Source organism: Ignavibacteria bacterium (assembly GCA_016707005.1).
Classification (GTDB): Bacteria; Bacteroidota; Ignavibacteria; order Kapaibacteriales; family Kapaibacteriaceae; genus UBA10438.
Genome location: JADJIQ010000001.1, coordinates 521,372 through 579,042 on the forward strand (window position 1 = coordinate 521,372; position 57,671 = coordinate 579,042).

Annotated in this window: 45 protein-coding genes, 1 tRNA gene and 1 pseudogene (2 of these 47 running past the window's edge); 32 read left to right on the plus strand and 15 right to left on the minus strand. The window is 53.2% G+C overall.

Annotated elements, in window-relative coordinates; translation table 11 throughout:
* The 3 genes in view from IPI29_02285 to IPI29_02295 are tightly spaced (at most 21 nt apart) and all read left to right on the plus strand, a layout consistent with a single transcriptional unit that may run on beyond the window.
* On the plus strand, positions 1 to 685 hold the 3' portion of the coding sequence (locus IPI29_02285; protein MBK7411364.1) for a hypothetical protein. Its footprint begins 53 nt before the window's first position; the window shows 685 of its 738 coding nt (coding positions 54-738); its start codon lies off the left edge, out of view; the stop codon is at positions 683 to 685.
* 21 nt (positions 686 to 706) lie between these two features.
* Entirely contained in the window at positions 707 to 2,638 is a 1,932-nt protein-coding gene (locus IPI29_02290) for a WD40 repeat domain-containing protein (GenBank protein MBK7411365.1), read from the plus strand.
* Positions 2,635 to 4,641 carry an OmpA family protein gene (locus tag IPI29_02295; GenBank protein ID MBK7411366.1) on the plus strand — a complete coding sequence of 669 codons (2,007 nt, stop codon included), beginning with the start codon at positions 2,635 to 2,637 and terminating at the stop codon, positions 4,639 to 4,641. The genes IPI29_02290 and IPI29_02295 overlap by 4 nt, the downstream gene beginning before the upstream one ends.
* On the opposite strand, the gene IPI29_02300 is transcribed toward IPI29_02295, so the two are convergent.
* The 3 genes from IPI29_02300 to IPI29_02310 all read right to left on the minus strand — a co-directional run bounded on the left by IPI29_02300 (position 4,628) and on the right by IPI29_02310 (position 10,332).
* The gene (locus tag IPI29_02300; GenBank protein ID MBK7411367.1) at positions 4,628 to 7,822 is read right to left on the minus strand and encodes a hypothetical protein; all 3,195 of its coding nucleotides are present in this window, start codon (positions 7,820 to 7,822) and stop codon (positions 4,628 to 4,630) included. The genes IPI29_02295 and IPI29_02300 overlap by 14 nt on opposite strands.
* A 99-nt stretch (positions 7,823 to 7,921) precedes the next feature.
* The gene (locus tag IPI29_02305) at positions 7,922 to 9,337 is read right to left on the minus strand and encodes a serine hydroxymethyltransferase (GenBank protein ID MBK7411368.1); all 1,416 of its coding nucleotides are present in this window, start codon (positions 9,335 to 9,337) and stop codon (positions 7,922 to 7,924) included.
* A gap of 62 nt (positions 9,338 to 9,399) precedes the next feature.
* Positions 9,400 to 10,332, minus strand: a complete 933-nt coding sequence (locus tag IPI29_02310) for a hypothetical protein (GenBank protein MBK7411369.1) — start codon at positions 10,330 to 10,332, stop codon at positions 9,400 to 9,402.
* A 105-nt stretch (positions 10,333 to 10,437) separates the two neighbouring features.
* On the opposite strand from IPI29_02310, the pseudogene IPI29_02315 reads away from it, so the two are divergent.
* The 9 genes and pseudogenes from IPI29_02315 (at position 10,438) to IPI29_02355 (ending at position 24,271) form a co-directional block, all read left to right on the plus strand.
* A pseudogene (locus IPI29_02315) lies at positions 10,438 to 12,488 on the plus strand (pyruvate dehydrogenase).
* On the plus strand, positions 12,485 to 14,488 hold the full coding sequence (locus IPI29_02320) for an ATP-dependent helicase (GenBank protein ID MBK7411370.1): 2,004 nt from the start codon (positions 12,485 to 12,487) through the stop codon (positions 14,486 to 14,488). Before IPI29_02315 ends, IPI29_02320 begins: the two are co-directional and overlap by 4 nt.
* 165 nt (positions 14,489 to 14,653) lie before the next feature.
* Positions 14,654 to 15,760: a hypothetical protein gene (locus IPI29_02325; protein ID MBK7411371.1), complete on the plus strand. Its 1,107-nt coding sequence runs from the start codon at positions 14,654 to 14,656 to the stop codon at positions 15,758 to 15,760.
* Between the two features lie 36 nt (positions 15,761 to 15,796).
* Complete coding sequence (locus IPI29_02330; protein ID MBK7411372.1) at positions 15,797 to 17,008, plus strand: T9SS type A sorting domain-containing protein; 1,212 nt, start codon at positions 15,797 to 15,799, stop codon at positions 17,006 to 17,008.
* Between the two features lie 6 nt (positions 17,009 to 17,014).
* Positions 17,015 to 17,542 carry an HAD-IIIA family hydrolase gene (locus tag IPI29_02335; GenBank protein ID MBK7411373.1) on the plus strand — a complete coding sequence of 176 codons (528 nt, stop codon included), beginning with the start codon at positions 17,015 to 17,017 and terminating at the stop codon, positions 17,540 to 17,542.
* Positions 17,543 to 17,702: 160 nt separating this feature from the next.
* The gene (locus tag IPI29_02340) at positions 17,703 to 19,037 is read left to right on the plus strand and encodes a TolC family protein (GenBank protein ID MBK7411374.1); all 1,335 of its coding nucleotides are present in this window, start codon (positions 17,703 to 17,705) and stop codon (positions 19,035 to 19,037) included.
* Positions 19,038 to 19,047: 10 nt separating this feature from the next.
* Positions 19,048 to 19,704 carry a TetR/AcrR family transcriptional regulator gene (locus IPI29_02345; protein MBK7411375.1) on the plus strand — a complete coding sequence of 219 codons (657 nt, stop codon included), beginning with the start codon at positions 19,048 to 19,050 and terminating at the stop codon, positions 19,702 to 19,704.
* Positions 19,705 to 19,744: 40 nt separating this feature from the next.
* Positions 19,745 to 20,860, plus strand: a complete 1,116-nt coding sequence (locus IPI29_02350; protein MBK7411376.1) for an efflux RND transporter periplasmic adaptor subunit — start codon at positions 19,745 to 19,747, stop codon at positions 20,858 to 20,860.
* 9 nt (positions 20,861 to 20,869) lie between these two features.
* Entirely contained in the window at positions 20,870 to 24,271 is a 3,402-nt protein-coding gene (locus IPI29_02355; protein MBK7411377.1) for an efflux RND transporter permease subunit, read from the plus strand.
* A 126-nt stretch (positions 24,272 to 24,397) separates the two neighbouring features.
* Here the strand turns inward: IPI29_02355 and msrB are convergent, their stop codons facing one another.
* Together msrB and truA are read right to left on the minus strand one after the other, a co-directional pair.
* A complete protein-coding gene (gene msrB, locus IPI29_02360) occupies positions 24,398 to 24,922 on the minus strand; it encodes a peptide-methionine (R)-S-oxide reductase MsrB (GenBank protein MBK7411378.1) in 525 nt (174 codons plus the stop codon).
* Positions 24,919 to 25,698 (minus strand): tRNA pseudouridine(38-40) synthase TruA, encoded by a 780-nt coding sequence (truA, locus tag IPI29_02365; GenBank protein ID MBK7411379.1) that lies wholly within the window; start codon positions 25,696 to 25,698, stop codon positions 24,919 to 24,921. Before truA ends, msrB begins: the two co-directional genes overlap by 4 nt.
* Here truA and IPI29_02370 point away from each other — a divergent pair.
* The gene (locus tag IPI29_02370; protein ID MBK7411380.1) at positions 25,697 to 26,269 is read left to right on the plus strand and encodes an NUDIX hydrolase; all 573 of its coding nucleotides are present in this window, start codon (positions 25,697 to 25,699) and stop codon (positions 26,267 to 26,269) included. The two genes, truA and IPI29_02370, sit on opposite strands and share 2 nt — an antisense overlap.
* Positions 26,242 to 26,688: an SRPBCC family protein gene (locus IPI29_02375; GenBank protein ID MBK7411381.1), complete on the plus strand. Its 447-nt coding sequence runs from the start codon at positions 26,242 to 26,244 to the stop codon at positions 26,686 to 26,688. The genes IPI29_02370 and IPI29_02375 overlap by 28 nt, the downstream gene beginning before the upstream one ends.
* Here IPI29_02375 and IPI29_02380 read toward each other — a convergent pair.
* From IPI29_02380 to IPI29_02400, 5 genes are read right to left on the minus strand one after another with little or no spacing between them, the layout of a single operon-like run.
* On the minus strand, positions 26,685 to 27,737 hold the full coding sequence (locus tag IPI29_02380; protein ID MBK7411382.1) for an extracellular solute-binding protein: 1,053 nt from the start codon (positions 27,735 to 27,737) through the stop codon (positions 26,685 to 26,687). The two genes, IPI29_02375 and IPI29_02380, sit on opposite strands and share 4 nt — an antisense overlap.
* Positions 27,734 to 29,692: a penicillin-binding protein 2 gene (gene mrdA / locus IPI29_02385; GenBank protein ID MBK7411383.1), complete on the minus strand. Its 1,959-nt coding sequence runs from the start codon at positions 29,690 to 29,692 to the stop codon at positions 27,734 to 27,736. Before mrdA ends, IPI29_02380 begins: the two co-directional genes overlap by 4 nt.
* Positions 29,689 to 31,041 (minus strand): hypothetical protein, encoded by a 1,353-nt coding sequence (locus tag IPI29_02390; protein ID MBK7411384.1) that lies wholly within the window; start codon positions 31,039 to 31,041, stop codon positions 29,689 to 29,691. The genes mrdA and IPI29_02390 overlap by 4 nt, the downstream gene beginning before the upstream one ends.
* A complete protein-coding gene (locus IPI29_02395; GenBank protein MBK7411385.1) occupies positions 31,038 to 32,171 on the minus strand; it encodes a hypothetical protein in 1,134 nt (377 codons plus the stop codon). The genes IPI29_02390 and IPI29_02395 overlap by 4 nt, the downstream gene beginning before the upstream one ends.
* A gap of 45 nt (positions 32,172 to 32,216) precedes the next feature.
* On the minus strand, positions 32,217 to 32,942 hold the full coding sequence (locus tag IPI29_02400) for a class I SAM-dependent methyltransferase (GenBank protein MBK7411386.1): 726 nt from the start codon (positions 32,940 to 32,942) through the stop codon (positions 32,217 to 32,219).
* A gap of 49 nt (positions 32,943 to 32,991) precedes the next feature.
* On the opposite strand from IPI29_02400, the gene IPI29_02405 reads away from it, so the two are divergent.
* Positions 32,992 to 34,146, plus strand: coding sequence for a glycosyltransferase family 4 protein (locus IPI29_02405; protein MBK7411387.1), 1,155 nt, complete (start codon positions 32,992 to 32,994; stop codon positions 34,144 to 34,146).
* Positions 34,143 to 35,411 (plus strand): glycosyltransferase, encoded by a 1,269-nt coding sequence (locus IPI29_02410; GenBank protein MBK7411388.1) that lies wholly within the window; start codon positions 34,143 to 34,145, stop codon positions 35,409 to 35,411. Before IPI29_02405 ends, IPI29_02410 begins: the two co-directional genes overlap by 4 nt.
* Here the strand turns inward: IPI29_02410 and uvrB are convergent.
* The gene (gene uvrB, locus IPI29_02415; GenBank protein MBK7411389.1) at positions 35,383 to 37,410 is read right to left on the minus strand and encodes an excinuclease ABC subunit UvrB; all 2,028 of its coding nucleotides are present in this window, start codon (positions 37,408 to 37,410) and stop codon (positions 35,383 to 35,385) included. The genes IPI29_02410 and uvrB overlap by 29 nt on opposite strands.
* Before the next feature lie 59 nt (positions 37,411 to 37,469).
* On the opposite strand from uvrB, the gene IPI29_02420 reads away from it, so the two are divergent.
* The 16 genes from IPI29_02420 to ccsA (IPI29_02495) all read left to right on the plus strand — a co-directional run bounded on the left by IPI29_02420 (position 37,470) and on the right by ccsA (IPI29_02495) (position 52,414).
* Positions 37,470 to 38,849: a glycosyltransferase family 39 protein gene (locus IPI29_02420; protein ID MBK7411390.1), complete on the plus strand. Its 1,380-nt coding sequence runs from the start codon at positions 37,470 to 37,472 to the stop codon at positions 38,847 to 38,849.
* Between the two features lie 74 nt (positions 38,850 to 38,923).
* Positions 38,924 to 39,970, plus strand: a complete 1,047-nt coding sequence (queA, locus tag IPI29_02425; protein ID MBK7411391.1) for a tRNA preQ1(34) S-adenosylmethionine ribosyltransferase-isomerase QueA — start codon at positions 38,924 to 38,926, stop codon at positions 39,968 to 39,970.
* A gap of 64 nt (positions 39,971 to 40,034) precedes the next feature.
* A complete protein-coding gene (locus IPI29_02430) occupies positions 40,035 to 41,495 on the plus strand; it encodes a carboxypeptidase M32 (protein MBK7411392.1) in 1,461 nt (486 codons plus the stop codon).
* The gene (locus tag IPI29_02435; GenBank protein MBK7411393.1) at positions 41,485 to 42,177 is read left to right on the plus strand and encodes a DUF4918 family protein; all 693 of its coding nucleotides are present in this window, start codon (positions 41,485 to 41,487) and stop codon (positions 42,175 to 42,177) included. The genes IPI29_02430 and IPI29_02435 overlap by 11 nt, the downstream gene beginning before the upstream one ends.
* 68 nt (positions 42,178 to 42,245) lie before the next feature.
* Entirely contained in the window at positions 42,246 to 42,953 is a 708-nt protein-coding gene (locus IPI29_02440) for a DUF1573 domain-containing protein (protein ID MBK7411394.1), read from the plus strand.
* A gap of 1 nt (position 42,954) precedes the next feature.
* On the plus strand, positions 42,955 to 43,464 hold the full coding sequence (locus IPI29_02445; protein MBK7411395.1) for an RNA polymerase sigma factor: 510 nt from the start codon (positions 42,955 to 42,957) through the stop codon (positions 43,462 to 43,464).
* Positions 43,454 to 44,443 carry a hypothetical protein gene (locus tag IPI29_02450; GenBank protein MBK7411396.1) on the plus strand — a complete coding sequence of 330 codons (990 nt, stop codon included), beginning with the start codon at positions 43,454 to 43,456 and terminating at the stop codon, positions 44,441 to 44,443. Before IPI29_02445 ends, IPI29_02450 begins: the two co-directional genes overlap by 11 nt.
* 78 nt (positions 44,444 to 44,521) lie before the next feature.
* A tRNA-Thr gene (locus IPI29_02455) sits at positions 44,522 to 44,594 on the plus strand.
* 62 nt (positions 44,595 to 44,656) lie between these two features.
* On the plus strand, positions 44,657 to 45,055 hold the full coding sequence (locus IPI29_02460; GenBank protein MBK7411397.1) for a DUF4920 domain-containing protein: 399 nt from the start codon (positions 44,657 to 44,659) through the stop codon (positions 45,053 to 45,055).
* A 55-nt stretch (positions 45,056 to 45,110) separates the two neighbouring features.
* Positions 45,111 to 47,249, plus strand: a complete 2,139-nt coding sequence (locus tag IPI29_02465; GenBank protein MBK7411398.1) for a SpoIIE family protein phosphatase — start codon at positions 45,111 to 45,113, stop codon at positions 47,247 to 47,249.
* On the plus strand, positions 47,246 to 47,599 hold the full coding sequence (locus IPI29_02470; GenBank protein MBK7411399.1) for an STAS domain-containing protein: 354 nt from the start codon (positions 47,246 to 47,248) through the stop codon (positions 47,597 to 47,599). The genes IPI29_02465 and IPI29_02470 overlap by 4 nt, the downstream gene beginning before the upstream one ends.
* Entirely contained in the window at positions 47,599 to 48,039 is a 441-nt protein-coding gene (locus tag IPI29_02475; GenBank protein MBK7411400.1) for an ATP-binding protein, read from the plus strand. The genes IPI29_02470 and IPI29_02475 overlap by 1 nt, the downstream gene beginning before the upstream one ends.
* 18 nt (positions 48,040 to 48,057) lie before the next feature.
* Positions 48,058 to 49,125, plus strand: coding sequence for a cytochrome c biogenesis protein CcsA (gene ccsA, locus IPI29_02480; protein MBK7411401.1), 1,068 nt, complete (start codon positions 48,058 to 48,060; stop codon positions 49,123 to 49,125).
* 138 nt (positions 49,126 to 49,263) lie between these two features.
* Positions 49,264 to 49,674 (plus strand): cytochrome c maturation protein CcmE, encoded by a 411-nt coding sequence (locus IPI29_02485; protein ID MBK7411402.1) that lies wholly within the window; start codon positions 49,264 to 49,266, stop codon positions 49,672 to 49,674.
* A 2-nt stretch (positions 49,675 to 49,676) separates the two neighbouring features.
* Positions 49,677 to 50,030 carry a hypothetical protein gene (locus tag IPI29_02490; GenBank protein MBK7411403.1) on the plus strand — a complete coding sequence of 118 codons (354 nt, stop codon included), beginning with the start codon at positions 49,677 to 49,679 and terminating at the stop codon, positions 50,028 to 50,030.
* On the plus strand, positions 50,027 to 52,414 hold the full coding sequence (gene ccsA, locus IPI29_02495) for a cytochrome c biogenesis protein CcsA (GenBank protein MBK7411404.1): 2,388 nt from the start codon (positions 50,027 to 50,029) through the stop codon (positions 52,412 to 52,414). Before IPI29_02490 ends, ccsA (IPI29_02495) begins: the two co-directional genes overlap by 4 nt.
* On the opposite strand, the gene IPI29_02500 is transcribed toward ccsA (IPI29_02495), so the two are convergent.
* The 4 genes in view from IPI29_02500 to IPI29_02515 are tightly spaced (each overlapping or abutting the next) and all read right to left on the minus strand, a layout consistent with a single transcriptional unit that may run on beyond the window.
* On the minus strand, positions 52,304 to 52,876 hold the full coding sequence (locus IPI29_02500; protein MBK7411405.1) for a pseudouridine synthase: 573 nt from the start codon (positions 52,874 to 52,876) through the stop codon (positions 52,304 to 52,306). The two genes, ccsA (IPI29_02495) and IPI29_02500, sit on opposite strands and share 111 nt — an antisense overlap.
* The gene (locus IPI29_02505; GenBank protein ID MBK7411406.1) at positions 52,873 to 54,864 is read right to left on the minus strand and encodes an IgGFc-binding protein; all 1,992 of its coding nucleotides are present in this window, start codon (positions 54,862 to 54,864) and stop codon (positions 52,873 to 52,875) included. The genes IPI29_02500 and IPI29_02505 overlap by 4 nt, the downstream gene beginning before the upstream one ends.
* The gene (locus tag IPI29_02510; protein ID MBK7411407.1) at positions 54,849 to 55,967 is read right to left on the minus strand and encodes a glycosyltransferase family 4 protein; all 1,119 of its coding nucleotides are present in this window, start codon (positions 55,965 to 55,967) and stop codon (positions 54,849 to 54,851) included. The genes IPI29_02505 and IPI29_02510 overlap by 16 nt, the downstream gene beginning before the upstream one ends.
* A protein-coding gene (locus IPI29_02515; GenBank protein ID MBK7411408.1) for an OmpA family protein crosses the window boundary here: on the minus strand, positions 55,967 to 57,671 show its 3' portion. 341 nt of this gene lie beyond the right edge of the window; only the last 1,705 of its 2,046 coding nucleotides appear in the window; its start codon lies beyond the right edge, outside the window; its stop codon occupies positions 55,967 to 55,969. The genes IPI29_02510 and IPI29_02515 overlap by 1 nt, the downstream gene beginning before the upstream one ends.

The window sequence follows — 57,671 nt, forward strand, 5'->3', positions numbered from 1 at the left end:
TGAGTGCAAAGCACAAAGGACGCGCTGGGCGCGATCAGAGTTCGCTGCCGGAATAGTGCGTGTTGAGAACGTCGTGAATTTCTCCGATCTACCAAATATTGAATTGTGTTGTGGCGCGTTTAGCTCAGCTACGTCAGACAGACTCATGATCACTGTTGGTGGAGAATGGCCATTAACGCAAGCATTTCTCCTAGGGTTCCGTCTGGGTAACGCCAACTATTCCGATGTATTCAACGCCACTGTCGACGTCCCGATCATCATTGGAGATGAGGTACGAGATGTCACGTATACAACGCAAATGGAAACGCGGGTCTCAGGAATCAATCTGGACGTCACGTCCAAGTTCTTTCCGGTTTGGGGTCTTTGGATATCCGCTGGAGTGAGAACATCCATTCTTCTCGAACACTATGCTACGATTACCGTGGATGCTGAGAAGGTAGAATATCGGACATCACTGAATGATGGTTCACTCTACTTTTCGGGTATTGGATGCATTGGTTACGAAATCCCACTTGATAGCGAGGGGGTCGTACTCTTGAATCCAACTCTTGGAGCGAGTCTTGGCCTCGGTGATTACAATAGTCTCGACTGGAGGATCAACACGCTCTTCGCTCAGATCGGAATAGTTTGGCAGTGGGGCTCGAAGTTGATCGACGACGCGGACTCAGGTGACCAATTCCGGTAACTACTCTATCAGCGAGGGGTTATGAAGTCCATTGCATTGGCAACATTCTTCGTTCTGTTTTGCACATTGGCATCGGCTCAACTGCGGATCACGTCGCCAAATGGCGGGGAGATCTTCGATAGTGGCACAACAGTTACGTTGCGATGGACCGGCACAGCATTCCCGGATTCAGTAACGATAGAATACTCCATGGACAGTGGAGTCACGTGGACAGAGATCGTGCGCAACTGGCAGCAGACAACATATCAATGGTTGGTGCCTGGTACACCTTCCAATACCTGCCTGTTGCGTGTAACGGGGCCAAACAGAGCGTCACCCGGAGGAACGATATTCCTGAGGGATACAACTCGACCCGGAACGTATTCTCACAACTCCATTGACCTGACGAATGACGGAACGCTTGCCGTTATCGCCGACGAGGATGGATTTGTAACGGTGTTCAATGCTGTGACGGGTGAGCAGATCACTCGGCGTAGAGTTCAAGGCCCAACCGGTTCGGGTGCCCGCGTGGTTCGTGCGGTACTATCCTCGGACGAGACATTTGTTGCGGCATTGACCGAAAGTGATAGCGTTGTTATCCTTCGTATGCCGGATCTCTCGATCCTTGATCGATGGGAAACCGGCATACCAAAGCGTGTTCCACTCGAGGACCGATGGATCGCCACACAACCCGGCGGAACACGCATAGCGGTTTCGAGCTTCACCCATACACGCACGTATGAACGCAATGGAGTGGTAGTTGCCGATGTGGCTACATTGAATACGTCGTCGAACACCTGTGTTGATTGGACACCCAGCGGAGATCGGATCGTGGCAAGCAGTGGAGCCCAGGGCCACGTCCTAGCCGATGCAACCACAGGTGGTGTGATCCGATCCTATCCAACACCATCATTCTATGGCTTTGTCTCTCCGAATGGCCTGTACCTTGCTAGCCAATCAAAGAACACACAGGCTGTTACGATCCGTGATCTTGCCACTGGGACTACAGTTGGGACTGTGCCGTCAGGTGCTGGTCTCCTTCCATTTGGCATCGCTTGGTATCCTGACAATACGATCGTTCGAAACGCCGGCCCATCTGGAGGTCGATTAGAACGCTATGCTATCGATGGGACAGTCATTGATACCCTCACCGTCCAACCGTTTGGGTTTGGTTCCACAACATTCAACGCTGATGGTTCTGTGATCGGAGGTGCTTCAGGGGGCTTCTCTGTAGTCATTCGTGTTGCTCAGCCCCCTATGCGTGATCAAGATGTATCGGACGCCGTATGGACCATACGATCGCCTATTCCAGCTGACAGTGCTCTACTCTCGATCGATACCGTCCGCACAACATCGGTTTCTAACCTATCGATACCAGTTCGTCTTTCACCGAGGAATGCCACGGTATTGAATGGTGCAACATCACTTGACATTGATCTCTCATGGAATTCAACAGTGGCCGTTCCACACGGGGCAACGCCAGTAGGAACCTCCATCGCAGGAATTCGAAGAATCACCATCCGTGTGCCTGTGGTGCCTACACAGGACGACATCGTTGGTGAGCTGGATCTAGCTGCTGCACTTGGAAACGATTCCACAACGATGATCCGGATCGATGATGTACGTGGGGTTGTTGACCCAACCATGATCAAACGCTTCGACGGAAAACTCATCCTCACCGATCTATGCCAACAAGGAGGAGTACGCCTCCTGAATGGTGATGGCACGGCTGCGATCACGGCGCGATACGTTGAACCACTTCTTGAATGCAATTGGACAACCATAGAGGACGGAGTGCATGAGATCCACCTCTGTACTACCACAGGTGAGCAGCGAACTCTATGGTCCGGAAATGTCTCTCATGGAGATCATTTCACAAGTGTGGATCCCGGTGCGTTGTCAAGCGGTATCTACATGATCCTCGTTCGCACGCCAACCATGGAGCTTCACTATCCATTGATGGTGATTCGATGATCATCATTCTTGTCTTCGCCGTGTTGCTATCCACAGCAACTGCACAGGATGATCTACGTCCGCGTTACGGACTCAATGCGGGAGTTGGCATCGCATTCCACAGCTCTGACTTTACGGGTCTGCCGAACGTCCCATCATGCTGCCCAGGCTATGAGAGCGGTACCGGACTCTCTCCGGTGGTAATGGCAGTTGGCATGTGGCCAATGAGTTCATCGCTCTTGATGAGTGTTCGCCTTGGCTATGCCCCTCTATCCGGAAGTATCTCCAGGGAAGAAGCAACAAGGATGGTAGTTGGTGGTGTGCTTGTTGATGGAATGTTTGAACACAACATCGATGTAACACTCAACGCCATCTCGTTGGAGCCAACGGTATCTGCGCATGTAGCCGGACCGATGTTCATCGATGGTGGTGTGCGTCTCTCGATGTTTCCGTCACCCGCGTATGCACAGAAGGAAGAGATCATCAGCCCGTCTACAAGCGGGACGTTTCTTGATCCGTCCGGCGCTGACTCACGGTCACGAACGCGCAACGTATACTCGGGAGAGATGCCGTCTACATCCTTCCATGCAGCCATCACTCTCGCACTTCGCGCGGAATTTCCTCTGAACGTTCAGCAAAGCCTCCTCTTGGTGCCGGAGATCGCTGTCGGGTATGGTCTAACAAACATCGGCGGAGTTGATTGGAAGGTTCATCCGTTTCGCGCCGGTATCACAGTGTTGTGGCAGCCAACGGATGAGAAGCCCCTTCACATGAACGATGCTCAGGTTCCGCCACCTCCGGTTGTACCTGCTGTAGTGGCACAGAATTCAACCATCATTCCACTTCCGAAGAACCTCGACGTGTCGTTAGGAGCCTTCACACGTAGCCCCGGTGGCACGTTGGACACTCTCGAACGGATCGTTATCGACGAAACGATCTCCGAGCAGATCACCGCTGTTCTTCCCATGATTTTCTTTCAGCACGGTAACGATGAGATCCCAAGTAGGTATTCTCATCGTAGCATGCGAGATGTACCTGTCTTCAACAAAGGAGAGTTGTTCGGGAAGGGGGCTTTGGATGTCTATCATAACATCATCAATCTCATCGGCGTGAGAATGAGGGAGCACCCACGCTCAACGATTCAACTCACCGGATGCGTCATGCCGGATAGCATAGAGTCTACGTCCTCTGGTCTTGCACGCAGGCGTGCTGAGCATGTCCGTGATCTGCTCGTAGCACAGTGGGGGATCGAGCCACAACGGATCATCGTTGAGGCGCGTGAGCTTCCGGCCCAACCGAGTAGTGTGAGACATGACGATGGAAGGTCAGAAAACCGGCGAGTGGATATCTCGTCTGATGACCCGTCGATCCTCGACCTTGTTCGAGTTGAGGATACGTTGCGGACATCATCGGCTCAAGACATCGTCTTGCGGATCGGGGTAGTGTCTGATACCACCATAACATCCTGGTCACTGCGTTGTTTTGCCGGTACACGTCAGTTGCTAACGCAAGGTGGCAGTGGCTCGCCTCCAACGGAGATATCAATCCCGTTCTCCTCGCCCTTCACAGAGGACGCGATACGTGCTGAACTCATCGTGGTGAACGATGGAGGAAGGCAGCGCATAGCAGAGAGCACGATTCCCGTTGAGATCACAACGCTTGCGAAAAAGGCTGAACGACGTATGGGGCTAAAGCGGATCGATGAGTATGGATTGATCCTCTTTGCCTTTGGAAAAGCTTCACTCGAAGGACCTAACGCCCGTATTCTGGATCTGATCCGAAGTCGCATTGAACCGGCATCAAGCGTTATTGTCCGAGGTCATGCCGATAGAACCGGATCGGCAGAGGTCAACCTACGTCTAACGCAGGAACGTGCTGAAGCTGTTGGCGCAGCGCTCAAACACCCTCGCATAGATGCTCGCGGCGTTGGACAAAAGAACATGCTCTATGACAATGAACTTCCTGAAGGAAGGTTCTATAACCGAACGGTCCGTGTTCGGGTAGAGACGCCTATCGCACCATGATGAGCAATGCCGAGGACCCACAGCGAACTACATACGGACCAGCAGAGAGATGGCTTGGGACTGACGCCCGCTGTTGGTTGTGTGCCAATTCTTCGGTCTGAACGAGACATACGAATGCGCCATTTAGGGCATAGAGCTCAATCGCTCCTGTCGACCACGGCAGAACGAACGTTGAGCCCCTTTCGATCATGATCGCTTCCGAAGTCGAATGTGGTCTTATCTCGTCGACACTGGTGAGTGTCTCTTGGTCGACCGTATGAACAACGATCTCGGACTGTGTTGGAAGGTCCTTTGTTGATGCTGATTCGATGCGCATCGTGGCAATAGCCAGTGAGCCGTTTGCCATCATCACAGCTGATGGTCGCATGTCAACGTCCGACCACACAAGACCCTGTATGCGCGTAGCAGCGAGGTCGTCATCGTTGATGTGGACCGCAGCAAGATCGTTGCCGGATGGCCATACGATGACGTTGCCAGACGTGCCGCGGACGACAACTGCCTGAAGGAATCCAACACCGATCGTCGTGTCTCCATTGATGATCTTTTTGGCCGATGCCTGTGGATTCACAACGCCCCATATCTCTCCATTTCGCATCCAACAGAGACCCGGCTCATCGGTGCTGATCAAGGGTCGTAGCAGACGAACTCCACGATCATCGTCTGTTGTAGCGATCGATGCCACAACTGGTAGGGGGCTATCCGTTACCGTACCTCGGTGAAGGGTGATGTCTCCGTCCAACCCATTGCGAACATCGCCGTCCTTCTCTGCATTCACCGCGAGCATCAACGCACCGTCCGCACCTATGGCTACGTCCCATGCACTGAGTCCACCAAGACCGGCAACGAGTAGTCGTTCGTCCGACAAGGTATTCCCACTGAGAACGCGAATGTCAGCCGGTGCCATTGGCGATCCGGTGAGTGTTGTTCCATCTGTTGTCGACGCAATGATGATCGGTGCGGAGCCGGTAGAACGAGCAACAGCTGATGTCACGGCTCTTCCCTGGATCACGTGTCTTCCCGAATCCAATACTTGCAGATCTGCATTCACTCTCCACGTTTGAATGCTCAGTGCACGCATGAACGCTGCCAATGCTACAGGGGTCGATTCAAGAGTTGGTCGATCTTGATCGGACACGATCGCCGTCAAAAAGAGGGTTCCATCATTCATGGCAATGAGGGATGGCGATGTGACATACTTCACATTACCGATGTTGACGCTGCGTACGGAACCGCCGTCTATAGCGGTGAGTGTGATCGATGTTGATGTAGAATTCTCTGCTGCAGTGACGATCTTCCCGGCGATCTCGCAGACTGACGGGTGTGCATTGATGGACGTAGCTGATGCTACCATCCCCGACGAGTCATCCAGCTGCGCAACAACACCGTGTGGGTCTGAGTCATTGCGAGGTCTTCCGGTACCGATGTCAAAGTGACCACTTCCATAGAATGACCACGATCCAAAGACCGAACCTGAGGCTTCGTATTCGAGACGGCCGCTCGCATGCGCTGTCCACTCCGGTACATCGATCGTGAGTGTTCCTGTACCGCCCCCTCTCACGAATAGACTTGCAACGAAGAGGTCAACTAGACCACGTACTTCACCAGTGATCGATGCTGTGCCGCTGCCGTCTTTCCAGACAAAGGACTGACCCTCGGCGCGGAACCGTGCATTGATCGAGAGTTCACAGCGAATTTCTGAAATGATACCGGCGCCAGGCAGATCGTTCAACAGAGCACAAGCCTCACCGATAAGGGGCAGGTCGCAGATCGGTCGGATCTCGTCATTCAAGAGGGAGGTGAGATTGCGTTCGTCGCGGAAGAGCTTTACCGGGAAGTTCAGTTGTGTGGACGCCTCCGACTCGAGAGAGGTGTTCGTAAGCCAACCTTCCGTCGTGCCTCGGACAGTGATCTCGTACTCGTGATCCTTTCCAATAGCGATGCCTCCGGTACCTTCGATCGTACCCTGACGGCGTTCTCCTGATGACGAGGCTTCGAAATTGAATTCGAGACCTGTAGGGAGAAGTCCCCATCTTCCTCCAACGTACGGGACGATGGTTGGTATCGAAACGTATGCTTCAAGTTTCGGATCTGGCCAGCGAAACTCTCTTCGGTATAGAATGGACCGACCTTGCACATTAGACGTGAACTCCGAAGCGGGGGAGGCCCACTCAGGTACTAGAACTACATGTCTAGTAAGGGGCTGTGCATCAACCCGGGCAGCCGTGCCGGCCACGTCAGCAGCGCCAGTGATGGTAACGGTGCCAACGGGTAGGTCCCGTCCAACATCGAAGGTGTGAGTGGCGATGTTTCCGGAGAGGTTGGCATCCACGCGTTGTCCATTCACAAGGAACCAAGCTGTACGATCGTTCTCTGCAGCACCGGCCCAGTCGATCGTTGCTTCGTGGTTGTCCTGTGCCGACACGTCGCGGAGGTAGATCGACTCTGTTTGCGAGGTCACGTTTGTGACCGTAGGCGACGAAGGCTTTCCACTAATGGAAATCGTTGTCTCTCCATCATTCACTGCCATGAACGCAGATGCCGTTGGGGTGAGTCGCAGCGACCAAACATCTCTTCCGCCATTCGCGGCAGAGGACTGAACTGTTCTCATGAGACCTAGGTAGTCACCCCGACCCGTCCTCCCGCTGCCGGAGCCAGGGTTATGGGAACCAAAAAAGATCCCTTCCCACACGCCTTTGGGCTCCGTGACCTCCGATGAGGTTGGGCAGTCTTTTCCGCTGATCGTTGTTGTCCACCCGTGCTCTGTAGGATCGTCATTTCCGTTCAGTGCCTGATCCGGACACATCATGATATCAAGGCTGCCGTTGTCATGGACCGTTGCCCAAACGGCCATTGAACCAACATTGACCACAGGTGCGCTACCATTGAACGTGCAGCCGCCGCACTCATATGTGGCAGGAGTGAATTCTACGGAGATGATCTTGGCAGCACCAACGTAGTGTGTTCCTGGGAACTCTGTATCCACGATTCGTTGAAGATCGAATGGTTCGGTGCGGAGTCGGATCGTATGATCGCCCGGACACGGATTTGCCTGGACGAGCGACCAGTCATACTTCACAAACGTTGCAAAGGCATCCACACGCAACTTCTCATACATCTGCGCATGAACCGGTGTTGAGAATAATACGATCGCAACTGCGATCGTGTAAAGAACAGTACGCATAAAGAAGGCCCGATCATTACAACGTGAATGAACGGGCCAAAATGCGAACTGGAAGTGCTTGTTGAGTATGGCGTGCGAGTATTGCCGTAACCCGTACGATCAGGAGCCTTTTACAGCCCCCTTCACTTCATCGACAACACTTTCAATGACGTTCTCAACGGTATCGATCGCTGAGTCGATTGTTTCACCGAGGCGTTTGCCGATCTCGTCAGGAGAATTGTTCAGCGATGGGTAGAGAGGGAATTGACGGCAGAAGTGTTTCACGTCGTCCTTAACGGCGGTATACACATCTTCCTTGCCAAAGTTGGTCACAACGCGATCAATGAGTCGGGCAATGTGACGCATATCGTCTTCATTCATTCCGCGGCTTGTCATAGCTGCAGCACCGAGACGAATGCCGCTAGTTACAAGCGGTGGTTGAGTGTCATACGGAACCGCATTCTTGTTGCAGGTGATGCCTGCAGCATCGAGAGCGTTCTCTGCTTGCTTGCCAGTGACACCTTTGTTTCGAAGATCGATGAGCATGAGGTGGTTATCAGTTCCGCCCGACACCACACCATAGTCCATCTTCATCATCTCGTCAGCCATTGCTGAGGCATTACGGATGACCTGCTTTGTGTACTCGTCAAAGGAATCGGTAAGGCATTCACCAAATGCAACGGCCTTCGCAGCGATCACGTGCATGAGCGGTCCGCCCTGAATACCCGGCATTACCATCGAATCAAGGAGTTCACCCATCAGCTTCGTACGTCCGCTCTTCGGAGCAACCTTGCCGAACGGATTCTCGTAGTTCTTGCCCATGATGATCATGCCACCACGCGGACCGCGCAGGGTCTTATGCGTTGTGGACGTCACAATATCACAATAGGGAACGGGGCTCATCAGTCGCCCCTTTGCGATGAGTCCGGCAGGGTGTGCGATATCTGCGAACAGAAACGCCCCGACCTTATCGGCGATCTCCCGAAACTTTGCGAAATCGATCTCGCGCGAATAGGCACTTGCACCAACAGTGATAAGCTTTGGCTTGTGCTGCTTTGCCAGGTCTTCAACAACATTGTAATCGATACGACCCGTTTCTTTATCGAGTCCGTATCCGACGAAGTTGTAGAACATGCCCGAGAAGTTCACCGGAGATCCGTGCGTGAGGTGTCCGCCGTGTGACAGATCCATTCCCAACACGGTATCACCCGGCTTGAGATACGTAAAGTACACAGCCATGTTGGCACCAGAACCCGAGTGTGGCTGCACATTGGCATACTCTGCACCGAAGAGCGTCTTGAGCCTATCAATAGCGATGTTCTCCGCCACATCCACCCATTCACACCCACCGTAGTAGCGCTTGCCAGGATACCCCTCGGCATACTTGTTGGTGAGGATGCTCCCTTGTGCTTCCATCACGCTAAGGGATGTGAAGTTCTCGCTCGCAATGAGTTCGATCTTATCACGCTGACGTTCATACTCGCCTTGCACTGCGTGATAGAGTTCCGGGTCTGTTGCTTTGACGTGAGGATACATGTGTGTTGGTGACTGATGACTAATTACTAATGACGAATGACTAATTACCAATGACGTCCCGATTAACGGATAACAGCCATTGGAAGCACGACATACTCTGTGGAGGTGCGAGCACGCAGGGTGTAGGCGCCGGTTGAGAGCATAGAGCTGGTGATGGTAGTGACCGGTGACGTGAGAGCGCTGATCGAAGAAAGTTCGATCATTGCACCGGACGTGCTGACAGCCTCGATCACAACAGATCGGCCGATCCAGGACGTAGGAAGATTGACCAGTGCATTGTCGCGGACTGGGTTCGGCGCGATGAACACAGAAGGATCATTGACCTCAGAGACGGTAGCAATGATCTGTTCGCCACAGAGGGTCTGACCGGTAACAGAGTGCACGAGGCAAACGAATGGTTGCTCTACTCCGCCACCACCCGTTACGTCAGCCCAGTTGAGAACCCAAAATGGAGTACCGGCTGGGAAGCCGAGTGCATCTTCCGTTGACGTGGTCAGTACGGTTACTCCCGGTTGACTGTCTGGGTGTGCAGTGCGGAAACGTTGGTACTCACTATTTCCTCCAAGAGCAGTAGCAAGCGCTGCCCCCTCAACATAGGTGGCGGGAAGTGGGATGGTGCTGACACCGTCGATAGGAACTTCCGGAGCGCCTCCACCAGCGAGGGACGTCGGATCTTGGCACGAAACAAGGAGTCTCACCATTGGCACAGCGGCAACAGTATCTTGGGCACTGGCTATAAAGACGTAGTACCACAAGCGGGCCTTACCCGTGGATGCATCCATGCCAATATCGATATTGTCCGTACCCAGTGGTACGGTTACACCGGCATTCATGAGTGCCACGAGACGAGGATTGTTCGCGGTTCCACCAACTGCCGCCTTTGCTTCATTGAGGCAGTCCTTGGGGGCAAATGGGGAGAGAAGGTTGCCGAGCTGGGCCGAGGCAACAACCTGGGCAGCGACGGCAACAAGGAGCAAGAGTAGAATACGCATCATGAAGTCCTATCAATTGGTGTTCTCCGAAAATACACTCATTTCTGCCTTCAAAACCCCATGGTCGGCGTAGTTTTGCAAGCTGTTCCCGCAATCTACTAGAGAAGCATGACCAAGAACGAATGGATGGAAGTGGCGCGTACGGTTATCGCATCGCGTCTGATCGATACGATCGAAGAAACGGAACTTGCCCCCTCGGGAAAAGTGACGTATCAATTCTCGGCCAAAGGACATGAGCTTGCTCAGGTGATCTTGGGTCAAGCCTTGAGACATGGCCACGACGGCGCAACGGTGTATTACCGTTCCCGGCCGTTCGTCATCGCAGCCGGTATGACCTATGAAGAGTCATTCGCCGGACCGTTGGCACTGAGTGGGAGCCGAAGTGGCGGCCGTGATATCGGTGTTGTCCACCATCTTCCAAACACGCGAGGCGTAACAGTGTTGCCTGCTTCGGGCGATGTTGGTGCGCAATACACACCGTGTGTTGGTTGGGCCCAGGCCATTACCTACCGTACGCGCGTTATGAAGGACGAGTCGTGGACGGGTGCTGTTGCCGTGGCCATGGGCGGAGACGGATCAACGGCTACGAATGGGTTCTGGGCGGCACTCAACATTGCGACCACCGTAAAGTTGCCGATGATCTTCTTCATCGAAGACAACCAGTACGGTATCAGCGTACCGGGAACATTCCAGACCCCGGGCGGAAACATCGCCGATAACCTTGCCGCATTCAAGAACCTGCGCATTGTTGAGGTTGATGGTACAAGTCCGGAAGAAGCAGACCGACTCATCACAAAGACAATCGAACACGTACGACAGTCACAGAGTCCTGCTCTGCTTCGCGTTCGGGTTCCGCGCATTTGCGGACATAGCGGTGCGGACAACCAGTCGTATAAAACGCAGGAACAGAAGGATGAAGAACTCTCTCGCGACCCCATCGTGAAACTCAAGGAGTTCTTTGAACGCAAGAAATATTTGGACAACGATGGTTGGCTGACCTTTGTGGCAGAGGTAGAGTCATCCGTCCGGGCGGCCTGCGCGAGGCGGCTCTTGCACAACCGCAACCGACACCAGAAGATTCACTCACGAAGTCATTCTTTGACGGCACAACCCCACGTCATGGTGGAATGATGGCCGATGGTGTAGAGCCCCCTTCATCGAGTGGTGAAAAAGTAGAAGATGGTCCACGCGTCAATCTCATCGAAGCGGTCAAGCGCACGTTGGATAATGAGCTCCGTCACAACGAACGTATCGTGGTCTTCGGTGAAGATGTTGGAGTGAAAGGGGGCGTCCATGGCGCAACCGTCGACCTTCAGATCAAACACGGAGCGGATCGCGTCTTTGATACGTCTCTCAGTGAGGAGGGGATCATCGGACGTGCGGTTGGTATGGCCATGGCCGGACTTGTTCCTGTGCCGGAGATCCAGTTCCGGAAGTATCTCGACCCGGCAACGGAACAGATCAACGATGCCGGTACGATCAGATGGCGCACCAATGGAGACTTTGCAGCCCCGATGGTGGTTCGCATTCCCGTCGGGTTTTCAAAGCGTACCGGGGACCCATGGCATAGCGTGAGTGGAGAATCGATCTTTGCCCACACGATCGGTTGGCGTGTTGCTATGCCGTCCAACGCTCAGGATGCTGTTGGCCTTCTCAGGACCGCATTGCGTGGTAATGACCCAACCTTCTTCCTCGAACATCGAGCTATACAAGACACAGCTCCGGGACGTGGTATCTATCCCGGAGACGACTATCTCGTGCCCTTCGGTGTTGCGAACATCATTCGTCCCGGAACGCGAGCAACTGTTGTTGCCTGGGGCGAAATGGTTCATCGTGCAAAATCCGCCGTTGAACTCCTTGGCGAAGACATAGAGATCATTGACCTCCGCACCATCGTTCCGTGGGATCGTGAGACCGTTGTAAACTCCGTACGCCGCACAAACAGATGTATGGTCCTTCATGAAGACACCATCACATGTGGATTCGGTGCAGAGATCGCATCAACCATCACTTCAGACTGTTTCCAATATCTCGATGCACCGGTCATCCGCCTTGCGCCGCCAGACATTCCCATCCCGTACAACAAGGGCATGATGGATGCGGTGATCCCAACAGTGGAACGTGTTGCTACCGAATTGCGGGAATTGTTGGCGTTTTGAAAAAACTGATCCTCAAAAAGGCCGAGGTATCATCAACGGGGCGGGCGTATCGCATTCCGTATGAGCAGGTGTTAAATCCTGCGCAATACGCAGCGGTGATGCATACAAATGGTCCGGCCTTGGTGTTAGCTGGTGCAGGGACAGGGAAGACGAGAACGCTGACGTACCGAGTTGCGCGTTTGGTCGAAGATGGTGTGGAACCCTCATCGATCCTATTGTTGACCTTCACACGCAAGGCAGCGGCAGAGATGCTGCGCAGATCTACAGCCTTACTTGATGGTCGATGTGAGAGGGTAGCGGGTGGAACGTTTCACTCGTTCGCATTTTCTGTGCTACGTCGGTTTGGACTGCATGGTCAAGAAGATCACCAACGCTCAAACGATCAGCGGTCAGTAACGTCGGTCATGGACCAAGCCGACGCAGAAGACGTGATGAATATGGTGCGCGGTCGCTTCGATGTAGCGAAACTCAAGAAACGGTTTCCCCAAAAGGGAACGCTCTACACGATGTACAGCACATCGGTCAACACGGGTGCACCGCTCCAAGACGTCATTCTCGAAGATCACCCGCAGTTCGTGGAAGAGACCGCGCGGATCTCTGAAGTGATCCGAGGATACAACGAGTATAAACGAGCCAACGGTTTGTTCGACTACGATGATCTCTTGCTCTACCTCCTTGCGATGACAAAGCACGAAGAGGTAGGACCGATCCTGCGTCGACAGTTTCGCTTCGTTATGGTCGATGAATATCAGGACACGAACCGTCTCCAACATTCCATCATACTCGGCCTCTCGGGTACTAATGGCAATGTGATGGTCGTAGGCGATGATGCACAGAGCATCTATTCATTCCGTGGAGCAGATGTGCGCAACATCCACGGCGTGCCTGATTCATTTGAGAATTGCACGGTGATCCGACTCGAACACAACTATCGATCCACACAGCCCATCTTGGACGTGTGCAACAGCATCCTACGGGATGCACCGAATATGTTTGAGAAGGAACTGTTCAGCGATACAAAGGACGGCGAACAACCGATGTTGATCTCTGCCACGAATGAACGTCAACAGTCTTCATTCGTTATGCAACAGATCCTCGAACTGCGGGAGAATAGTACGCCCCTTTCAGAGATCGCTGTGTTGTTTCGCAGTGGATTTCTCTCCTTTGATCTCGAGATCGAACTCGGTAAGGCCAATATCCCATTTCGAAAATTCGGTGGAATGCGATTTGCCGAAGCAGCACATGTGAAGGATCTCCTCGCGCGTGTTCGGCTGACAGAGAACCCGCGTGATGTGATCTCATGGTACCGTGTGCTCCTGCAGATCCCGGGTATTGGTCAGAAGACCGCTCAGACGGTGATCGATGCCATGCAAGCTGAGCCCGACCCACTGTCGAGACCGGAAAATTCGTGGGGATCCACCGGTAAGGGGGCTTCTGCACTCGCCGATGTATCGTCAATGTTGGCAAAGGCTCGTATGATCCAAGATCCGTTGGAACGCATGCGCACCATTGCGGACTCCTATCGACCTACGTTGGAGAAGGTATATGACGATCATCCGAAGCGTTGGAAGGACATTGAAACGGTGGTTGGTATCGGCGGACGGTATACCACGGTTGAAGAGTTCCTCGCAGATATCGCCCTTGACCCGCCAACAGATTCACTCGATGAGATCGACCCGGATGATCATGAAGATGAGTTTGTGACCTTGTCCACTATTCACTCTGCAAAGGGGCTTGAGTGGAATTCCGTATTTCTCATCTGGGTCAATGAAGGAAGACTGCCTTCGGCCCGCAGCGCTGAGAGCGAAGAAACACTCGAAGAAGAACGTCGATTGCTCTACGTGGCCTGTACCAGAGCCAAGGAACGGCTGTATCTCACGTATCCGGCCGTGATGCTCGAATGGCAAAATTCGGACGTTCTGGGTCGGCCAAGTAGATTCCTCGATGGGATATCTGCAGAACAGTTTCCGAAGTTTTACCTCTCTGAAGAGGGGAAATGATACCGTAATGTTGAGCACCGATGTCAAAAGGGGATTGTAACGGTGCATCTACTTCTCATACGCGCGTGCTTCGTCCTGCTGGTCGCTCTACACCTTGGAGCGATTGGAGGTTCCGCGCAAAAGATCTGCGATGCAGTCTCCATTGGACACATCCCTCTTACGCAGATGACCAGTGAAACGTGGAATGGTGTTCTGGGCGGACTCTATCCGGGTGGGTCCAATCTTCGCCCCTTTGAACATGACCAACTTCTTCAGGAACACTCACTGGACGTAAAAGCATGTCGCCCCAACGGCATGATCGATAACGTAGATGGTAAGATCGTTGTTTTGGGTATCGGAGCGTCTAACGCCTGGTCAGCCTTTAACAGTATGGAGCTTCTTTCTTCTACGGATACGTTGCGAAATCGATCTGTACGTTTTCTCAATGTGGCACAACGTGGACTCGGCTTACAGAACGTAGCTTCAGTCGCGAGTGAATACTGGACGGAAGTTGCAAGCGCTGTGACCTCCGGCGGCTATTCATCTGCACAGGTCCAGGTTGCTTGGGTGATGTTGGATGATTCCGAGAATACTGACACGGTCTTTCCCCGTGCTGCACAAGATCTTGCCGATCAACTATACGAGTTGTGTAAGACCGTCAAGGTGAAGTTCCCATCGGTGAAATTCATCTATCTATCAAGCCGACCTTACTCGGGCTACATCGATCCAACAGAGACAACTCTTGGTATGGGGCTTGTGGCTCCCCGCGACTACATCCATGGCTGGGCCGTGAAGCTGCTCATTGAACGTCAGATCAATGAGCGCGATGGATATGCATTCAGTGGTATGCATGCTAGTCTGCCGGCCTTGGTCTGGTCTTCCTATCTCTGGGCCGATGGTACTACTGCCAATAGTAATGGACTCTCCTGGGAGTGCTCTGATTTTGAATCAGATGGGTATTCTCTCACTGTTTCTGGAAGTGTAAAAGCTGGCCGCTCCCTTCATGCGAGTTTTGCCCAGGATCAGCTTTCAAAGGGATGGTTCACAAGTCCAACAGCCGTTAGCGTAGAAGAGGTCGATAGTGAAAGAAGGAAGGTGGTCTTCATTGGTACGGATGGATCACTTCGGATCACAGCCACAGATGGAGACGTGGTCGTGATGAATCTTCAAGGGAAGATCATGCTATCGGTTCCGCATTCACCGAATGAGATCAACATTGCCACAACGTCATGGCCTTCCGGAGTCTACGTAGTTCGAAGTGGACCTGTAACAGAAATGATCACGATCCGCTAGTAACCGAGTTGGCACTCTTGGGTTCTCGTTGACGTTATGAGAACTCACCTACTCCTCTTCGTAATCCTTGCAAGCGTTCAATTGACGATCGCGCAGAAGGATTGTTCACGGCCGCCACTAGGGCGACTGCCGGTGTCCGATATGACGAACTCCACGTGGAATGGGATACGTGGAGGACTCTATCCTGATGGGCGCAATGATCTGCCCCCTGACAAGATAGGGGCCTACAGGTCGATGATCGATGCCATCGTTCCGTTGTCAAACAATGGCACATCGGATCCAAGCACTGGGAAGATCGTCATGATCGGTGTTGGCGCGTCCAATCCGCGCACAGAGTTTAACGCCTTCATTGCAAAGGCAACGTCCGATCCAACAGTCAACACACACCTTATCCTTGCAAATACCTGTGTTGGAGGTCAAGGAGTACAGAAGATGAATCAACCTTCTGATTCATACTGGAAGAACGCAGCAAAGGTTCTCGATTCTCTGGGATGTTCCGCACAGCAAGTGCAGTTGGCGTGGGTGGAGACCGACAACACACAAGATGCCGATACAACGTTTCCGGGGGCGGCGCAAGGACTCGCCGATCAACTCTACACACTCTGCGCTACGATGCGATCCTTCTATCCCAACCTTAAGGTTATCTACTTCTCTTCTCGGTCGTATGCAGGGTACATCGATCCGGCCGCAGCTCTTGCAGGTAAGGGGCTCCTCTCTCCAAGAGATCATCTCAATGGCTGGGCCATCAAGTTCCTTATCGAACGTCAGATCACTGGTACTGCGGAATATGAATTCATTGGGGAGTCACCGGTGTTGCCGGCACTCATGTGGTGTACCGACAATTGGGCCGATGGTCTCACGCCAAAGCATGACGGACTGTTCTGGCATTGTGATGATTTCTCCGGCGACGGATTACATCTCTCGCCGCTTGGGGAAGAGAAGTCCGGCGCGCGGATCCATTCGTTCTTCTCCACCAACGAGCTAGCGCAAGGTTGGTATCATGGCACGTCAACAACGTCGGTCAACGATCAACCTTCTGCGGATAGGCAGTACACAAACTTCATCGTTGGACCCACACTTACCCTGGAGAGTTCTATCTCCTCACATGCAACCATCTATTCTCTCCATGGTGAAGCAGTGTGGTCTGAGGTCGTAGATGGAGTGGTTCAGATTCCAACCGACAGTTTCCCGTCGGGACTCTATCTTGTGCGCATTGGAGAACGAACCTTTACCTTCCTTCGCCCCTGAGTCCACATGGCATCCGGCAAAGCCCTTTTCCTAGATCGAGACGGTGTGATCAATCGCAGGATCATGGGCGGGTACGTACGCACTCCATCGGAATTCGTACTCCTGGAAGCAATTCTCCCGCTTCTCCGCTTTGCACGTTCGAAGGGATATCTCCTGATCCTCATCAGCAATCAGCAGGGTGTTGGGAAGGGGCTTATGTCCACCCACGACCTCGATGTGATCCATACCTATATGCAAGACCTCCTCGCCGCCCAGCTCGACGGTAGGGGGCTTGATGATATCCGCGTATGCACAGACCTCGATTCCGCCCAAAGTACACGTCGTAAACCAGCGCCAGGCATGCTCTTAGAGGCGATCTACGAATTCGATCTTGCCCCTTCCCAGTGTTGGTTTTTGGGCGATGCCTCCACAGACGCACAAGCCGGTAGGGCTGCGGGCGTCAAAACCGCATTGATCGGTCAATTCCTGCCCACAGAGGCAGATGTTATCATCCCGGACCATAGCGGGATCCAGGCCCTGGCCGACCTCCTCTAAAGATATCGCTACGGCATTTGCAACAATTCTTGGGTGGGTACGTACACACGCCCCAGAACTGACCATTTGCTTAATGGCTGACTAGTGGTCATTTTTGTGACCGTTGTTCAGAAAATCATCTTACCGTCATACCCGTACGACGACCGAAAGGGAACTCTCCATGAAGGCACCTATTAGCATCTACCTAGTCATCGCAGTGTTGGGCAGCATGTTTGCCTCTGCGACGACGCGGCCGCTAAGCCTGGACGAGGCGATAGAGATCGCACTCCGTCAAAACAAAAACGTTGCCATCGCTAAACTCGGCGTACAAAAAGCCGATGCTCAGGTGACTGAAGCGATCGGCAATGCACTTCCGGCGCTGAACATCAATGCCGGGTATAACTACAACATTCAGTTGCCGGTGTTCTTCTTTCCGGACCAATCGGGGAATGTAACACCCGTACGATTTGGCCTTCCGAATGCCTACAATGTGAATGCACAGTTACAGCAGATCTTGTTCAACAGTGCTGTTTTCACAGGGATCGGTGCTTCTCGCATTTACTCGGATGCTGCAAAGGCCCAACTCGACGCTGTAGTTGCTGAAGTCGTTACCGAAACGAAGAAGAGGTACTATCAAGCCCTCGCTGCTCGTGCCTTTGTTGGTGTGGCAACGGCAACATTGAACAATGCTCTCGAAACACAGAAGACGATCACCGCTCTGTTCAATGAAGGGCTCGTAGCGGAGTTCGACAAGATCCGTTCGGATGTAGCCGTTGCGAATATTCAGCCAACCGTGACTGATGCTCAAGCGGGTCAGTACAACGCTCTGGCAGCGCTTCAGACCTTCTTGGTGATCGACCTCACGGACACGATCATCCTCTCGAGAGATGGATGGTTGGAACCTGAAGCTGCCCCGGCAGAAGACTCCGCTCTTGTTCGAGCCATCAGAGAGAACTACGAGCTGAAGGCTCTTGCACTGCAGGTTGAAGTATCGAAAGAATTCGTAGACATCTATCGATCAGATTACTTCCCAACGCTTTCGGCCTTTGGTCAATGGCAGAATCAAGGGCAGAGTGAAACATTCTCTGCGTGGAACACTGCAACAAGCACGGTGGTGGGACTCAACTTCTCGCTCAACCTCTTCAATGGTTTCCGCACATCAGCCAAGGTAGAACAAGCCAATGTGGAGTATCTCACTGCCCAGCAGAGATACCAGCAGATAAGCGATCTCATCAAGCTTCAAGTACGCACGATCGTCAACCAGATCAGATCTGCCAAGCTGCGGATCGATGCCCAGAAGACGACCGTTGCTCAGGCTCAACGCGGTTTCGACATCTCCAAGATCCGGTATACCGAGGGCACGGGAAGTCTCCTGGAGATCAACGATGCTGAAACGGCACTTGCCAGAGCGCAAGTGAATGAGATCAGCGCTCTCTTGGACTACTACGTGACGCGTGCCGAATACGAACGTGCAACGGGTCTCGTCGACGAGAAGTACCGTCGTATGGTACGCTAAGGAGACAAGCATGGGTATACGTGAACGCAAAGAGCGCGAAAAGGAACAGAGACGTATCGACATCCTCGATTCAGCTCGTCAAGCCTTTCTTAAACATGGGCTTGAGCAGACATCGATGGACAGGATCGCTCAAGAAGCGGAATTGGCCAAGGGTACATTGTATCTCTACTTCAAAAACCGAGACGAACTCTTGATGGCCTTGATCGCCGATGATTTTGACCGTCTCATCGAAATGCTTGAAACAGTTGTGAAGGGCGATACAGATCCGGAGAAGAAGCTCTTAGCATCGATCAGCACATTCAGCGAGTTCTCAAAAGGAAATGAGTTCTTCTATCAAGTGATGACACAATTCAACATTCGTTCGCTGATCCAACACGATGGTGATAGTGAGCCGGTCTGTCACTTCAGAACAGTGAATCAGCGGATGATGGAATTGTTGACGTCAGTTGTTCAAGAAGGCGTGGACAGGAAGGTCTTCTTCATCGATCAACCGGTACAGGAGATCGTTGTCCAGCTCATCATTTCGCTCAAAGGGGCTATGGTCATTCTTCGGAATAACATGCTACCTCCGGAGTGGTTAACACGTGATGTTGAAGAGCTGCTCCACAGTATTGCCTGTCTCATGATCAGGGGGCTGAAGTCGAAGGAGCCCCTTTCAACTACCTAGAAATTGAAGTAACACAAAACACCACGATTTGGGAAACACCATGACGTTCCGCACAATATCATCCATCGTCCTCATAGGCATCGTTACGATGGCCTGTTCTAAGGACACCGACAAGCCGCTCGAGCAGCAACTCGATTCTCTCCGAACCGAGAAGGCAAAGATCGAAGAGAAGATCACTGAACTTCAGAAAAAACTTGGTAAGGTCAACACGCCATTGGCAGCTCAGCCGGTGACAACCATTACTGCCGCAATGCAGTCTTTTGCACACGTACTTGATGCCAAGGGAACGGTTGACTCTCGTTCTTCTCTGCAGATCACACCCCAAATGGCAGGGCGTATCGTTCGTGTGAATGTTGTGAATGGCGAAGCTATCTCCAAAGGACAACTATTGGTTGAACTTGATGCGGAGATCGTTCGCAAGGGGATCGAAGAAGTAAAGACGCAACTTGACTTTGCTGTTACGATGTTCGAAAAGCAGAAGAGGATCTATGATCAGAAAGCCGGAAGCGAGGTTCAGTACCTCTCGGCTAAGAATCAAAAGGAATCTCTGGAGCGTCGATTGGAGTCGCTCAATGAACAGCTTGCAATGTCGAGAGTTGTTGCACCAACGAGTGGGTTCGCAGACAATGTGGTTGCCAAGGTAGGGGAGAATGTTGCTCCCGGAATGCCCCTTCTCACCGTGGTTAACACATCGGACATGCGTGTTGTTGTGGATCTCGCTGAGTCGTTCATCGGAACCGTAACTACGGGTGATCCGGTGACGATCCAGTATCAGGAGATCTCTGACTCAATGAAAACGAAGATCAACGTAGTGGCAAAGTCGGTCAACCCTGTTAGCCGCACCTTCCGCGTTGAGATACCTGTCCGTCCGGTACCACCGAACCTTCGTCCGAACACTACCTGTCGCGTATTGATCAACGATGTAACCGTTGCATCTACTATCGTCATGCCGCTCACTGCAGTCCTGCATGATAACATCGGTTCCTATGTCTACATCGTGGACGATAAGAGCACTGCGCGCCGACGTGAAGTGCAAACCGGTCTCACTTCCGGTGGGAATGTACAGATCGTGATGGGTCTTTCGGTAGGGGAGAACGTCATTGTTCGTGGAGCAGTGGACGTAGCAGACGGTCAAATTGTTCGCACAGTGAAGTAACCTAAGCACATGCAACACCACAAAAAATTTCCCATCACATCGTGGGCAGTAGAGAATCGTACAACGATCTACGTGCTTACGGTGATCCTCTCGATCCTTGGCGTGTTCTCCTACATGAGCCTGCCAAAGGAGCAATTCCCGGATATCGTTGTACCAACGATCTTGGTAACAACCATCAACGCCGGTACATCACCTGTGGACGTAGAGAACCTGATCTCTCGTCCGCTCGAGAAGCAGATCAAGTCCATCGCCGACGTCAAGAAGGTAACAAGCACGAGTATCCAGGACGCATCGATCGTTGTTGTTGAATTCACAACGGGTATCGACCCGGTGATCGGCAAACAACGTGTGAATGATGCCGTGGATCGTGCACGCTCGGATCTGCCTACACAACTCACCAAGGAGCCGCAGGTTCAAGAAGTGGACTTCTCGGAGTTCCCGATCATGAACGTCAATATCTCCGGAAACGTCGGTCTTGATGTGCTCAAGCAATACGCAGATGATCTGCAAGACAAGTTCGAATCCCTCAAGGAGATCCGTCGCGCAGACATCATCGGCTCGCTCGAGAAGGAAGTCCGCGTCGATATCGATCCCTACAGACTCCAAGCGGCCGGCATTTCGTTCGACGACGTCTCGCGTGCTATACAGTATGAGAACGTCAACATCTCAGGGGGCGAAGTCCTCAACGATGGGATCCGCCGAAACCTACAGGTAACGGGCGAATTCAAGGATGTGTCCCAGATCGAGAATGTGATCGTAAAGGGAAGTCGCGGAAACACTGTCTACGTACGTGATATCGCCACTGTTGTTGAGACCAATAAGGAACAACAGAGCTTCGCTCGTTTGGACGGTAAGGACGTTGTGACGTTGGCTGTGTTGAAGAAGGCGGGTGAGAATCTCATCAATGCTTCCGACCAGATCCAACAGATCGTGAAGGAGTATTCTGCCACCAAACTCCCAAAGAACGTCACGATCACCATCACGAATGATCAATCCACGGCAACGCGGATCAATCTTGCCGACCTTATCAACACGATCATCATCGGCTTCATTCTGGTGACCATCGTATTGATGTTCTTCATGGGCGTTCAGAACGCCTTGTTCGTTGGTCTCGCTACCCCCCTATCATCCTTCATTGCCTTCCTTATCATGCCGGGCTTTGACTTCACGTTCAACGTTGTGGTCACGTTCGGATTCCTCTTAGCGTTAGGCATAGTGGTGGACGACGCCATTGTGGTGATCGAGAACACCCACCGTCTGCACACAAAGGATAAGATCGATATCAAGACGGCAACCAAATATGCGGCCGCAGAAGTGTTCGCTCCCGTGGTTGCAGGTACGCTCACCACGCTTGCTCCGTTCTTCCCGCTGCTGTTCTGGCCGGGCCTGGTGGGTGAGTTCATGGTCTACCTTCCGGCCATCCTCATCATCACGCTTACCGCTTCGCTTGTTGTTGCCTACATCATGAATCCGGTCTTTGCCGTGGACTTCATGGATCGTAAGCCGGCACGAGTATCAAAGCGTAAGCTCTTTGCCATCGGTGCAGCCATCGGTTTGGCTTCCGTTGGTGCTGTTACGGGTGGTCAGGTATGGATCGCGTTCCTCTCGATCTTCACATTCGGATTCTGGCTTACGAATCGAAAGTTCATTACACCGCGGCTGATCAAGCCATTCCAAGAGAAGACTCTTCCATGGGTGATGGATCTTTATCGTGGTACGCTCCGATTCGTGCTTCAAGGGAAGCGACCATATCTCGTGATCGCAAGTATGGTCGGCCTCTTTGTCGTGACCATCTTCCTGATGGTAGTAGCCGGCCCTAAGGTTGTCTTCTTCCCAGAAGCAGACCCGAACTACGCCTACGTCTACGTGCAGATGCCTATCGGTACGGATGCTGCAGAGACTGACTCTGTTGTCCGCGTAGTTGAACAACGCGTGAACAAGGTCCTTGGTCCTAAGAATCCGCTCGTGAAGTCGGTGATCTCCAACGTAGGCCTTGGTGCCGGTGATCCACAGAACCCGGATAGAACGATCACGCCTCACAAGGGTAAGGTTACGGTGGCCTTTGTGGAATTCCAGTATCGGCATGGGGCAAGCACTCAAGAGTACCTCGGTAAGTTCCGTGATGAACTCCGCGACCTCCCGGGTGTTGAGATCCTTGTTGCGAAAGAGTCAAATGGTCCACCAACGGGCAAGCCGATCAACATTGAGATCAGTGGCGACGAACTCGATCAGTTGATCGCCATTCAGGATCGAGTGCGTCGCATCCTGGTTGACTCCTTGCAGATTCCCGGCATTGAAAAGTTGAAGAGCGACCTTGTCAGGAACAAGCCGGAACTCTCGGTTGTGATCGATAGGGAGAAGGCAAATGCAGAGGGTATCTCAACGGCTCAGGTCGGTATGGCCCTTCGCAATTCCCTCTATGGAAGTGAAGCAACCAAGTACCGGTCTGGCGAGGATGAATATGCTGTTCAACTCCGTGCGCGTGAAGATATGCGAGGCAACGCTGATGCGTTACTGAATCTTCCGATCACATATCGTGATATGAGCAGCGGACAATTCCGCCAGATCCCGATGTCGTCCATCGCCCATCTTGAGTATTCCTCCACCTTCGCCGGGATCAACCGAAAGAACCAAAAACGCGTAGTGACGCTCGGTTCCAATGTGCTTGAAGGATTCAACGAGAACGAGGTGAATGCTGAGATCCGCGCGGCACTCAAGAACTTCGAACTTGAAGATGGATACGAGATCAAGCTTACCGGAGCTCAAGAAGAACAGGCTGAAAGCGCCAACTTCTTGGCTATGGCATTCGGCATCGCTGCGATGTTGATCCTGCTCATCATGGTGACGCAGTTCAACTCGCTGTCAAAGCCCCTTCTCATCATGGTAACCGTGCTCTTCAGTCTTATCGGCGTGTTGCTTGGCTTTGTGATCTTCCGAATGACCTTCTCCATCGTGATCACTGGCGTGGGCGTTATCGCTCTTGCCGGTATCGTGGTGCGAAATGGTATCGTCCTCGTGGACTTCACGGATGTCCTTCGCAAGCAAGGATGGAGGACCAAGCGAGCCATCATCGAAGGGGGAGCGATCAGGTTCAATCCTGTTGTTCTCACGGCAGGCGCAACCATCCTTGGATTGGTTCCGTTGGCAGTCGGTCTCAACATCGACTTCTGGGAACTCATCAACCTCCGTGATCCACACATTCACATCGGTTCGGACAGCGTTGCCTTCTGGGGACCGCTTGCATGGTCCATCGTCTTCGGTCTAAGCTTCTCCACGTTCCTCACCTTGGTTGTTGTGCCTTGTATGTACTACATCATGGCCACCTTCCAAGTCCGCGGAGCACGAAGAAAACAACGCCGCGCCATGATCAACGCCCGCCTTGATGCCCTTGAAGGTATCACCGGACACTGATATCACCATCGTCTACGAAAAGAGCCGTGGCCTTCTTCAGAAGTGCCACGGCTCTCTCTTTTTACGTTCGCTGTTCTCTGTTCTCTGTTCTCTGTTCGCTGTTCTCTGTTCTCTGTTCGCTATTCGCTATTCGCTATTCTTCTCAAACCGCAACGAAGCACTATTCAAGCAATAACGCAACCCCGTTGGTTTTGGACCATCATCGAAGACGTGACCAAGGTGCGCGCCGCAACGTGAACACGTTACTTCTGTGCGTGACTCCATGAGTGAGTTGTCGGCAACGAGTTCTACGTTCTCCTTTGCAACAGGGTCGAAGAACGACGGCCATCCGGTACCCGACTCATATTTGGACTCACTCGGAAAGAGTTCCGTACCGCAACAACGGCAGAGGTAAAGCCCCTTTTCATGATTGTCCCAATAGGCACCGGTAAATGCCCTCTCCGTGCCCTTCTTGCGAGCAATGCGGAATTCATCTGCAGAGAGTTCTTTCTGCCACTCTTCGTCAGTCTTGATGACCTTGTCCATGACCGTTACTTTCTTTGTAGCTGTGGAGTAGATCTTTACCGTGGAGGTTGACCTTTGTTCCTGCTGTACCGGTGCGCAGGCCAGGATGACCATGCTCACGAGGGCCAGCATCATTGTTGATCTCATGGGATCCATATCGTTGGTTGAACATCCGGGACCTTCTCCTTAGGGTCGTACTGCACATGTTGCAGGTACAGACCGGATGGAGGAGCGGTCTTTGTAGCAGGAAACGTTGATGGCTTGTATAAAAGTTCTCGCAGGCTTGCCGGATCGATCGTCCCGCGACCTGTCTCAACGATCATACCCACCATCTGACGTACCATACGCCAAAGGAAGTGTGAGCCACGTATCCGGATGATGACCATCGGTCCGAATTCATGCAGGGAGCACTCCTGGAGTTCAACGGTAGTGGACTTCTCTTCAGGATCGTCCTGGGTGAACGATCGGAAGTCATGGAAGCCCTCGAACACGCTGCAGGCCTGCTGCATAGCTCGCACGTTCAACTGGTCTTTTACCCACCATACGTAACGTTTGCCAAAGGCTGTTCTGCGTCGACAGATCTGGTAGATGTAGGCACGAGAGATCGCATGATGCCTTGCATGAAACTTCGGCTGGGTCTTTACCAGGTCCATCACATTGATGTCGGCCGGAAGCACATCGTTGATCTTCATCTTCAGAATGTGCGGTGCCAGCATCGTTGGCGCCTCTAGGTGGGCTACCTGATAGAGTGCGTGCACTCCGGAATCGGTTCTGCCCGATCCCATGAACTCGAAATCTCGGTTCCCGAGTGCGTTTGCAATGGCTCCGATGAGCTCGCCCTGAACTGTACGCGCATTCTTCTGTACCTGCCAGCCGGAATAGCGCGTACCTTCGTATTCGATCGTAAACTGGAATCTTGCCATGCATGAAGATACGGAGATCGATGTCGGCAGGAGAGAACTCCTCGCCGCCTTCGACCGCTATGAACAACAACATCCTGAGGAAGGGGCTGTCATTGCCCGATTCCGGGACTTTGTCCAACGTGAGCCCGGGTGTTTTGACCGGAGTACCATTGAGGGACACATCACGGGCTCTGCCTGGGTTGTAGATATGGACGGAACACATACGCTCCTTACGCATCACCGAAAACTGAACAGATGGCTTCAGTTAGGGGGCCATGCAGACGGCGATTGGAACGTTGTGCGCGTTGCCCTCACGGAAGCAAAGGAAGAGTCGGGCATCGATGACCTTTCGCTACCGGATACCGAGATCTTCGATCTTGATGTGCACATGATCCCCGCACGCGGAGAAGATCCGGAACACTTTCACTATGATGTGCGTTACGTAGTATATGCCGCGCACACAGACCACGTAGTGGGAGAAGAATCTCACGACCTTGCCTGGGTATCCGTGGATGAACTCGACGAATACACCACTGAAGAATCCATGCTTCGCATGGCACGCAAATGGAACACATTACGAGCTCGATCTTGATCGATGCGCCGATCGAAAAGGTCTTTCATTTTCACGATGACACAACAAACCTGCTCAAGATCACGCCTCCGGGTATCAAGGTTTCATTTGAGACACTGGGAGAGCCTGGTCTAGGCTATGAAGTGATCCTCAAGGTCCGTCAGTTCGGACTCTTTACTATGCGATGGCATGTACGGGTTACGCAGTACCAGCCCCCTATACTCATGACAGACATCCAGATCAAAGGGCCTTTCCGTTCATGGCGGCAAATACGCTCGTTGCGCGAGGTGAATGGAAGAACTGAACTCACCGATATCGTTGACTATGAAACCCCGTTTGGATTCCTCGGACAGATAGCAAATGTGCTTTTCATTCGGCGACAGATCACGTCGATGTTCGCCTATCGACAGGCTGCTACCAAACGCATTCTCGAAGCCTAACGCTCGAGTTCTATAACTGCCAAACGCGCTTTCTCTACGATTTGTTGGACCTCGTCCTTTGAAGTAGCCCCGTAGCATCGCACGATCATGTCTTCAACAATTGGTTCCACACGTAATGTCTTTGTTGATTCAGGTAGGGGGCGAGCCATTCGTGCCACGTTGAGAAACCCACGCTGGAGATCATCACGTTGAAAGATGCTGTCTGTAGCTGCGGTTGTGAGATCCGCCGGGAATCCCGCATCACTGATGGCCACAGCAAAGGCGCGTGCTTGTTGATAGGATGTGAGCCAGGCGGTGAAGATGCGGGCTGCATCGATGTGCGATGATGAACGAGAGATCGCAAGTACATCGCCATTGAGAATGGATGGAGTGGCCGCAACCCGCAGATGCGTGATGTTGCGCCTTCGGGCCATATCGATGATCCATGCACCGGTATACGTTTCGCGAAGTTCGTCGTTGAGCAGTCTATCGTCAAGTTGACGGGCTCGTTCAAGGAGAGCCCCCTTATCGACATACGAGCGAATGGTCCAGAGCGCATTGACGAGTGCGGAGTCGAATGTAGATGATACCGGAAGTGATGTGTAGAATCGATCCGCTCCCGCCGACCAGACGTAGGGGAGCATGCGTTTGAGAACATTGTGTGCATCGGTAGCACAGAGTCCAATGGTGAAATGCGTGGCTCGATCATTCACCACGCGCGCACGGGCATTCACAAGCCAGGGGATGGCAGCAGTATCTGCAAAGACGCCTGCTCGAGAGAACTCAGCGTGCCAGTCCATGCCGAGGTGGACCACGTCGGGCTGCGTGCCGGCATTGAAGGCAAGTTGAAGTTTGGATCTACCGTCAGCCCAACTCAGCTCAGTGAGTTCTACGTGGATGGTTGGGTGTTCTTGTTCGAAGATGCGGACGAGAGAATCCAAGACCGACCGTTGGCTGGGTTCCGACCAAAAATGCCAGAACTGAAGAGTGGTGGTTTTCGTTGGAGCATCACCGCATGACGTAGCAACAACGGCCGTCAGCATGATGAGCGTGATACGCACCAACGTCATCGATGTACGGCTGCTGATGCAACGGGTACGGTGGGCCGAGGAACCGGAGCCACCGGACGTTCTTTGTACGGGCGAGCGAATGGACCACGTTGCTGCGGCAGAGTATCCTGCTCGGCGATCTTCGTGGGCGTAGATCCCGGTTGCTTCAGCCACGTTGAATCTCGAGGCACATCGGCTGGCCACGTCCGATTGAAAAAGAGATCGAGAAGTTTGCCGGCGATCGGTACAGCGAAGGACGCACCAAAACCCTTGCCTTCGCCGGTAACGACCAGGGCAATGCGTGGGTTATCCTTTGGTGCGAAGCACATAAACCACGACTGGTCAGGTTTTCCCCGAGATGCTTGTGCTGTACCTGTCTTACCGCAAATGCTGAGATTCAGCGATTTCAATGATCTGCCTGTACCTTCTTCGATAACGCCGGAGAGGGCGTCCTGTACTAGATCGAACCACTTCTGTTCGATCGGGATCTTTCGAGATTCATATGATGTGCTGTACTTCTTTTTCAGTTTTTTACTGTAGATCTCACGCACGGCGTGGGGCTGACACCATACACCGTCGTTGGCGATCGCAGCTGTATAGGCACAGAGTTGAAGGGGCGTAACCTGCACTTCGCCCTGACCTATACCCCAGTTCATCAGAGCATAGTCCGTCCAGTTTCCCTTGCCCCAGCGTCTGTCCATAAATGCTCGAGAGGGAAGGATCCCGGGCCCTTCTTCCGTGAGATCGATCCTGGTCTTTTGTCCGAAACCGAAGAGAGCTGCATAGTAGTGGAACTTCTCTACTCCCATCTTCAACCCAACCTGATAGAAGAACGAGTTACAAGAAACCTTGAGTGCATACGATACATCGATGAGTCCGTGCACACCGCCATGGCACAATGCGAAACGGTTTCCATATCGATATCCACCGGCGCACACCAGGCGAGTGGTTGGAGTGATCACACCTTCTTGAAGTCCCATGAGTGCCATGACCGGCTTCCACGTGGATCCTGGAGCATAGACCGGCTGTGTCACGCGGCTAAAGAACGGTTGTTCCGGATCACGAAAGACCTGGTTGAAATACTTCTGCGATGTCTTGCCAGTGAAGTTGCGAAGGTTGAAATCCGGCTTACTTGCAAGGGCAATGATCTCACCGTTCCGCGGATCGATGGCAACAACGGCGCCACGAGCATTACCGAGGAGTTTCTCCGCGAGTTCTTGCACATCGGTGTCGATCCCCAGATAGAGGTCATCACCTTCAAGACCGGGAAGGTCACTTTTCCCATCGTTGAAGCTGGCAACACGCTGCCCGTTCTTGTTCACGGCAACGAATTGGAGTCCCTTTTGTCCGCGTACATTAGCTTCATACGACATTTCGATACCGGCCTTCCCCGTGATGTCGCCCGGGGCATAAGCATCACCCAGGGTAGCGAGTTCACGCTCACTCACTTCGCGAACGTAGCCGAGAAGGTGCGAAGCATTGCCATCAAACGCATAGAGTCGTTTCGGATCAACGATCAGATCAACACCCGGTAACGAATCGCGTTGTTCTTCGATCGCAGCGATGACTTCAAAGTCCACGTCCCGACCGGAAGAGATCTTTGCAGGTGCAAACTTGTTGTAGGCCGCAGACTTGCGCACATCGGCCCAGATCGTTGCAACATCGGTCCCGAGAATGCGGGACAAACGAGAGCACGCACTGTCCGTGAACTCATACGGCGTTACGGTGATCGAGAATCCCGGAGCATTCTGGACGATGGCTCTACCATTTCGGTCGTACACCATTCCGCGAAACGGTTCCGTAGAGATCTGTTTGATGGCCTGGGCTTCAGCCTTGAGCTTGTAGACATTCCCTTGAATGATCTGAAGCCAGGCGAGCCGGCCGATATAGATCACGCTGATCGCAAGGATCACGATCCGGAAAATGCGTTGGCGTTGGGCAGACCCGAAGGTGCCATCGCTCGGAAGTAGGCTCATTGGTGCTGGTCGGTGGAGGGTTCAATTCGCGCCCGACGGAGAAATTCCTCCGATATCGCTACGGACGCAAAGATGAACGCAAACATAACGTTTCCATATCGCTGGTCGAAGATCCCAGCCATGAAGATATTCACAAAGACCGCCGGGATGAAGGCAAAGGTGCCAATGGCCAGGGCGCGCACGAGCGGAGCTGCCGCACTAGTTCTGGCTTCCCATGCATTTCGAAAAGCCCGTAAGGCAAATCCAATGAGGACAGAGAAGATGATGAAGGCTGTTGGAAAGCCGAGTTTGTGGATGATCCCGATGTATCCGATATGTATAAAGGCCGTGGAGTTATGCCATTGCTCGATAGGCGCCCAGGTAACGAAACGGGCACGAAGCCCATTGCCCCCTAAAGGAGCCTCCTTCACCTTCCTCCAGGCATTGTTCGCCTCAAGAATGCGGGTCTCAAAGGACAGGTCGCCGCCGGTGATCTGGGTGGACGAGGCAAATCGGACTTGAATATACTTGGCGGTGATGACCGTGATCTTTGGATAGACGATGTACATGGTCAGGAACAGCACGCTTAAGATCGCTGTGCTACCGATCAAGAGCCGCATGTTTTGTCGGTACCGCATGAAGACCATGGCGAGGAAGATGCAGAAGAAGACCATCACCCAGAGCGTGCGCGTAAAGGTCAAACCCAGCGCAACAAGGTTCACCAAGGTCACGCCGACGGCGATCAGACGGGTGGAATTCCTGGTAGCAAAGAGGATCACAACAACAGTGATACAAATGGATAGCAGGAAGATCGGTCCGAGGACGGCCGATCTTGATGACATGATCTGATAGGCATAGACCATGTTCTCCGCCATCCGCTGTTTGAAGTTGTAGGTGCTATACAGCGCCATCAACGTTGAGGAGATCCCGGAGAGCACAAGGAATTGATTGAACGTACGCTTGTTCTGACCGAACTCCTCACGGAAGGGGAAGTAGTACAGCATCAGCAGGAAGTACGACCAATCAACAGCCCATCCCATCAAGCCAACGTAGTTGAGTTTGGCGATGATGATGTTGGCAAAGGCAGCCACGATGAAGAACAGGAGAAGGAAATCTGTCCACCCCTTCACGAGGGGGCGCGGGTCAACAACGATTCGCCAGAACATCCACATTAAGATCGTGGACGTGAAGAGTCCGCCCGCAACAACTTCCGTAACAGAGAGCCCCTTCCCTGTATCCGTCAAAAAATACGGCAAGGCAACAAGGAACATCCCGAGCCACACTTTTGGGTAGCGGATCATCAGGAAAACGAGACTGACGCCACAAGCGATCGCTGGGGGCAGCCATGGCCAATCTGCAAGGATGTTCACGACAATTCGGTTGGTTTGCCCATCATCGACTTCCAACCCCGCATAAGAAGCAGCACGAGCAAGGTGAAGATCCCAACTCCGAGGCCAGCACCGGCGGCAATGAAGACTCTCTTGGGTCTGTCTCGCTTCTCCGGAACAACCGGCGTATCAACCACGAGAAGGGAAGGGGCTGTCTTGTTCATATCAAGCTTTGCTTGTTCCAAGGATGGCAACAAGAAGGCTTTGAGTTTTGTGTGTGCTTCAAAGTCGGCATAGATCCGAAGGTACGATGCCCCGACACCGGCAGCATCGGTCAACGCGAAATTCCCGGCGAATCCCGGCTGGGTCTGTGCGCGCTCATATTGGTCGCGGAGCTGACGTACAAGTTCCTTTGAATTCCGGACCTGAGGGTCATTGGCCCCATAGTTCTGTTCGAGCATTCCAAGGATGGTCTCTTGCTTCAGAAGTTCTGCCTTCGATTCTGCAAGGGCTGAGGCAGAGGCAGTGGCTTGATCGAGCGGCGAGAAGAGTCTGTATTCGCGAGAGTAGCGTCCGAGGGAATCCGTAAGGGCATTGAGGACGGAATCCATCATCACGAGGCGCTGTTCCATGTAGAACGCCGATTTCTCGGCTTCTTGTCGATGGATACGGTTGGTGATCTCGTTTGCATACCCAACAAAGGCATTGCACATGTCAACAGCTTGTTTCGGGTCTTGATCCCAGATCGAAATCTCGTAATTGCCTTCAGCGTGGAAATTTACCTCGAGATTTTCTTCCAACGTTGAGCGAACATCGTTCATCGGTTCGCCTTCCATCTCGTATTCTTTGATCAGGTTGTAGCGCGTGATCATCGAATCGCGGATGGTGCGGGTGAACAGAATGGCTATGAACTCATAGCTCTCGCCGGATTTCCCGCTCAGTTTCGAAAGACCGATGTCCTTCAGCGTGGACGAGATGCCGCCGAGTGCACCGCCGAGACCACCGGCATCCGGTGAGGGAGGCACGCAGTTGATCGTTGCCTTGTAGTACTCCGGCAACGTTCGAGCGTAGATATAGGCCCCAATGGTCGCCACGAGCGACAGTCCAAGGACCAGCCATTTAAATCGAAACAGATAGCGGATGATATCTGCGGTCGGAAAAGATTCCGTCATGAGTTCCATACGAGAATGTTCGGGGCAAAACTACGAGGCATGGGGCTAGCGACGTGCAACGATGAGCATGTTCGGCGTTTTGATGGAAGATGACCAGCTGATCCCTTGCACCAAATACGAGCAACGCTCGGCAAGAACCATAAGAGGTCCGGCTACGGCTCGAAGGATCGAGGCCGGTAAGCCCCCTCCAACAGGATGTACCGGATAGATGTCAACGGACGTGAACGGAAGAGACGCAAACAACTCCAAGACCGAGGACTTATTCAGGTGCATTTCGTGTGTGAGATCCCCGAACGACAAGACCGTCCCGTGCTTAGCATCGATATTCGGTGTTCGCAAGATTAGAGTTCCACCCGGGGCGAGCCTGTCATGGATCTTCGAAAGTGCTTCGATCGCCTCCGTTCGCGTAAGGTGTTCGATAACATCGAACATGGAAACGCAACCGAGGTCGTGTTCGTGTTCAAGTGCCGAAAAAAGATCGTCAACCTCCACACAACTCAGTCCTAACGTCCGAGCAAGCTCAACCTGCTCCAGGCTAAGGTCGATGCCCCGCATGTTCTCAAAACCGAGGTTTCTGAGGTAAAGAAGGTAGGCGCCGTAGCCACAGCCAAGGTCGAGCATCCGCGAGGACCGGTCAGCGGGCAGAAACGGGCGCACGGTGCGTTCAAGGCCGACGTGTTCGGCCATTACCCGACGGTGAACGTCATCAAGCGATGAGAATCGTGATTGGACGGAAGTGTACTGGGCGTAGAAGTGCTGGCGATGATCCATACCCACGAAGATACGAGTTGAGGCGCGGCATCGCCGTATCTTGCGGTGTATGAGCCCCTTACACCTTGGCTTTGCTTGCGCCTGGAATAGGGACGGCGACCGTGAACGGACGTGGTCTCATACACCCATGCGTCTTTGGGATGCCTTGGAACGCAGGCCGGATGTGGAGGTCCTTGATGTCCCGATTGAGCTGCCTCGCCTGATAGATTCCATCGGACGAATCAGTTCTTTGCGCCTAGTCCACGGCAGAACGATGTCCACCTGGGCTATGCGTCCCTGGTATGCCAGGCTTGCGCAGCAAGCATTGTCTGCAGCAGAGGGCAAGGTTCAACCGCCAGATGCCATCCTGAGCATCGGTGAGCATGGATCCACGGTCCATCCGCTCTACATCTACCAAGATCATTGTTACGGTCATGGTCTTGAGATGTATCACGAAACAGGGGAGATGCCCCACGGATGGTCTGGGGTTGCTCTTTCCGATCTCCAACACCGAGCGGAAATGCAGGCTCGCACGTACGCGTCTTGTGCCGGCGTCTTTACAATGAGCCAGTGGAATGCCGACTTTCTTGTTCGCTCAGGACTTGTCCCAGCCTCCAATGTTCACGCCATTCATGCCGGCATCAATGTTCCTGTGGTTCTCCCAACTGAAGAACACCTTCATCAGAAGCGAGCTCGTGACGAACGCACCATCCTCTTTGTGGGACGAGAGTTCCATCGAAAAGGGGGCGATCTAGTTCTCGCAGCCTTTGAACGTGCGAAGCAGATCTCTGCTCGACCGTTGCGTCTCATCGTTGCCGGTCCTAAGAAATGGCCGGTGACGGGTGCCATTCCTGAACGCGTAGAATTCGTTGGTGATGAACCGTTCCTTGCGTTGCGCGAGCATATGCGAACAGCCGATGTGATGGTCATGCCGTCTCGATTCGAAGCCTTCGGCATCGTCTTCATTGAGTCGCTGGCAGCAGGTACACCCGTTATCGGCAGAAGATCATTCGCCATGCCGGAGATGATCACACATGGACACAATGGCATGATGATCGATACGGATGATGTAGAAGCACTCGCCCAAATGATAGTGGACGTGGTCGAAAGTGAAACCATTGCCCGTACCTGTCACAATGAAGCTCGATCAGTTTCCGAGTACTACTCTTGGGACAGAGTGGCAAGCGATATCATGTCGATCATCGGTCATGGTAGTAAGGAATGAAGATCCTCTCGATCCTGCCTCGAATTCCGTATCCCGCTCGCGACGGCGGTGCGATCGTGATCCTAGAGACGCTTCGGCAGTTGCACCTTGCCGGACACCATGTTGATGTATTGGCGTTGAACACCAAGAAACATCGACAGGACCCAGCTGTCCTTGCACAGATCTGCACTTCCATTCACACCGTTGACGTTGATACCACGATCTCTGCTCTTGGCCTCATTCGGGGTTTATTCAGAAGCCGACTCCCCGATGGATTTGGGATCGATGCCGGCACGTCGTATTGGGTATCGCGCTTCGCAGACGAACTAGCGCTTGAGTCCTTCCGGACACATGCTATGCAGAATGGACCGTATGATCTTGTTCTCTGCGAGAGTCTATTCACCGCCTGTTATGGGATAGCGATCCGCCCTCACTTGCACGGTCCCCATCCGACGCCGATCCTCATGCGGGCTCACAATGTTGAACACATCATTCAGTCTCGGTTGTCGAAAGAACGGTCACGCTCGCGTTTGGAACGATGGTACCGATCCCGTACAGCGCAACACACGCATACGTATGAGTCCTACATCGGCACGGCTGTCGATGCCATCGCTACGGTGTCGGATGACGATGCCACTGAGTTCAGGTCGTATCATCCAACAGCCCTCGTTGAAACCGTTCAACCCGGTGTGCACCTCCCGGAACGATATACGGGCGCAGTGGATCGTGATGCCATCTGCATGCTCGGCAGTCTCGACTGGACGCCGAATCTTGAGGGGGCTTCGTGGTTCATCCAACATGTCTTCCCGCGCATTCGAGAACAACGTCCATCAACAACTCTTCATATCGCCGGACGGAATCCTACAGCGCAAGCATTGGCGTTTCATAACGGCACGTCGATCTTCGTTCATGGTGAGATCGAAGATGCATTGGCATTCCGACAGCAGCGTGCGCTGACGGTAGTTCCGCTTTACAGCGGCAGTGGCATACGCATCAAGATCTTAGAAGCACTTGCAGCACGGAGCCCCATCGTTACCACACCGATCGGTTGTGAAGGTGTTGGTGTTGTCCACGATAAGGAAGTTCTGATCTATGATACGGCAGGCGAGTTTGCCGATGCCTGCGTGCGAGTACTCAACGAGCCTGAATTGTCGCAACGGCTGGTTGTTTCAGGATTTGATTTCGTGAGCAAGCGCTACAGTTGGTCTGCTGCAACGGACAGACTGATTGCGCTTGGCAGAAGGGTCATCGACCGCGTTACGAATCCAAGGACTGCAGTCGATTGATATCATCACGAAGCTCAGCAGCACGCTCAAAGTCAAGGTCCCGAGCAGCGTTCTTCATCTCCACGAACATCTGATCGATCATCTCCTTGCGCTGCTCCAGGGTCAGATACTTGGCGATCGGTTCGGCTGCACGTTTCTGTCGAGCACGTTCCGTATCAGCCGAGCGCTGCATCTTCGACGATTGCATGTCTGCCACCGACGTGGACTCAAGGATCTCCTCGAGCGACTTGTACACGGTGCGTGGTTCGATTCCGTTCTCTGTGTTGTACGCCTCTTGAAGGGTGCGTCTGCGGTTGGTCTCATCCATCACGGCCTTCATCGATTTCGTGATCTTATCCGCATAGAAGATCACAAGTCCGTCAACATTCCGCGCGGTGCGTCCTGCCGTCTGCATGAGTGATCTCTCGCTTCTGAGGAAGCCTTCACGATCGGCATCGAGGATGGCCACGAGAGAGACCTCGGGCATGTCGAGTCCTTCACGCAGAAGGTTCACGCCAACCAACACGTCACTCCTACCAAGTCGCAGATTTCGAATGATCTCCACACGCTCCAATGAATCCACATCACTATGGATGTAGGAGACACGGATACCAAGGTTATGGAGGTAGTCAGTGAGATCCTCTGCCATACGCTTCGTTAGTGTTGTTACCAACACACGATCCTTCCGCTCAACACGATCACGGATCTCATTGATCAGGTCATCGATCTGATTCTTCACCGGACGTATCTCGATCTTTGGATCAAGGAGCCCCGTTGGCCTAATGACCTGCTCAACCACAACACCCATGGACTGTTCCAGTTCATAGTCACCGGGTGTTGCGCTTACATACACTACCTGACTGATGTGCTTGTTGAACTCATCAAATTTCAGGGGGCGATTCTCCAACGCACTTGGCAGCCGGAAGCCGTGTTCCACAAGCGTCATCTTCCGTGCTCGATCGCCGTTGTACATCGCACGGATCTGCGGAACGGTAACGTGACTCTCGTCAAGCACGAGCAGGAAATCTTCCGGGAAATAGTCGATGAGACAGTTCGGCTTCTCACCGGGCTGACGTCCCGAGAGGTGCATGGAATAGTTCTCAATACCGGAGCAGTAGCCCACTTCCTTCATCATTTCGATATCGAACAACGTGCGCTGTTCGAGTCGTTGAGCCTCAAGCCCCTTCCCTAACTCGCGCAGGTCCTTGAGACGGGCGATGAGTTCCTCTTTGATCTCGGCTGATGCCCGTGCGACGTTTGATTTTGAGGTAACGAAGAGTCGGGCAGGGTAGAGCAGAATGCTTCCCGGACGTTCCAACACCTTTCCATCACGTTTGTCGATCCACGATACACGATCCACAACATCTCCGAAGAGCTCTACGCGAACAGCACGAGTATCTTCATCGGCCGGCATGATATCGATCACATCACCGCGCACTCTGAACGTTCCGCGTGTGAATTCGAAGTCGTTGCGTGTGAAGTGGATATCACTCAGACGGTGCAGGAGTTTTTGTCGAGAGAGCTCCATTCCTTCTTTCACAAGGACGAGCTGATCTTTGAAATCGGCCTTTGCCCCGATGCCATAGATGCACGAGACAGAGGCCACAACGATCACGTCTCGTCTTCCCTCCACAAGTGCGCTGGTTGCACGCAACCGCAATCGATCGATCTCGTCATTGATCGAGAAATCCTTTTCAATGAAGACATCGGTGGAGGGGACGTAGGCCTCCGGCTGATAGTAGTCGTAGTACGAGATGAAGAACTCTACCGCATTATTCGGGAAGAAGCTCTTGAATTCACCGTACAACTGAGCTGCAAGGGTCTTGTTCGGGGAGATCACAAGGGTGGGACGTTCCACCTCCTTGATCACATTGGACATCGTAAAGGTCTTTCCCGAGCCCGTTACACCGAGTAGCACCTGATCACGGCGCCCCTCACGGAGTCCGTCCACAAGTTCCTGGATCGCCTTGGGTTGGTCTCCCGAGGGTTGGTATTTCGATTGAAGGTCAAAAACGGACATTTGGGTGCTTGGGATTGATATAGCCTACGAACGTACGACGTACGTGCGATATTCGCAGTATGACACTTGCTCAAACACCCGTTGCACAACTCTGGTTCAAACGGATCGCCACGGTTGCGACCCTTGGCATCGTTCTCAGGGCCATTGTTTCTTTTGGAGTAATGGGGTCGATGCCACAGGCGGAAGATGGTCCATCCTATTCTACCCAGGCCGTCCAGATGCTTGACGGATCCATTGGCTATTACTACTTCCCGCCGGGCACGGCACTGTTCGCAGCACCTGTCTATGCCGTGATCGGGCAGTCCACGTTCTCTGACCATCTTTTGGGCGTGATCCTATCATCCGGATTTCTCATTTCCGGGGTCTGGTTATGCTACGTGCTGATGGGATGGGGAAGGGCAACCTTCTTTGCGGCAATTGTCCTCGCGCTTTACCCACACTCTGTGATGTCGGCAACACAGCTTTCTTCTCAGCCCCTTACCTCCATACTCCTCACTCTGGCGATCGGACTGGCCATCCAAAACGCTGAACAATGGTCGTGGAAGCGATGGATAGGTGTTGCGGTGTGTATTGCGGCCGCCATGCTGACGCGTCCGGCATCACTCGCAGTCCTGGCTGTGTTCGGTCTCGGCGGCATTGTGCTATGGAGACGGCAGAAGGTCAGAACGTCTATGCTCGCAGGGTCTACGGCACTTGTTGTGCTCATCCTCGGTCTTTCGGCCTTTCCATTCATGGCGCACAACAACAAGATGGGTCAAGGCTGGTCGATCTCCACGAACAACGAATGGAATCTCTTCTTGGGCAACACGCCCTATACACCCGATTACAAGACCGGACACTTCGGTCAACGTGGATTCGATCAAGTATCACCTGAAGCACGCGCCTACATGTCGGCGATCCTACCGCATGAGAGTCCTTATGCGGCAACGTACGAGCAACGTATGGCGATGCGAGATGCTGCTGTTGACTATATGACGTCGCATCCGGTGCGCACTCTGTACCGCATCAGTAATCGGTTGCGTGGATTTTGGGGAATGGATTACACTGCTTCACGTGTCATCCAGAACCACTACGGATTGTCGAACATGGCCTTCTTGCCCCTATTGGCAATGGAGGGAGGGGGCTACCTGATCGTGATCTTCTTTGCGATCTCCGCTCCGTTCCTCGTTGCCGCCCATCAGCGGTGGTCTTGGCGGTTCCTACTCGGCTGTGTAGTTGCCATCATGCTGCCGTATTTGGCTGCATTTGCCTTGGCGAAGTATCACCTACCCACAATGCCTTTGCTGCTGCCAATCGCTGCGCTGACCGCGGTGGTCGTGATCGAGGATCCGAGAGGATCATGGAGAACACTGCGTCGGTCCAAGGCTTGGTGGGGGGCTGTTGCAGTGACCATTGCTGTGCAGATCGAACACCTTGTTCAGTTGATACTGCTTCGTTGAGCGCACTTTTCAGTGGCGCTGGGCTTAAAATCGCCGTATCTTAGCAGTTTCGCGCAATATTTACAAAGAAAACGATGAAGCTGTCCGAATTTAAGTTCGCGGTTCCGAAAAACGCTGTGGCCAAGCACCCGGCGGATCCACGTGAAAGTGCCAAGATGATGGTACTGAACCGCGAAACAGGTGAGATCGAAGACCGTCATTTCAAAGACGTCCTTTCCTACATGGAAAAGGGGGACGTTATTGTGGTCAACGACACAAAGGTGTTTCCTGCACGCCTTTTCGGCAAAAAGGAAAAGACCAACGCCAAGATCGAAGTGATGCTTCTTCGTGAGCTCAAGGCGCAAGAGCGCATTTGGGATGTTCTTGTTGAGCCTGCTCGTAAGGTGCGTATCGGCAACAAGATCTATTTCGATAACAACCGCTTCTATTGTGAGATCATCGATAACACCACATCGCGTGGTCGTACCGTACGTTTCTCGTATGACGGCGATCTGCACGAAGTGATTGAACGTATCGGACAGATGCCCCTTCCAGAATATGTGAAGCGTGAGCCAACAGATGCTGATAAGGAGTCGTACCAGTGTGTCTTTGCCAATCCGGGCAAGGTTGGTTCTATTGCGCCCCCTACAGCCGGACTTCACTTCTCCGAGAAACTTTTGAAGGCTGCAGAGAAGAAGGGTGTGAAGATCGCCACGGTTCAGCTGAACATCGGTCAGGGGATCTTTGAGACCATCGAGGTTGAGGATCTTACCAAGCACCGCATGTACAGCGAGTACTTTGAGATCACCAAGGATTCTGCTGACGTGATCAACAAGGCACTCAAGTCCAAGAAGAACGTGTATGCTGTTGGTTGCAGTGTTGTGCGTGCGCTTGAGTCGAGCGTTCTTACAAGCGGTATCGTAAAGCCAAATAAGGGATGGACAGACAAGTTCATTCATCCGCCGTACGAATTCAAGATCGCCAACCGCTTCATCACGAACTTCCACCAGCCCGCTAGTCCGTCACTTCTAGTAGCAACGGCCTATGCCGGTGGAAAGGATTCTATGTTCAAAGCCTACAAGCGTGCAATGAAGACGGACTATCGTCTCTTTGCCTACGGCGATGCCCTGATGATCATCTAACACACTCACATTACGCCTCACCAGCACTATGCAAGCCTTTCAGCGCCTGACGGAGAAAATGCATTTGATCACAGATCTTGGAGCCGCAGCTGCGGTTCTTGGATGGGATCAAGAAACGTATATGCCCGACGGCGCTGTGGCCGGACGTGCCGAACAGTTGGCCACACTGTCATCCTTCATCCATCAACACACAACGAATGCCGACACCGTTGCGATCGTTGAAGATGTGAAGAACGAATTGCCGTCGCTCACGCCCCGGCAGCTGTTGGTTGCAAAGACATTCATCCGCGATCATGACCGTTCGCTCAAGCTTCCATCGGATCTCGTGGAAGAACAAGCGCGTACAGCATCGATGGCGCAGGATGCGTGGAAGCGCGCTCGTCAAGCATCGGACTTCAGCATCTTTGAGCCCCTTCTCGCAAAGACAGTTGACCTCAAGCGTCGTGAGGCAGAGATCGTTGGACCGGCGGCACATCTCTATGATAATCTGCTCGACTCCTTCGAGCCGGGACTAACTGTAGACGTGCTCACGCCGATCTTCGATCGACTCCGTACCGGCACGGTTGCACTGCTTGCGGAGATCACGCCAAAGCAAGACACAGTAAGCGATGACGTGTTGTATCGCTCGTACAATAGTGACGCTCAACTCGCATCGGCCACAAAGATCATTACGACGCTCGGGTTCGACATGAACACCGGCCGGGTGGATCTCTCGGCACATCCGTTCTGCACATCGTTCGGAAGCACAGACGTTCGTCTTACCACGCGGATCCGTGAGAACGATCTCCGGTCGTGCCTCTTTGGTTTGATCCACGAGGCCGGACATGGCATGTATGAACAAGGTGTTGGTACAGATCTCGCACGTACATTCTCCGGTCAAGGGGCGAGCATGGGTATCCATGAATCGCAGTCCTTGTTCTGGGAGAACGTGATCGCTCGCAGTGAAGAGTTCTGGAGTTGGGCCTTCCCGCAACTGCGTGATGCCTTCCCTGATCAACTCAAGGATCAGGACGTACGCAGCTTCTATCGTGCGATCAACAAGATGCGCCCGTCGCTCAATCGCGTTGAAAGCGATGAACTCACCTATAACCTGCACATCATCCTTCGATTCGAGATCGAACGCGATCTCATCGCCGGAACGCTTGAGGTGAAGGACATTCCGAAGCGTTGGAACGAGAAGATGGAAGCGGCACTTGGTGTGGTACCCGCAAATGATGCAGAAGGCTGTCTCCAGGACGTGCATTGGTCATTCGGTGGCATCGGGTACTTCCCGTCGTACACTCTCGGCAAGCTCTACGCAGCAATGGAATGGAATGCGATGCAGGTTGCCATGCCGGATGTGCGGGATCGTGTTGCCAATGGCGACTTCGCGCCGATCCTTGGGTGGTTGCGAGAGCATGTCCATAGCTATGGACGAACCGAGACTCCGCAGGAAATGATCCAGCGCATCTCCGGACGCCCCCTCACTGAAGTGGACTTCCTTACCTACGTTGGTGCCAAGGCACGCAACGTCTATGGTATCTGAGTCTTTCGGCAGAGGCATTGAACGGTTCCTCATGTCGATGAGGTATGATGGAATGCTGCCGAATGGGATCGAGATCCTCGATCCCTACAAGGATCCTGAGGTCAAACGTATCATTCACGAGATGGTATCGCGGTATTATACCGGAAGTCGTCCGCGCGTCGGTGTGTGGGGTATTAACCCGGGCAGATTCGGTGCCGGCATTACTGGATTGTCCTTCACGGACCCATGGGCTGTGACGAACCTCTTGGGGATTGAAACAACCTTAGCCGGACGTCGTGAGCTTTCAGCCGAGTTCATCAGTATGGTCATCGATGCATACGGCGGGCCGGTAGCATTCTACCGTGATCTGTACATGTGTGCACTGAGCCCCCTTGGATTCATCAAGAACGGCATCAACATCAATTTCTACGATGACCCCGTGCTTATGCGCGAGATCGTTCCGTTCGTGATCAACTCACTTAAGGAGCAGCACGCAGCAGGACTTGTCTCGGATCGCTGCATCGTCCTTGGAACAGGGAAGTTGAAGACCTTCTCGGAGCGTGAAGTGAGGAACATCATGGGGTACAGCACCATTGAATATCTCGAACATCCGCGGTTTATCATGCAGTACCGTCGATCCCAGGTTCCGATGTATGTTGAAAAATATGTTGACGTTCTTCGTCGGACCGTGAATCCTTTTTGATCGTTACGTCTCTCTTCCTTCTGTGCGCCGATGGACGGCGTTACGCCCACCATTTGCCGGAGACATCCATGTTCCGTACTGCTCTTGTTATTCTCGCCTTCGTTGTAGGCGTACTCGCTGCTACTGCCCAGTCTGCAATGAAGGTTCCCGATGCTCAGGATTGGGGAACGATGCGCCTTCCTAAGCAACAATTCGTTGAAGCCGAGCTTCCTATCGAAAACGTAGCAAAGAGCGGCATCCTGAAGATCCTTGAAGTCAAGCCGGGATGTGGTTGTACAAAGACAGATCCTGACAAGTGGGAACTCAAGCCGGGCGAGGTAGCAAAGGTCAAGATCAAGCTCAATCTTACGCCGTCTCAGTCCGGACCGATCGTGAAGACCGTCACGATCAAGGGGCTTCTTGGTTCAGATACGATTGTGAAGGTCGTGATGCTCAAGGTCAACCTCGAACGTGTTCTGCTCATTGGACCTTCCACGTTTGTCTCCTTCAATGATGCGGCCGTAGGTGCCGAGTCTACCGTACCGATGACGATGGAGAATCCATCGAATACCTCCATCAAGATCTCCAAGGTCATCATTGACGGTATGATCAAGGCAGACCTTCCCGATGGCACGGTCCTTGGACCGCGTGAGAAGCGTGAGCTGATCGTTCGTTGCACTCCTGATAAGCCAGGCCAGATCTCTGGCTCTATTCGTTTCACGGTAAGTGGCAATGGTGACGATGACGAGTTCATTGTGCAGGCATATGGCAACGTCTTGAAGGTTGCCGGAAAGTGAAATGAGCAATGGACTCCGCGATGACACTGCCTTCCTTGCCGTTCTTCAGGAACATCACGATGACCTGGCTCGGTTTGCGCGGTCGTTGACGAGATCTGCAGAGGACGCAAAGGATATTGTGGCGGATACGATACTCAAGGCGTATGAGTCGTGGTCCTCGGTTCGTGAACCTGGTGCGGCACGCACCTATCTCTTCCGCATCGCTCATCGCACGTACATCCGTCAAAACATGAAGCGAAAGCTCTTTGGTCCGTGGAAGCCTGATCTCGATCAGGCTTCTTCTGATCCGCTACCGGACCGACTTACGGATGCACGATTGGTGCGAGATGAGCTTCAGAAACTCCCGGTAGCACAACGAGAATGCCTTGTGCTCGTGGATGTGCTCGGATGGAGTCTCGAAGATGTGATAGCCGTACATGGAGGAACAGTAGGCGGACTCAAGGCCAAACTCTTCCGCGCACGGCAGGAATTACGACGTCGACTTTCAGAAGGTGACGATCATGGCACATGACCCGAACATCGATCCACTCGCATCCTTGCGCGGAGGATCAAGTCCGTTCACGCTCGGTTCATCTCTTGAGCGTGCAGCCATTCGTCATCAGCGCTCGCGGGTGGTTCGACGCACATTGTTCGTAGGCTTCATCCTGATCACCGTAACTGCCGTATGCCTGTGGTTCGCCCTCGGCATTCCGTCAACACCGGTCGCCACAGCAGTTAACCTTGCTGCTCCGCCACCGCCGGCGACGCCCGTTCCAAGCCCGACCATTTCGTCGGTTCCTGCTGTGCGGTTGGATCGCCCCCTTCCATCTCGTACTCGGTCGGTGTTTGTGCCGCAACCATTGCTTATAAATGCTGCCCTTGCAACACCGGAGATCCTTCGTTCGCTCGATGTGGATCTTGCGGCGTACAAGGACATTCGTTCCATGTTGGGTTCGTCGGATAGAGTGGTGATGGTGGATAATACCGCCAATCGAGAGACATGTATCCAGATCACATGTGAAGGGGGCGATGCACGTAGCATCGTCTGTTCTGCCCCTGCACCGTCACCATTCCGCGTTACGAATCTCGATGGGGGACTCATCTTTGATATCGAGCGATCAAATGGGAGCCTAGCATCCGGACCGTACCTACCAATGCGGACAAGGATCGGAGACGAAGAGGTACTCCTTTGGTATGAGAACATACCCGACGTGATGGCCAAACTTGGGAGAACACAGATACAGCCACTCGTGGTTGAAGCACATCGTACTGTACTGAGAAGACCAGACAAATCCGTGGTATTCACCCGTCCTGGGCGTGCAGCATCGTGGAGTTCTGTTGCTGTCTATACCATCAGTGGTACCGAGATCGGGAATGTTCGGATCGTATGGCATTCAACCGAAGCGAACGAACTCGAAGTGTCCATCTCGGATATCCCGCTTGGAGTGTATGAGTTGCGCACTACAACGCCCGACAATGAAGTTGAACGAATGCTGATCGTTGTTCGATAGGCCCCTTTGTGGAAAATGCAGGGCTTCAATAGTTGGTCATGTGGCGTAGCATCCCTAATATTGTGGTTCTGATAGCCTGCCAATGTAGCTCAGCTGGTAGAGCAGCTCATTCGTAATGAGCAGGTCACCGGTTCAAGTCCGGTCATTGGCTCTCATGACAACGCCTCTTGTGCAAGCGCATAAGGGGCGTTTCCGTTTCCCGTGTTTTTCTCAATGACAACCTCACCTCGTCATATCGCAACAACTCTCATTGCGGCAGTGCTGCTGAGTGGTCTTGTTCCTGGGTGCTCTAAACCGGATCATATCGGTATAAGGCCCGATGCAGCCCGAATGGTGATTTCGGTCTCGGATGCGACCAAGCCAGAGAATCTCGGCCGCGTTATCACGATCCGAGGCATCGTTGGGTCTGTGTGCCAAGATGAAGGTTGCTGGGTAACGATCACGGATGGTTCCGCCGAGATCAAGATGCGATTTACGGATGGCTCGCTAGGGGTTCCCATGGACCTGCGCGGCGAGGTGTTGGCTGAAGGAGTAGTTCGCGAGAACATTGTTGGTTCTGCTCGTGTGCCGGAAATGTCGGCCACCGGTGTACTCTTCCTAGACAGACAATGAGCGGGTATGCAACCTCAACGGCATATGGTCGTAGGTTGCACTCTGTGGAGGGACAATGATCCGGATTCCGGAAGATCAAACTGTACGCCGATCGATCACAACGATGCTTGTGGTGATCGGTGTTGCCAGCACTATCATGAGAATGGTGGCCGTAGCGCTGTGGAGTGTTCAGCAGGGGAGATCGATCGACGAGGTCTTTCTTGTTGAAGTAGCACTCACGGTTCTCAGTGATATTGCCATTGTCTGTATGATCGGAGTGGTTGTCCTGCGCATCGGACGCCCTCGCGAAACACTCACGTATGAGCCTGTTGCCTCGGCGCTCACCACATATTCGGTCTCCGCATTGGCCTTGTTGGTCTTCGCTGCTATCGTACCGGACGACTTTGAGAACGGTAGGATGACGAGTCTGCTCGGTGTGCTCACGTCGCACCTCGTGGCCATCGGCACCTTTGCCATTTCCATAGGTCTCGCCGGATTCCTTGCTACTCTTTTGTTGATGCGCCGCCACGAACGCACGCGAATCTACCTCATCGTACAGGCCGTCATTATCCTCAGCATATGGTTGTGCTCAACGTTGGGATCCGTCAGCTCTGTCTTTACTATCCTTAGCGTGGTACTTGCCGTTTTTGGTGGCATCCTCATGCTCATCAATACGCAACGCTTGAATTGGCTTGCCACGATCACGATGGAGAAGAAGATCCGTCTGTTATGGCTCACGGTCTGTGCACTCTTTGCCTCGATCGTTCTGTCCGTGATGCATCTATCGAGCATCGATGCCTACGTTACGGAGTCGGCAGCCGCATTCGTGCGAAGCGGTGCAGTTCTACCAAGTGCCATCAACTTCTTTGGATTCGTCTTCTTCCTTCGATTCCTTTTTGCCGTGATCGCAGCGTTGCCGAACAGCGCGATCGTAGACCGACGGTCGAGCGAAGTAGAATCGCTTGCGCATATCACGCGGCTTATGACAGCCGCCGTCAGTGTTGACCATTTATTGAACAGCACAACGGATCTCGCCCTTAGGATCTGTAGGGCACATGGCGCATGGATGGAGGTTGATGAGGGTGAGGGTATGCGCGTAGCAGCGGCACAGCTCGTTCATCCTGAATACGTCCGAGCCCTCCACGCAAACCCAACGATCCATGCTCTCATCACGGGCGGCAAAGGGCCGGTCCATGTTCAAGCACTCAGTGATATGACGAAGGACGCCGGTGATGTGGCTGTTCGTTCGATGATCATCGTCCCCATCTTCAGTGACCATCGTCGTATGGGCACGCTTGTGGTATTCAGCACCGTGGACTACGGATTTGAGCCAGACGATGTGCGGCTGCTCACAGCCTTCGGAGACATGGTTAGCGTTGCCTTGGATCAAGCTCGACTCATGGAAGCTGCACTCAACAGAGAGCGACTCCAAAAAGAGGCAGACGTGGCGCGAGATATTCAGTCGTCATTGCTTCCGCGCACCAGTCCTGATGTCCGCCCATTCAACGTCCATGCCGTGATGATCCCTGCCACCGAAGTAGGGGGCGATTACTTCGACTACATTCGATTTGCCGATGGAACCCAGGGTGTGATCATCGCTGACGTGGCTGGGAAGGGGATTCCCGCAGCTCTCTACATGGCAACGTTGAAAGGTGTTGTTCTAGCGGAGATGCGGATATCGTCCGGCCCCGCAGACCTTCTGCGCCGGGTGAATGAAACGCTGCTTGGTTCCATGGATCGACATTCCTACATCTCCCTTACCTGTGTTCAGTTCTCCATTGCAACGTGTTCCCTTCGTATTGCACGTGCAGGACACACACCGGCCGTGTTTCGTGTAGGGGGCGAGATCAAGATCCTTCAGCCGCGAGGAGTTGCCATTGGGATCGTCCCGCCGCAGACCTTTAACGATGCTATTGAGGAGGTTGAGATCGCTGTTCAAGAGGGTGACATGTGTCTGCTGACCACGGATGGCGTTACGGAACGTCGCGATCCCAATTTGGAAGAGATCGGGATGGACGTGATCTCCGACATGGTGCGTGGGTCTTCCGCGCAACAGGCAGCAGCCCTCGTGAAGGAGACATTCGACGCCGTGGAACGGCATGCACGGGGAGCTGATCCGCATGACGATATTACCATCGTCGGGATCGTTGTTTCGGACGCATGTGCAACCGATACCGTATCCTACCGTATGGAACACCAAGGAACACCAGTATGAATCCCTTCTCCGCATTGGTCCGTCAAGGACCGAACAGCGTTTGCATCATCGATCTTTCTGGATACCTTGATGCGCATACCGCCTCAGATCTTGAGAAGATCTTTCTTACTGCCTATGATGGCGGGTGCCGTCGATTTGTGGTGAATTTCACCGATCTCGACTACATCTCCAGTGCCGGACTTGGCGTATTTATGGTCTTCATCGAAGCCGTGAAACGCGAGAATGGGGATATCAAGATGGCCGCTATGAAGCCCAAGGTCTTTACGGTCTTCGACCTGTTAGGGTTCCCTGTTCTCTTCAACATCCATTCCAGCGTTGACGAAGCCGTGAACGCCTATCCTGTCTCGTGATGATCGCCTTCAGCAACCATACAGAACACCTCAAGATCTCTGCATCCACGGATAGTCTGCGAACCATTCGAGAGTTCATCTCCTCACAGATCGAAGACTGCGGATTCACAGAGTTCGAAGAGAATGGGATCGTTCTCGCCGTGGACGAAGCCTGCGCGAATCTCATCGCCCACGCATTTGCCCACGATGCCTCCCAGTCGATCGAGATCCTCGTTGCTGTGGACGACCGCGACGTCCGAATCGAGATCAGCGACACGGCTCGCCCCTTTGACCCAGCCAGCATCGAACACCCCAACATGGAAGACTATTTCCGTGAGCGAAGGGTAGGGGGCTTGGGTATCTCGCTCATGCGGAGGGTGATGGACGATGTGCAGTATATGCCTGCCACAAAGGGTCATCCTCGGAACACCCTCGTTCTCACCAAAAGGCTTGCAGGGTAATTCGTAACTTCGCTACCTATGAAGTTTGCCCTTATGCTCGGCGGAACACTCCTTGGAGTGTTCTTGGGATTTTTTCCCGGACCTTTCGGTAGACCAAAACCCCAGTGGTGGCGAATGCTTGCCATCCTCTGTGTTGCAGCTACAACCATCCTTGGTATTCTGCCGCCCATCGGCGGGAGCATGACGGATGCTGTTATCCAAGGCAGAGCCGACAGTACAAAGGCAGTCCCGGTCTATGTGCGCACGGAACCATCAAAGGCCGTGGCCGATGAACACGGCACAGTATTGATCCCGGCCACGGATGCCCGAGCATCACAGGTACAGGTGATGATCCGTGCTTGGGCACCGGTCGCTGACGAGCTTCGCAGCGCAGGTGATGGAACCGCCGTGATCATTTCAGTGCGCCGAGCAGGTTCAGATCTCGTCTTCCAAGCTGATGATGTAGTGGCCGTTGATCCGATCATTACGCTTCCGTATATCATGGGTCTCGAAGAGCGTGCCCGTATCATCTTCTTCCATGTGCCGATGTCGTGGGTGGCTGTGATCGCCTACCTCATCGCCATGATCTTTGCGGTGCGATTCCTGCGTTCACGAGACCTGAACCATGATGACATGTCGATGGCCGCTGCCAGCGTTGGTACCCTCTATGCCATCCTTGCCACCGTCACCGGTGCTGTTTGGGCTAAATTCAATTGGGGCTCGTTCTGGAATTGGGATCCGCGTGAAACATCGATCTTCATCTTGTTGCTTGTTTATGCTGCATATTTCTTGCTACGCAGTTCCATTGATGATCCTGACAGACGCGCCAGACTCAGTGCGGCGTATTCCATCGTTGCCTTCGTAACAGTTCCGTTCTTGATCTTCATCCTTCCCCGATTGCTCCCCGGACTCCATCCGGGCAGTTCCGACGATACGAACATGGGCCCACTCCTGAGTCCGCGTTCTGATGCGATCAACCCAACCAAGCAACTCCTCTTCGGCCTCTCGCTGTTCACCTTCACCCTTGTCTACTTCTGGCTCATGAACCTGCGCGTTCGTGCTGCACGGGTTCAACGGGGCGTGAATGCACTTTCGGAGAATCTATGATCGACTTTCTGACGCAGAATGCCACGTATGTGGTGTTAGCAACGGCTCTCATCCTTTGGGCCGGCATCGCCGTGTATTTGCAGCGTGTGGATGCACGTCTGCGCGAACTCGAACGACGCATTACGCGTTGAGGCAACCATGGATCAATCACCACGTCGATTCCCGATCAAGTACATCATTGCAGGTGTAGTCATCGCTGCACTCGCCTACGTTGGATATACAGCACTCGACAACAGTTCTGTAGAATACACGAACGTTGAGCGTGCAGAACAGCTCGGTAAAACAGTCCAGATCGTTGGAACATGGGTCAAGGAACAAGGGTCAAGCTATGACGCCCCCTCCAATACCTTTCGCTTCACGATGAAGGATGACAAAGGAAAGGTCATCCCAGTTGAACTCATCGGTGCCAAACCAAACAACTTTGAGATCGCGATCAGTGTTGTTGCGAAAGGTCGTGTTGAGAACGGTGTTTTTAAGGCCTCAAGTGTTCTAACGAAATGTCCTTCGAAGTACGAAGGACAACCAGCTGAAGCTATGCCGAAGTCCTGACCATGCTCAAGAAGTTGATCATCATTTCCGCTGTTCTTGGCATACCGCTCGCGGTATGGATCGCCTCAACGTATGGCGACCTCAAGGAAGTGACGTTTGAAGGCGCTCAACACACGGAGACAACATCCGAAAGTGATCAAGCACCAAAGGTCATCATCGTGTCCACCATTGTGGATGCGACAGGAGCCCCTTCCTCGATCATCTGTAAGGACGAGTCGGGAGCAGAATTCCGCGCTCAGTTCACAGGCGCACAACCAGAAGGTCCGTTCCTGAGTGGACAAGTGGTGCGATTCGTAGGGCACGTACACGGCGGTGGCGACGCTTATTTCCATGCAACACAGGTATACGCCAAATGATCGGTCAGATCCTTATCCATGTCCTGTTCGGAATGGCCGTGACCTCCACCGTACTCTACGGTCTAGCCATCCGCAAACCAGAGGGCTCGGTCTATGCTCGCATAGCACGAGTGGTCTTCACGATCCTTGCGCTAGGACTTGTGGCAAGTTCATCAATGTTGGTGGTGAATATCATTCAACACCGCTTCGAATACCACTACGTTTGGAACTACTCTTCCAAAGAACTGCCCCTTCACCTTCTCATCGCCTGCTTCTATTCAGGTCAGGAGGGGAGCTTCTTGCTTTGGACGATGCTGGTGGCACTGATCGGTGTATTCCTCACGCCGTATGCCAGACGTCACAAGTATGAAGAACCGGTGATGATGTTCTACGGACTCATCCTTACGTTTTTGACGTTGTTGTTGGTGGTAAAGAATCCCTTCGCGTTCTATTATGAGACGTTTGCTGCTGATGGGATAACCATTGCAGATGTCCCTCTCAATGGTAGGGGGCTTAACCCACTCCTCCATAATGCATGGATCACAATCCATCCGCCGATCCTGTTCACAGGGTTTGCCTCGATGAGTGTGAGTTTTGCCTTTGCCATGGCGGGACTGGTTCGAAAGGATTATCACAAGTGGATATCCATCGCGTTGCCGTGGACATTGTTCGGAACTGCAGTCCTTGGTTTCGGCATCATGTTGGGCGGCTTCTGGGCCTATGAAACACTCGGCTGGGGTGGCTTCTGGGGCTGGGATCCGGTGGAGAACTCATCGCTCATTCCGTGGTTGGTAACGGTAGCTCTCGTACACGCCATGCTGGTGCAGAAGCGGACACACGGACTTGTGAAGACGAACATGATCCTTGCCGTTGCAACGTTCGTGATGGTGTTGTACTCAACCTTCCTTACACGAAGCGGTGTTCTCGGAGATACATCTGTACACTCCTTTGTTGATCCCGGCAAGTTCGCGTTCTGGATCCTGTTGTTGTTCATGCTGACCTTCACCACGATCGGTGTTGGCATGGTACTGGCACGACGCAAGGATATGAACGTCAACCGCGAGGAGTTCGCTCCCACAACACGGGAGTTCATGCTTTCCATCGGCTCAGCATTGATCATGGCCAGTGCCATCTTCGTTACCGTCGGTACGTCGTGGCCGGTGATCATGGAAGTGATCGGTCAGCCAAAGGTTGCCGTTGCCACAGACTTCTATAACAAGGTCCACCTGGTCCTTGTCCCCATGGTACTGATCGTGAACGCCTTGGCGTTGATCGTGCAGTGGCGCAGCACTCCACGACACCTCCTCATCAGACGTTCGGTGGAGGCCGCGGTCATCTCTGCTGTATGCACGGTTGGGATGGTTGCTCTCGGCGTACACGAAGTAGGACAGATCATCCTAAGTTTCTCTGCATGGTTCTCCCTGGTGGTGAACATGCGCGTTGGTTGGAGCTTGATCACACGATCATCGACGATGGCCGGCGCCTATGTTTCTCATACAGGCATCGCGCTTCTCATCTTTGGTGTGATCACTACGTCGTCGTATACCGAGACCCACCATGCCATGCTAACTCACGGCGTTCCAACCAAGGTGGGGGAATACACGCTGACGTATCTCGGTAAGGAACAGATCGAGAAGCACTTTGTTGATCGTGAGAAACTGCGCTATGATGTTCGGATCGAAAAGGACGGCGAGTCGCGCGTTGTTGCACCGGTCTTGTACTGGAGCGACTTCAACCAACGTCAATCCGCATTCCTCGAGCCTGGCATTCGTTGGGGCGTGATGAACGATCTCTACGTCTCACCAAAGGCAACGGAACGTGAGGATCTGTTCTTCGGAACGGACATTCAAAAGGGGGCTACCATCACGTCGCCCATCGACTCCACAGTGAACATCACGCTCGATCGATTCACCATGCCGATGGAGGAAGGGGCTTCTTCTGACGGTCGTATGCAGATGGCGGCGATGCTACGCGTTGCGATCAACGGCACAGTTCATGATGTAAAGGCGCTTACGAAGATCGGAACGGGCACCGGCGGCCCTACGTTTGAACCGGTGTGGGCTGATGTGCCTGGAACCACTACATCTATCGGACTCTCGGAGATCGTTCGGAACAACGATGATCCATCGAAGTCAAAGGGCAGACTCCAATTCCGGGACACGTCGAAGCCGATGCGAACGCCTCGGGAGATCTTCACCGTTGAATTCTCTGTGAAGCCTTTTATCTCTCTTGTGTGGATCGGTGTGATCACAATGGTGGCAGGCTTTGGCTTCTCCATCGTGCGGTACACGCGCTTACTGAAGCAGCGCCCTACGGTGGTCAGATCCAAGAACGCACCACTGCCCAACGCCGAGGTTGAGGTGGTTGAGGTGAAGACCGCCGATCCGAATGCGGATCAAGCGTAGCGTAGGAAATCCGGCTGCTGCTGTCATGCGACGGACCTGACGGTTCTTTCCTTCTGTCAACGTCAAAGCGATCCACGTGTCAGGAATGTTCTTGCGCACGCGGATTGGGGGCGTGCGGTCTTCGATCACTGGTTGCGGATGAAGCACCTCAGCCATGCATGGCAGCGTGAGCCTACCCTTGATCATCACGCCAACTTCCAGGACATGTAGCGTCTCCGTTGTTGGCAGACCTTCCACCTGCACCCAATACGTGCGTTCATGTGCTGCGTCCGGATCCAAGAGGTAGGTGGGAAGCCCCTTTTCATCACTGAGGATCAAGAGCCCTTCGCTATCTGCGTCAAGTCTTCCTGCTGGATAGACGTTCTCCGGAAAGCCGATCTCTGAAAGCGTGCGATATGCACTTCCGGGCTCCGGTGTGAACTGCGAGAGCATACCGTACGGCTTATTGAATGCGATGATCATCGATGGAAATAGACGCCGGGCGGAAGTCCATCAAGTGTGGTGCCTACATATCGACCGCGGACATCGTAGTAGCGGCGTTCACGAGTGGTGACCGCCATGAGCGGATCGAAGAGTCGAGGTTGCTGATCAAGACACACATCGCTTGTGATCACTCGGCCATCTATGATCGTGGTCACAACATCCACCGTGTCACCTGAACCCGTGGTCCAGAGGATGTTGGCAAGTGTGCTCACCGTTACCGTATCTCGTCCCAGTGTATGCCAGCCCGGAACAATGCTGATCGTGTCACCCACGGACAACGTATCAAAGTCCAAACCAAAGGGAATGCTTCCCAACATCGTTGCTGGATCTTCCACGGTGGAGGTTCTCGGGACAAACGTTGAGAGATCCAGCATCATCGCGCCATCCAATCGAATAGCGCCCGATAAGAAGAGGTCGATCCGATCGCTGATGCTGTCCACCACGGCATGGATCGTATCAGCATCACCTGGAGCCCCTTGAATATCGAGGACACGTAATACGACGCTCGGGATATAGAGTCGATCGAACGCCATACCGCCTGTGTATCCATACGACTCTGCGGGACCATATCCATAGACAACGATCCCGAAAGCGCTATCGCACAATACCTCGTGTTGTCCGGCTGCAACGTTCATATGCACGTAGGCATACGACGTTCCGGGGATCGCCGTTGGAGCAGGGGAAGGGGCTCCATCGATCGTGAGCGAGGCAACGGCGGAGATCGGTACCACACATGTGATCTGATGTTGACGGAACACTGGTGCTCCAACTGCCTGAGGTTCAGCATTCGCAACTCGGTAGGCGTTCAAGAACTGTTCTACTGGAGGCATAAGAATAAGCGACGGATCACCGGAACGTCGTACTCCTCCGGTGCTTCTGTTCGCAGATCGATCGATGATCGTAACCAGCACCGGCTTTGTTGAGACGATATCCAGAGCAGTGGTCAGTGGCAGATCCCAGAATTTGCCTGCGTCGATCTGCCACGGGAGCGATCCATTCACTTGTACCAAGGTGCTGTCCACATCGGCAACGATGCGACATACCGTTACGTCGCTTGGCCCAGCCGATTGGAAATCATTCGGCCTTCGCAGTGGTGGAACGATGATATGCTTACCCCAGGTGTCAGTGCTTGGGAGCTGCTCAACTAAGCAGTCTCGCGACGCTTCCTCAACAAGGATGGGCACCTGAGCACGATAGTGAGACGAGAGCATTACAAGTGGCTTTGAACCTGTGACCCGTGTTCCCGTGAGGTCATCGTTCTGACGCGTTTCCGTTACTCGGGCTTGTACGAGATAACTTTGACCCTTGTTGAGACGCACAGTGCGCCGCGTTCCGTTGGCAACAGAGGATCGACTTACACTCAGGTCGATCGTCACGTCGGTGTTGTCTTCTGTGGCAACAACAACAAACTGACTCGGATACACTGCTGTGAACGTGTAGATGGGGATGCCTATAAACGATGTTGTGTCAGCAACGGCGGTTGACGGGTAGGTTGATACACGATACGATGTGCCGAGAGCATCTGTGGGAAGCGACATCCATGCATCACTCGTATTTACATCACGCAACACAGCATATACGGTTACATCTGTTGTTGTCGTGACGTGGATACTCATTGGCATTGCCTTTTCGCAGTCTGCCGTAGATCCGTCAGGCGCGGTTACACCTCGATGTTCGTATTGAATTGTGGAATATCTGGTTTCCCACATTGCTGCTCCGGGAACAGTGAATGTTCGGATGTCAACGGAACCATCGCGTGCTCGAGCCTCGATACGTACATCGGTTCTCTGATCACAGTTGAAGAGAAGTGAAAGGAAGGAAGACGAGTCGCTTCCTTGCCTATGATCATTCGGCGGCACCGCCAACCAAAAGTCTCGGCCTCTGCTGTCACGAAGTCCTTGTGTGCGAGCATCGACAAAGCCGATCGCAAATAGCACGGATAATATGATGATCAGTCTCGTGACCATGTTGAGATCGTTCGTTCACAAAGTGAGAGCATCTCTTTGGCACTGCGATCCCATGTAAAGGACGACGCCCAGTGAACAGCACCCTCGCTGAGGCGCATTCGCAGTTCGGCATCAGTTAGAACATTGTTGATCATGATCGCGAGCTGCTCAATGTTCCCGTAGGGATAGAGTCCACCTGAGACGCCATTGCTAACCGAATCGCGCAGGCCGGGTACATCGGCACTGATCACCGGAGTACCACACGCATTCGCTTCCATATTCGTGATCCCCCAACCTTCCTTGATGGATGGATTCACTACCACATGGGCCCTGCTGAGGAGCTCAACCTTTTCTTCGCCGGAGACCCAGCCACGGAAGGAAACAGAATCTCCGAGGTTAAGGTTCACCACGAGTTCTTCGAGAAGGGGCAGATCGTCGCCTCTTCCAATGATCTGCAACCGCGCATCAGGAATGGCTTCGCGCACACGAGCAAAAGCAAGAACCACATGGTCAACGGATTTATAGCGCTTAAGTCGACCGAAGTACACAACCGTCGGCACGGCAGCCTTCTCCGATACTCGCATCGGGAACTCCGTTGGCTCGATGCCATTGTAGATCACATGCAAGTTGGAAGGGGGCAGGCCCAACGTAATACATTCCTGCCGTGTGCTCTCTGAGACAACGGAGATCGGCGTAGTGGCGTAGACGCGAGGGATTCTACGTTCAAAGAAGGAGACGTAGGCCGCGGAAAGCCTTCCCACCTCGTTGATCAGGCTATCACCAAAGAGGTGATGAATGATACCAACGATCGGACGGCGGATGTAGAGTGGCGACATGAACGGGATCTTGTTGATGTCGTCGATCACGATATCAGGATCAAGCGCTTGTCCTTCCGTGCGCCACCACAATGGAACGGAGAAGTTGAATGTAGAACGAGACCCTCGACGTATCACATTGATACCGTCGAGGGTCTCGCGTTCAGGAGCCCCTTCAAAACCGCATGACAAGAGTGTGACGGAGTGTCCCATTCGTGCAATGCGACCAAAGATCTCATGGAGGTGGGTCTCAGCGCCACCTGCTTGTGGATGTTTTCTGTCCTGCCAATTAAGAATGAGCAAACGCATTATCGGCGCGGCGTCTCCACCACGATCTCAACAGTGCGCGAATAGAATCGGCCTTCTGGCGTGGTGTTGTCATAGAGCGGGAGGCGCTCACCAAGACCGGTCACCGTTGCATTGGTAAGACCGAGGGCACTTGCCACTGAACGGGCACGCTGTTCGCTCAAACGTTGGTTGTAATCGTCTGCGCCGGAGCGGTCTGTATAGCCAACGATCTTGACCTGTGCATTCGGATCGATGCGTCCCTTTACGCTGTTGACGATCGCCTGATTTTCGTTTGAAAGGTCGGCCTTGTCAAAGGCAAAGAGAATGAGCGAGTACCTATCGATCGACTTGTCCACACCGCCGGAACGTTTCTTATCCTCAAGCGTGACCTCGCTAACAGGGATGACCTTCATTTCAGATGGAACCACATCTCCGGTTGAGTCCTGGACAACGAGCATGTACTCGATGTTGCGTGTGCCGCGAGGGATCACACCGCTCTGCTCTGAGATGCGCCAGTCCACAGATGCCGGAATAGGCTCTCCTGCGTGGAAGGTGCGGATGATGCGTTCGTCCTCAGAAACGAAGACAGTCCACGACGATATCGGCACACGTGGGTCGATGGACGGCATGAACCGCACACCGGCAGGCTCGAATACACGCATGGTATCGTTGGACATCACCGGAGCAAGGATCGAAGCATCGGATGATGCGATCTCTACGCGACGGTTCTCTTCACGTCCGTCGGCTTCGTTGACGTTTGATGGTGTTGCCGGCAAGCCGCGAGATTCAACAGAGATGCGATCTGCCTTGATCCCCCAGGTATCGACGAGGTAGGACTTCACGGCCGCCGCACGTTGACCTGAAAGATCGCCAGCTGCCTTGTCTTCGGCATTGTCCATACATCCTGTGAGTGTCAGCGTAGCCGACTCGTTATCCGTCATTCGTTTGCCGATGATGTTAAGCATCTGACGGTAGGTGACCATCGCATCGAGGTTGTAGAAGTTATCGAGCGAATACGAATCAACCTGATCCTGATTTATCCGGCGATACCGCGATGGCAGAGCTGCCGAGTTGTTATCGAAGAACACATACGGCAGAATTGGGCGTACGCGTGTTGAAGCGAATTCCTCGATCTTCAGACCTTGTGTGGAGCTTGTGCGGCCATCCTCGGTGATACCTGTTGCGGAGATATTTGAAACGAAGGCAACACCAGGAGCCCCCTTCACCGGAAGCGGAGTTCTACGAGCTACATCATACAGTTGATATTCATCAAGTGAATCTTCTACGTCCGGCGGAATGAACGTGAGAGCAAGTCCGGCGCGGAGATGTTGTACCTTCCACGAGACATCTTTGACGATGTCGAACGGGGAGAGCGTGAAGAGGACTTCCGGACTGAGGAACATCGTACGGCTGGAATTCAACGGCAGGTCATACGATGCACCAATGGTGAGGCCGAGAGCGAAGGCATTCACACCTTCGATATCGCCGCTCACAGCATTGCGTGTGCGACGTCCGGTTTCAAAAGTCGCATTCGCCGGCTGAACAAGAGTTTCAGATTGATCGTAGGTAGCCGTTACGCGATATCCGGCCATGATCCCGGCACGAAGAGAGAGGTCCGGCGTGAGTCTGTATCCGACCATCGGTTCCACACTGATCTGCGTGAACGATCCTGAGAGGTCGTGCTGGATCTCCGCATTCGTTGTAGTGCCATCACCGAGCACTGTT

Bases quoted from the DNA above. Each gene is read 5' to 3' on its own strand.
- ccsA (MBK7411401.1), top strand. From the start codon at position 48,058: ATGAAGTTTGCCCTTATGCTCGGCGGAACACTCCTTGGAGTGTTCTTG.
- uvrB (MBK7411389.1), bottom strand. From the start codon at position 37,410: ATGTCCGTTTTTGACCTTCAATCGAAATACCAACCCTCGGGAGACCAA.
- IPI29_02405 (MBK7411387.1), top strand. From the start codon at position 32,992: ATGAGCCCCTTACACCTTGGCTTTGCTTGCGCCTGGAATAGGGACGGC.
- IPI29_02420 (MBK7411390.1), top strand. From the start codon at position 37,470: ATGACACTTGCTCAAACACCCGTTGCACAACTCTGGTTCAAACGGATC.
- IPI29_02410 (MBK7411388.1), top strand. From the start codon at position 34,143: ATGAAGATCCTCTCGATCCTGCCTCGAATTCCGTATCCCGCTCGCGAC.
- IPI29_02305 (MBK7411368.1), bottom strand. From the start codon at position 9,337: ATGTATCCTCACGTCAAAGCAACAGACCCGGAACTCTATCACGCAGTG.
- IPI29_02380 (MBK7411382.1), bottom strand. From the start codon at position 27,737: ATGACGTTGGTGCGTATCACGCTCATCATGCTGACGGCCGTTGTTGCT.
- IPI29_02505 (MBK7411406.1), bottom strand. From the start codon at position 54,864: ATGGTCACGAGACTGATCATCATATTATCCGTGCTATTTGCGATCGGC.
- IPI29_02490 (MBK7411403.1), top strand. From the start codon at position 49,677: ATGCTCAAGAAGTTGATCATCATTTCCGCTGTTCTTGGCATACCGCTC.
- IPI29_02470 (MBK7411399.1), top strand. From the start codon at position 47,246: ATGAATCCCTTCTCCGCATTGGTCCGTCAAGGACCGAACAGCGTTTGC.
- msrB (MBK7411378.1), bottom strand. From the start codon at position 24,922: ATGAGATCAACAATGATGCTGGCCCTCGTGAGCATGGTCATCCTGGCC.
- IPI29_02500 (MBK7411405.1), bottom strand. From the start codon at position 52,876: ATGATCATCGCATTCAATAAGCCGTACGGTATGCTCTCGCAGTTCACA.
- IPI29_02300 (MBK7411367.1), bottom strand. From the start codon at position 7,822: ATGCGTACTGTTCTTTACACGATCGCAGTTGCGATCGTATTATTCTCA.
- IPI29_02350 (MBK7411376.1), top strand. From the start codon at position 19,745: ATGACGTTCCGCACAATATCATCCATCGTCCTCATAGGCATCGTTACG.
- IPI29_02325 (MBK7411371.1), top strand. From the start codon at position 14,654: ATGACCAGTGAAACGTGGAATGGTGTTCTGGGCGGACTCTATCCGGGT.
- IPI29_02335 (MBK7411373.1), top strand. From the start codon at position 17,015: ATGGCATCCGGCAAAGCCCTTTTCCTAGATCGAGACGGTGTGATCAAT.
- IPI29_02295 (MBK7411366.1), top strand. From the start codon at position 2,635: ATGATCATCATTCTTGTCTTCGCCGTGTTGCTATCCACAGCAACTGCA.
- IPI29_02310 (MBK7411369.1), bottom strand. From the start codon at position 10,332: ATGATGCGTATTCTACTCTTGCTCCTTGTTGCCGTCGCTGCCCAGGTT.
- IPI29_02340 (MBK7411374.1), top strand. From the start codon at position 17,703: ATGAAGGCACCTATTAGCATCTACCTAGTCATCGCAGTGTTGGGCAGC.
- IPI29_02465 (MBK7411398.1), top strand. From the start codon at position 45,111: ATGATCCGGATTCCGGAAGATCAAACTGTACGCCGATCGATCACAACG.
- IPI29_02460 (MBK7411397.1), top strand. From the start codon at position 44,657: ATGACAACCTCACCTCGTCATATCGCAACAACTCTCATTGCGGCAGTG.
- IPI29_02475 (MBK7411400.1), top strand. From the start codon at position 47,599: ATGATCGCCTTCAGCAACCATACAGAACACCTCAAGATCTCTGCATCC.
- IPI29_02375 (MBK7411381.1), top strand. From the start codon at position 26,242: ATGGAACACATTACGAGCTCGATCTTGATCGATGCGCCGATCGAAAAG.
- mrdA (MBK7411383.1), bottom strand. From the start codon at position 29,692: ATGAGCCTACTTCCGAGCGATGGCACCTTCGGGTCTGCCCAACGCCAA.
- IPI29_02440 (MBK7411394.1), top strand. From the start codon at position 42,246: ATGTTCCGTACTGCTCTTGTTATTCTCGCCTTCGTTGTAGGCGTACTC.
- queA (MBK7411391.1), top strand. From the start codon at position 38,924: ATGAAGCTGTCCGAATTTAAGTTCGCGGTTCCGAAAAACGCTGTGGCC.
- IPI29_02345 (MBK7411375.1), top strand. From the start codon at position 19,048: ATGGGTATACGTGAACGCAAAGAGCGCGAAAAGGAACAGAGACGTATC.
- IPI29_02510 (MBK7411407.1), bottom strand. From the start codon at position 55,967: ATGCGTTTGCTCATTCTTAATTGGCAGGACAGAAAACATCCACAAGCA.
- IPI29_02330 (MBK7411372.1), top strand. From the start codon at position 15,797: ATGAGAACTCACCTACTCCTCTTCGTAATCCTTGCAAGCGTTCAATTG.
- IPI29_02435 (MBK7411393.1), top strand. From the start codon at position 41,485: ATGGTATCTGAGTCTTTCGGCAGAGGCATTGAACGGTTCCTCATGTCG.
- IPI29_02400 (MBK7411386.1), bottom strand. From the start codon at position 32,942: ATGGATCATCGCCAGCACTTCTACGCCCAGTACACTTCCGTCCAATCA.
- IPI29_02395 (MBK7411385.1), bottom strand. From the start codon at position 32,171: ATGACGGAATCTTTTCCGACCGCAGATATCATCCGCTATCTGTTTCGA.
- IPI29_02355 (MBK7411377.1), top strand. From the start codon at position 20,870: ATGCAACACCACAAAAAATTTCCCATCACATCGTGGGCAGTAGAGAAT.
- IPI29_02485 (MBK7411402.1), top strand. From the start codon at position 49,264: ATGGATCAATCACCACGTCGATTCCCGATCAAGTACATCATTGCAGGT.
- IPI29_02370 (MBK7411380.1), top strand. From the start codon at position 25,697: ATGCATGAAGATACGGAGATCGATGTCGGCAGGAGAGAACTCCTCGCC.
- ccsA (MBK7411404.1), top strand. From the start codon at position 50,027: ATGATCGGTCAGATCCTTATCCATGTCCTGTTCGGAATGGCCGTGACC.
- truA (MBK7411379.1), bottom strand. From the start codon at position 25,698: ATGGCAAGATTCCAGTTTACGATCGAATACGAAGGTACGCGCTATTCC.
- IPI29_02290 (MBK7411365.1), top strand. From the start codon at position 707: ATGAAGTCCATTGCATTGGCAACATTCTTCGTTCTGTTTTGCACATTG.
- IPI29_02445 (MBK7411395.1), top strand. From the start codon at position 42,955: ATGAGCAATGGACTCCGCGATGACACTGCCTTCCTTGCCGTTCTTCAG.
- IPI29_02450 (MBK7411396.1), top strand. From the start codon at position 43,454: ATGGCACATGACCCGAACATCGATCCACTCGCATCCTTGCGCGGAGGA.